This window comes from Streptomyces sp. T028 (assembly GCF_048159505.1).
Lineage (GTDB): Bacteria > Actinomycetota > Actinomycetes > Streptomycetales > Streptomycetaceae > Streptomyces.
On sequence record NZ_JBLRVZ010000041.1, the window covers coordinates 1 to 57,671 of the forward strand.

The following is a 57,671-nucleotide window of genomic DNA, read 5'->3' on the forward strand; positions in this document are numbered from 1 at the left end:
CGGGGCGACCCTCCGCCTTGCGATCGCACGCACCAGACGCCGCCGGGCCCGCCCTACGGGCGGACGACGCTACTTTCGAAACACGCCCTAGGGCGGGTCCGGCTGATCAAGTCGCAGGAAGGCGACGGCGCCTCGGCGGCGTCGGTGTGCGTGCCAGACCTCGCGTCTGCGGCATGATCGGCCGGACAGGTCCTGGGCGCTTTGCCGGGGCGCCGCGCGGTGCGGTGCGGGCCGCCGGTCGGCTGCGGCTTCGTCGTGGCCGGTCGCTCCCCCACTCTCGGCTTCCCCCGAGCGGGGGACCCCCATCGCGGCGGAGCCGCATATCGGTACAGCCCCGCGCCCCTCGCGGGGCCCCGGGGCGTCGTCAGGGAACCGCCCTGCTCAGGCAGGGTCGGGAGGTCGAGCGGGAATCCTGTCCCGGTGCGGTGGACGGGGGCGGCGCCGGGCCCCGCCGGGTGCCCGCTGCTCGTTTCGCCGCGGATGCCGCATCCTTGAGATGTGGAGTCTCTCGGGGACGAGTCGGTCGAGCGGAAGGGGAGGGCGCAGGGGATGAGTTCCGGCGCACCTGCTCATAACGCTTCGGTGCACAACGACGAGCACGGTGCCGCGGACGGATCGGCCGCGGTGCACCATGGACCGATGCGCGACGACGAGGCGGTCACTGCCGTGGGGACGATCGGTCCGCTCGTCCATCGCGCCGTCGACGGCGACGAGCAGGCCACCCACGACCTGCTCGCCCACGTCCACCCGCTGGCGCTGCGCTACTGCCGCACCCGGCTCTCCCGGCTGCCCGGCGACGCACGTCACTTCGTGGAGGATCTCGCCCAGGAGGTCTGCGTCGCGGTCCTGCTCGCCCTGCCCCGCTACCGGGACACCGGCAGGCCCTTCGAGGCCTTCGTCTTCGCGATCGCCTCGCACAAGGTCGCCGACCTCCAGCGGGCCGCCATGCGCCACCCCGGCTCCACGGCGGTCCCCTCCGACGAGATGCCGGAGCGCCCCGACGACTCCCTCGGCCCGGAGGAGCGCGCCCTGCTCAGCAGCGACGCCGAGTGGGCCAAGAAACTCCTGGCCAACCTGCCCGAGAACCAGCGCGAGCTGCTGCTGCTGCGGATCGCGGTGGGCCTCACCGCCGAGGAGACCGGTCAGATGTTGGGAATGTCACCCGGCGCGGTCCGGGTGGCCCAGCACCGTGCGCTGAGCCGGCTGCGGGCGCTCGCCGAGCAGTAATCGCCCCTTCGGTGAACAGGCCCGCTGTCGTTTCCGTACGAACATACGAAGCCCGGAGCGGCGTCCAACCGTGGAATTCGGGAGGTGCACTTCCCGTTAGCATGGACATCCGCACCGATCAAGGCCATTTGGGGAAGGTGTCATGACTGCCAACGTCGACGGAGTGCCCGCCAAATTCGCGACCCTCGGGCTGACCTACGACGACGTGCTGCTGCTGCCGGGAGCGTCCGAGGTGCTCCCCAACGCGGTCGACACCTCGTCCCGAATCTCCCGCAACGTCCGGGTCAACATCCCGCTGCTGTCCGCGGCGATGGACAAGGTGACCGAGTCCCGCATGGCGATCGCGATGGCCCGTCTCGGCGGCGTCGGCGTGCTGCACCGCAACCTGTCCGTCGAGGACCAGGTCAACCAGGTCGACCTGGTCAAGCGGTCCGAGTCCGGCATGGTCACCGACCCGATCACCGTGCACCCGGAGGCGACGCTCGCCGAGGCGGACGCCCTGTGCGCCAAGTTCCGCATCAGCGGTGTCCCCGTCACCGACCCGGCCGGCAAGCTGCTCGGCATCGTGACCAACCGCGACATGGCCTTCGAGAGCGACCGCACCCGTCAGGTCCGCGAGGTCATGACGCCGATGCCGCTGGTCACCGGCAAGGTCGGCACCACCGGTGTCGAGGCCATGGAGCTGCTGCGCAAGCACAAGATCGAGAAGCTTCCGCTGGTCGACGACGAGGGCCTGCTCAAGGGCCTGATCACGGTCAAGGACTTCGTCAAGGCCGAGAAGTACCCGAACGCCGCGAAGGACTCCGAGGGTCGGCTGATCGTCGGTGCCGCCGTCGGCGCCAGCCCCGAGGCGCTGGAGCGCGCCCAGGCCCTGGCCGAGGCCGGTGTGGACTTCCTGGTCGTCGACACCTCGCACGGCCACAACAGCAACGCCCTCAGCTGGATGGCGAAGATCAAGTCGAGTGTGAACGTCGACGTGATCGGCGGCAACGTCGCCACCCGTGACGGCGCGCAGGCCCTCATCGACGCCGGTGTGGACGGCATCAAGGTGGGCATCGGCCCCGGTTCGATCTGCACCACGCGCGTGGTGGCCGGTATCGGCGTCCCGCAGGTCACCGCGATCTACGAGGCCTCCCTCGCGGCCCGTCCCGCCGGGGTCCCGCTGATCGGCGACGGCGGTCTGCAGTACTCCGGCGACATCGGCAAGGCACTGGCCGCCGGCGCCGACACGGTGATGCTGGGCAGCCTCCTCGCGGGCTGCGAGGAGTCCCCCGGCGAGCTGCTGTTCATCAACGGCAAGCAGTTCAAGTCGTACCGCGGCATGGGCTCGCTCGGCGCCATGCAGTCGCGCGGCCAGGGCCGGTCGTACTCGAAGGACCGCTACTTCCAGGCCGAGGTCGCCTCCGACGACAAGCTCGTGCCCGAGGGCATCGAGGGCCAGGTGCCCTACCGCGGCCCGCTCGCCGCGGTCCTGCACCAGCTCGTCGGCGGTCTGCGCCAGACCATGGGCTACGTCGGCGCCGCCACCATCGGCGAGATGGAGACGAAGGGCCGCTTCGTCCGGATCACGTCGGCGGGTCTGAAGGAGTCGCACCCGCACGACATCCAGATGACGGTCGAGGCCCCGAACTACAGCCGCAACAAATAGTCGGCGGCTCCGCACAGCTGAGCACAGGGCGGTCCCGGGCAACCGGGGCCGCCTTTGTCGTGCCCGTCGGCGATACTGGAAGACGCTGAAACGCATCAGGGAAAGGCCACAGACGTGACTGAGATCGAGATCGGGCGCGGCAAGCGCGGCCGCCGGGCGTACGCCTTCGACGACATCGCCGTCGTCCCCAGCCGCCGTACGCGGGACCCGAAGGAGGTCTCGATCGCCTGGCAGATCGACGCCTACCGCTTCGAGCTGCCCTTCCTGGCCGCCCCCATGGACTCGGTCGTCTCCCCGGCCACCGCGATCCGCATCGGCGAGCTCGGCGGCCTCGGCGTCCTCAACCTCGAAGGCCTGTGGACCCGGTACGAGGACCCGCAGCCGCTGCTCGACGAGATCGCCGGCCTCGACGCGGACACGGCGACCCGTCGCCTCCAGGAGATCTACTCCGCCCCCATCAAGGAGGAGCTGATCGGCGCGCGCATCAAGGAGGTGCGCGACTCCGGCGTGGTCACGGCCGCCGCGCTCTCCCCGCAGCGCACGGCCCAGTTCTCCAAGGCCGTCGTCGACGCGGGCGTGGACATCTTCGTCATCCGCGGTACGACGGTCTCGGCGGAGCACGTCTCCGGCGCGCACGAGCCGCTGAACCTGAAGCAGTTCATCTACGAACTCGACGTCCCGGTGATCGTCGGCGGCTGCGCCACCTACACGGCGGCCCTGCACCTGATGCGCACCGGCGCGGCGGGCGTCCTCGTCGGCTTCGGCGGCGGCGCGGCGCACACCACGCGCAACGTCCTGGGCATCCAGGTCCCGATGGCGACCGCGGTGGCCGATGTCGCGGCCGCCCGCCGCGACTACATGGACGAGTCCGGCGGCCGGTACGTGCACGTCATCGCGGACGGCGGGGTCGGCTGGTCCGGCGACCTGCCCAAGGCGATCGCCTGCGGCGCCGACTCGGTGATGATGGGCTCCCCGCTGGCCCGCGCGACCGACGCGCCGGGCAAGGGCCACCACTGGGGCATGGAGGCCGTCAACGACGAGCTGCCGCGCGGCAAGAAGGTCGCCCTCGGCACGGTCGGCACCATCGAGGAGGTCCTCATGGGCCCCTCGCACACCCCCGACGGCTCGATGAACTTCTTCGGCGCCCTGCGCCGCGCGATGGCCACGACGGGCTACAGCGAGCTGAAGGAGTTCCAGCGCGTCGAGGTGACGGTGGCGGACTCCGTGCACCGGCGGTAGGTCCGTAGAGCGTCGCGAGGGGCCGGTCATCCGCATGGGTGACCGGCCCCTTTCGCATGCCCGGGCGGGCGCGAGGGCGTGTGGGGTGGGGAGGGGGCGCGCGGTTGCGTTCGGGGTGGATTTGGGCTGGTCAGGGGGGTCGCAGGCGATAACGTCTTCTCCGGCGCCCTGCTCTCTGGGGCGCCCCCTTCCAAGGAGTACGTATCGGACCCGGTGCCCGGGGCCCGGCCCGGAACTCCAGTAGACCGTCCACCGGGATATTGGGCGGCGTCATGGAAGGGGGCGCGCCCATGGGCCGTCACCGCAAACCCACTCGCTGGGATCGCATCCGGCTGCGGCTGGTGAAGTTCCGGAGGAGGTGGATTTTGCGGATCCACGGTTGGTGAGCGGCCACCCCTATAGAGAGTAGGGGTGGACACTTCGTTCACCAATCAGGAGCCTGCCGCAGTTCCCGCTGCGGTGGGCTCCACCCTTTTCGGATGGTGAGCGGCCGCCCCCACGGAGACTAGGGGCGGATACTCCGTAGCCCCCACGGTACTGGCGCCGGGCTCCCCATGCCACCACCTCCGGGGTCCACCGCACCCCACGCGCCCCCCTTCACAACCGATGCGCCGCCCCCGTGGGCGTGGCCCCCCGGGTGTCCAGCAGGAGCTGGGCCTTCACCGAGAGGCCCTGGAGGTCGTACGTGCGGTGGTGCTGGAGGAGGATCGTGAGGTCGGCGTCGGCGGCGGACTCGTACAGGGAGTCGGCGCGGGGGACCGGGCGGTCGAGGACGCTCCAGGTGGGGACGTGGGGGTCGTGGTAGCTGACGGCGGCGCCGAGTTCCATCAGGCGCAGGGCGATCTCGTGGGCGGGGGTGCCGGTCCGGTCGGCGAGGTCGGGCTTGTAGGTGACGCCGAGGAGGAGGACGCGGGCGCCCCGGGCCGACTTCCCGTGCTCGTTGAGCAGGGCGGCGGCGCGCTGGACGACGTAACGCGGCATACGGCTGTTGACCTGCTGGGCGAGTTCGACCATGCGCAGGGGGCCGCCGGGGAGGCCCGCGCGGTCCAGGGGGACGGAGTGGCCGCCGACGCCGGGGCCGGGGCGGAAGGCCTGGAAGCCGAAGGGTTTGGTCTCGGCGCAGCGGACGACGTCCCACAGGTCGACGCCGAGGTCGTGGCAGAGGACGGCCATCTCGTTGACGAGGGCCATGTTGACGTGCCGGAAGTTGGTCTCCAGGAGGTGGACCGTCTCGGCTTCCCGCAGGCCACGCGCGCGTACCACCTTGTCGGTGAGGCGGCCGTAGAAGGCGGCGGCGGACTCGGTGCAGGCGGGGGTCAGGCCGCCGATGACCTTCGGGGTGTTCGCGGGGGTGAAGGCGCGGTTGCCGGGGTCGACCCGGTTGGGGGAGTAGGCGAGGTGGAAGTCGCGGCCCGCGCGCAGGCCGGACGTCTCTTCGAGGAGCGGGCGCAGGAAGTCCTCCGTGGTCCCGGGGTGGACCGGCGACTCCAGGATGACGGTGGTGTGCGGGCGCAACTGGGCGCCGAGGGTGCGGGCGGCGGCCTCCACCTGGCCGAGGTTGAGGCCGCCGTCCGCGTCGCGCGGGGTGGGCGCGCAGATGACGGCCGTACGCACCCGGCTCAGCCCGGCGGGGTCGGTGGCCGGCCGGAAGCCCCCCGAGAGCATCCGGCGCAGCTCGGCGGGGCTGAGGGAGCCCGCCTCGGGTCCGGTCCGGTAGCCGAGCGTGGGGACGCCGGCGGCCACCGCGGCCTGGGCCAGGGGCAGGCCGAGTGGGCCGAGTCCGATGACGGCGAGATCTGCGGGCATGGCGTGGGCCGTCCTTCCCAGTAACCGAAGCGGGACAGGTGCGCAAGCCCTGTGGACAGGATGGGCGAGCGCAATGTCAGACTAGGAGTAAATATGACCGTTATGCGGGATTGATCGACTGTGTTCCGTGAGAGTTGTCCACAGGCTGGGGGTGCGTGGTGGCTGAAGTCGGGCAAGGCGGTCAGAATTTTGGGCAGGGGGACACCGAGCGGGCCTCGCCCTGAAGGTGCGGCCCGCGCGACGGACAGCGGGAGGCAGCGGTGAGGACAGCGACACTGGGGCCGGCGCAGCGAGCCGAGTCACTGGCGGGCATGGCCGAGCGCGAGCTGGACGTGCTGGTCGTGGGAGCCGGAGTGGTCGGCGCGGGTACCGCCCTCGACGCCGTCACCCGCGGTCTGTCCACGGGACTGGTCGAGGCCCGTGACTGGGCGTCGGGCACGTCGAGCAGGTCCAGCAAGCTGATCCACGGCGGTCTGCGCTATCTGGAGATGCTCGACTTCGCCCTCGTCCGCGAGGCGCTGAAGGAACGCGGTCTGCTGCTGGAGCGGCTCGCACCGCACCTGGTCAAGCCCGTCCCCTTCCTGTACCCGCTCCAGCACAAGGGCTGGGAGCGGTGGTACGCCGGCTCGGGCGTCGCGCTCTACGACGCGATGTCCATGGCCCGCGGTCACGGCCGGGGTCTGCCTCTGCACCGTCACCTGACCCGCCGTCACGCCCTGCGCGTCGCCCCCGCCCTGCGCAAGGAGTCGCTGGTCGGCGCGTTGCAGTACTACGACGCCCAGGTGGACGACGCCCGCCTCGTCGCCACCCTCGTGCGCACGGCGGTGTCCTACGGCGCGAAGGCCGCCAACCGGGCGCGGGTGACGGCCTTCGTGCGCGAGGGCGAACGGGTCGTCGGGGCACGGGTGAAGGACGTGGAGGGCGGCGGCGAGTACGAGATCCGCGCCCGGCAGATCGTCAACGCCACCGGGGTGTGGACCGACGACACCCAGGGGATGGTCGGCGAGCGCGGCCAGTTCCACGTCCGTGCCTCCAAGGGCATCCACCTCGTGGTGCCCAGGGACCGCATCAGCTCCACCACCGGCCTGATCCTGCGCACCGAGAAGTCCGTGCTGTTCGTCATCCCCTGGGGCCGGCACTGGATCGTCGGCACCACCGACACCGACTGGGACCTCGACAAGGCCCACCCGGCCGCCTCCAGCGCGGACATCGACTATCTGCTGGAGCGGGTGAACTCCGTCCTCAGAGTGCCGCTCACCCGTGACGACGTCGAGGGCGTCTATGCGGGCCTCAGGCCGCTGCTGGCCGGCGAGTCGGACGCCACCAGCAAGTTGTCGCGCGAACACACCGTCGCACACCCGGCGCCCGGACTGGTCGTCGTGGCCGGCGGCAAGTACACAACCTACCGGGTGATGGCCAAGGACGCCGTCGACGAGGCCGTGCACGGGCTGGACATGCGGGTCGCCGACTGCGTCACCGAGGACGTGCCGCTGCTGGGCGCCGAGGGCTACCGGGCACTGTGGAACGCGCGGGCGCGCATCGCCGCGCGCAGCGGGCTGCACGTGGTGCGCGTGGAGCATCTGCTCAACCGCTACGGGGCGATGACGGAGGAGATCCTCGACCTCGTCGCCTCCGACCCCTCGCTGGGCGAGCCGCTCCAGGCCGCCGACGACTATCTGCGCGCCGAGATCGTGTACGCCGCCTCGCACGAGGGGGCGCGGCACCTGGACGACGTACTGACCCGGCGCACCCGGATCTCCATCGAGACCTTCGACCGCGGCACGCGCAGCGCCCGGGAGGCGGCCGAGCTGATGGCGCCCGTGCTGGGCTGGGACAAGGACCAGATCGAGCGCGAGGTCGAACACTACGAGAAGCGGGTGGAGGCGGAGCGCGAGTCCCAGCTCCAGCCCGACGACCTGACGGCGGACGCGGCACGGCTCGGGGCACCGGACATCGTGCCGCTCTGACCGGCGAACTCCGGTGTGAACTCCGACGCGAACTGCCACGCGAACTCCGGTGAGAACAAGGCCTGTTCCCGGCAGGGGCGGGCCTTGTGCCGGGGCGTCACCAGGGCGCTGGCCTGAGTGCGCCGCACCTTCTGGCCGGAATGCTCCCCTCCTGGTAGGGGCGTAGGGGCACCCTGGGCGTCGGGCACTTGTCGGGTGAGGGACAATGGAGGCTCTGTCAGGGCGGGTTGCATGAGGGGACGCATGTCGGAGGCGGAGCGGGCGGGAGCATCCCGTCAGGACAAGAGCGCACGTCTCCTCGCCGGGCGGTACCGGCTGGGAGGCGTACTCGGCCGCGGCGGCATGGGGACGGTGTGGCGCGCAGAGGACGAGACCCTCGGCCGGACGGTCGCCGTCAAGGAGCTGCGGTTCCCGGGGAACATCGACGAGGACGAGAAGCGCCGGCTGATCACCCGGACCCTGCGCGAGGCCAAGGCCATCGCCAGGATTCGCAACAACAGCGCGGTGACGGTCTTCGACGTGGTCGAGGAGGACGACCGGCCCTGGATCGTGATGGAACTCGTCGAGGGCAAGTCGCTCGCCGAGGTCATCCGTGAGGACGGCGTACTGGAACCGAGGCGCGCCGCCGAGGTCGGGCTCGCGATTCTCGACGTGCTGCGCTCGGCGCACCGCGAGGGCATCCTGCACCGCGACGTGAAGCCGTCCAACGTGCTGATCGCCGAGGACGGCCGGGTCGTGCTCACCGACTTCGGCATCGCCCAGGTCGAGGGCGACCCGTCCATCACCTCCACCGGCATGCTTGTCGGCGCCCCCTCCTACATCTCCCCGGAGCGCGCCCGCGGCCACAAGCCCGGTCCGGCCGCCGACCTGTGGTCGCTCGGCGGTCTGCTCTACGCCTCGGTCGAGGGTTCGCCGCCGTACGACAAGGGCTCCGCGATCGCCACGCTCACCGCGGTGATGACCGAGCCCCTGGAGGAGCCGAAGAACGCCGGTCCGCTGAAGGACGTCATCTACGGGCTGCTCACCAAGGACCCCGAGCGGCGGCTCGACGACGCCGGCGCGCGGGCGATGCTCGACGACGTGATCCACGCGCCCGACCCCAGGGAGGCCGAGCCGGCCGACGCCACCAGGCTGGTGCCGATCCCGGTGCAGCCGGACAGCCCCGAGAACAAGGGGAGTTCGGCCGGGGAGGCGGGCGAGAAGCTGCGCGGCGCGCTGCGGTCCGTACGCAAGAAGGCCGCCGTCGCCGCGGGGGCGGCGTCCACGGCGGCCGCGTCCCGCGTCAGGTCCGGCAGCGGTACGGCGGCTTCCGGCACCAAGGCTTCCGGCGCCAAGGCTTCGGGCGCCGAGGCGGTTTCCGGTGCCCAGGCGGCTTCCGGTTCCGCGGCCGCCACCACGGTGTCCCCTTCCGTGGGCACGGGCGAGGCCCGGCGCACCGGCGCGGCGACCACGTCCGCGCCCACCACGTCGGCGTCCGCCACGCCGGCGTCCGCCACCAGGGCGACCACGGCTGCGGCCGCCTCGTCCGCCGCGGCCGGCTCCGCGCCCACCACCGTGACGCCCACCGGTTCCGACGGGAGCGGTGGCAAGAACAGCGCGACGGGCGGCCGGAGTTCCGGCTGGCCCGTGATGACCCCGCCGGACCTGCCGCCGCGGCCCGTCCCCAGGGCGCCGCTGACCGACGTGGTGCCGAAGCGCACGCTGGTGATCATCGCCGTGGTCGTGGCCCTCGCGGTGCTGGGCACCGTACTGGCCCTCACGCTCGGCGGCGGTGACGGCGACGACGCGAGCGGCTCCGGCAACGGCGGCGGTGGCAAGGCCGTGGCGAGCGGCAGCGCGAGCGCGAGCGCCGAGACCAAGGAGGACGAGGCCGGCGGGACCCGTACGGACGAGTCCACCGCGCAGTCCACCGGCTCGGCCGACTCCGCCGACTCCGCCACGACGCAGGGCAACACCGCGGCGACGGGCGGCAGCGGCTCCGACGTCTCCACCACCGACAGCAGCACGGCGGCGAACACGTACAAGGGGAGCCAGGGATACTCGATCGGGCTGCCCACCGGGTGGAAGTTCCAGACGTCGAGCTCCGCGGGCGACCGCTTCACCGGCCCCGACGGGCAGCGGCTGCTGATCGCCTGGACGACCACGCCCAAGGACGACCCGGTCGCCGACTGGAAGAACCAGGAGCGCTATATGACGCGCTCGCAGTACAAGAAGATCCGCATAGAGGCGGTGAACTACCGCGGCTGGAACACGGCCGACTGGGAGTTCACCTACGTGGAGAGCGGCACCAAGTACCGCGTCACAGACCGCGGTTTCGTCGTGAGCAACAGCCAGGGGTACGCGCTGATGTACACGGCGAAGGCCGCCAAGTGGTCCACCGAACTGCGCAAGAGCACCTGGCAGACGTTCACGGACACCTTCACGCCCAAGAAGTAGCGTCCGGGATGTGGCATCCCCTCTCTGAGAGTTGCCTCCGGCACGTATCGTGAGGGGCTGCGGACCGTACGCATCCGGCACCATGGCCTGATACGGCCGCAACGGGTCGTGAAACGAACGGAATTGACCGACCGGGGCGGCCGGGGGAGGCAACGTGGACGACTATGCGGGACGGGTACTCGCCGACCGCTACCGCCTGCCGTTGCCGCCCTCCGACGAGTACGAACTCACCGAGACCCGGGCCTTCGACACCTACAGCGGACAGGAAGTCCTGGTCCGCCAGGTGCCGTTGCCCGAGGTCGTCGAGGCGGAGGTGCTCGACGCCGAAGGGCTCCCCGCGGGTTTCACGGCGCGTGACCGCAGGGGCGGCGCCGGGCGGATCCCCGGCGCGCGCGGGGGCGCGAGCACCCGGCGGCCCGCCGATCCCGTCGTACGGCGGGCGGTGGAGGCCGCGCAGGCCGCCGCGAGCATCCCCGACCACCCCCGGCTCGACCAGGTCTTCGACGTGTTCGCCGACGGCGGTTCGCTGTGGATAGTGAGTGAGCTGGTGGCCGCGCGGCCGCTCGCCGCGCTCCTCGCCGAGCAGCCGCTGACGCCGTACCGGGCGGCCGAGGTCGCCTCCGACGTGCTCACGGCCCTGCGGGTGCTGCACGCGCACGGCTGGGTGCACCGCAACATCACCGCGCGCACCGTCCTCGTCTGCGACGACGGACGGGTCATGCTGACCGGCCTCGCGGTCGGGGCGGCGGAAGAGGCGCTGTGCGGCTACGACCCGGTACCGGCGGAGGAACCGGGCGGGACGGGAGCGGCGGTCCAGGTGTCCGCCACGGCTTTGGGTCCTGCGGGTTCCGGCGCGCTGGGCCATGGCGCCGACGGCTCCGCCGGAGGGGGCGTCGGCGGTGGCTTCGGTGGGGCCGTGGGCGCTTCCGCCGGAGGGCCGGTCGGCGGGTCCGTAGGTGCTTCCGTCGGTGCTTCCGGCGGAGGGCCGGTGGGTGGGTCCGTCGGTGAGGATCCCGAGGCCGCACGGCGTGCCGCGATAGAGGCGCGGGCGGCCGGTGGGCTGCCGGGGCCGGCCGGTGAGCCGGTGACCGGCGCCGAGACGTCGGCGTCGGGTGAGGTCGCCCGCCGGGCGCCCGTGGAGACCGGCGGGGACATCCGTGCCGCGCGCGCCGGGGCGATCGCCGCCTACCGGGCGGGCGCCCGCGCCGCGGCCCGCGTCCAGGAGGCCCAGCAGAACGGCCGCGCGGCCCTGCCGGGTGCCCGCACCCCCGCCGAGAACGACGGCCCCGTGACGGCCTCCCCATACGGCGCACCCGCCACCGGCCCGAACGGCACGCTTCCTGGCGGGCCTGGTGGTCCCGGCCATCCCGGTGACTTTGGCGGTCTTGGCGGCTCCGGCGGTCCCGGCCGCCCTGGTGCTCCCGGTGACCCTGGCGGTCCCGGTGGCTCTGGCGGTCCCGGCGGTTCCGGCCATCCCGGCGGCCCCGGGGGGCCCGGCGGTTCTGGCGTCTTTGACGGCCCTGGTGGTCCCGGCCGTCCTGGTGGCCCTGGAGCGCCTGGTGGTCTTGGTGGTCCCGGCCATCCCGGTGACCCTGGCGGTCTCGGTGGTTCTGGCGGTCCCGGTGGTTCTGGCGGTCCCGGCGGTTCCGGCCATCCCGGCGGCCCCGGGGGGCCCGGCGGTTCTGGCGTCCTTGGTGGTCCTGGTGGTCCCGGCCGTCTTGGTGACCCTGGCGGGCCTGGTGGTCTTGGTGGTCCCGGCCATCCCGGGGGGCCCGGCGGCTCTGGTGGTCCCGGCCGCCCTGGTGCTCCCGGTGACCCTGGCGGTCTCGGCGGTTCTGGCCATCCCGGCGGCCCCGGCGGCTCTGGCGTTCTTGGCGGTCCTGGTGTTCCCGGGGGTCCCGACGGCCCTGGTGGTCCTGGTCAGCGTGGCGGTGCCCCGGGTGCGCCCGGGGCTGCTGCGGGCGTGCCCGGCGGTGGCGGCGGTGCTCCCAGAGTTCTCGGCGGCACCAGCGGCGCCCCTTCCCAACCACCCGGACAGATCGCCGACCCCTACGGCGTGCGAGGCGCCCCCGCACCGAACGCCGTACCGGGCCCCGCGCCCGCCCCCGGCGGACATACGGCCGTCCCCGCCGCCGGCGGGTATCCGGGCGTCCCCGGCCGCGCGGGGCAATCGCCGGTCCCCACCGCCGGAGGCCACCCGGCTGTCCCCGTCCCGGTGCAGCCCGGTGGGGTGGGGGGCGACGGCCGGGCCGGGGCGCGTTGGGACGATCTCGTGGCCGCCGGGGTGCCCGGTGGCGCCGTTCGACGTGGCCCCGCCACCGCGCTCGCCGCCGAGCGGGCCCGGCAGGCGCGGATGGCGGTCGTCGGGCCCGTCACCGAGCGCTGGGCGCCCGAGCAGGCCGGGCCGGTGCACGAGAACTGGCAGCTGGCCGCGCCGATCGGTCCCGCGACCGACCTGTGGGCGCTGGGCGCGCTGCTCTTCAGGGCCGTACAGGGACACGCGCCCTACCCGGAGGAGTCGACGGCGGAGCTGGTGCAGATGGTGTGCGCCGAGCCGCCCGCCTTCGCCGAGGAGTGCGGTCCGCTCAGGCCGGTCGTGGAGTCGTTGCTGCGCCAGGACCCCACCGAGCGCCTCGACTTCGAGGAACTGCGCGGCTGGCTGCGCTCGCTGGTGCGGTCCGCGCCCGAGCCGGAGGCGGGCACGTACGTCGTCGCCGCGCCGCCCACCGACCCGCGCCGGCTGCCGATCGTGCGCCGCAAGGGCGAGTTGGTGCGCCGACGGCGCGCCGGGCTGCCCGCGACGCACGGCCGCCACAAGCGGGCCCGGCAGGACACGGGCCGTTCCCCGCGCAGCCTGGGCCGCACCCTGCTGGTGCTGATCCTGCTGTTGCTGGCCGGCGCCGTCGCATACGCGGTCCTGTTCATGCCCAAGGCCGACGAGGAGGGCGGGGCCGGCACCGCCGGCACCCAGAACACCGGGGCCACCGCCTCCTCCTCCGCGAGCGCACCCGCCGGCCAGGCCCCCGACGTGAGCAGTGAGCCCCGTCCCGACCAGACCTCGCCGGGCAGCGGCACGAGCGCGGAGGCCACCGAGCCCCAGACCGGCTCCGGCGCGGAGGTCGCCGACGGCTTCACCCTGCGCAAGGACGCCGCCGGTTTCCAGATCGCCGTGGCCGACGGCTGGAACCACACCGGCAAGAACGGGCGCGGCCAGGTCGTCTACTCCCACGGCGACTTCGAGCTGATCGTCGTACCGGGAAGGGACAGCGCCTCCGCCAACGGCAGCGACCCGATGGTCTACCAGCGGGAGAAGGAGAGCGAACTCCAGCCCTACCGCGACTCCAGTTGGGCCACCGCCTCCGGGCTGCGCACGACCACCGTGGGCACGCGCACCATGGCCGAAGGGCAGTTCACCTGGTCCGACGGCGGGCGCGAGCTGTACGTCCGCAACCTCGCGATCCTCATCGACGGCCGCTATCACGTCGTACAGGTGCGCGGGCCAGAGGCCGAACGGGACGAGGTCACGCGGCTGTACGAACAGGCGTCGGCCACTTACCAGTTCACCGGCTGAGCATCCCCCGTCCACCGGCTGAGCGAGCGCTCGGTCCCCTCCGGTTCCCGGACGGCCCGAAAAGCGACAACCGTCACAGTGCCGTCTCCTGGGCACCCCGCTGGTTCCGTGAAGGCATCCCGGTCTTTACGCTGACCCTGTCAAGACCATTGCGGGGCAACGTGAATCAGATGCAGGGCCTGCTCCTCGCGGGCCGCTACCGGCTCGCCGACACCATCGGCAGTGGTGGCATGGGCCGAGTGTGGCGTGCTCACGATGAGCTGCTGCACCGGGCGGTCGCCATCAAGGAGTTGACCGCCGCCCTCTACGTCAGCGAGAGCGACAAGGCGATCCTGCTCGCGCGCACCAGGGCGGAGGCGCGCGCGGCCGCGCGGATCAACCACTCCGCCGTCGTCACGGTGCACGACGTGCTCGAACACGACGGCCGGCCGTGGATCGTGATGGAGCTGGTCGAGGGCCGTTCGCTGGCCGACGCCGTCAAGGACGAGGGCCGGGTCGAGCCGGCCGAGGCGGCCCGGATCGGCCTGTGGGTGCTGCGCGCCCTGCGGGCCGCACACTCCGCCGGAGTCCTGCACCGTGACGTCAAGCCCGGCAACGTGCTCATCTCGCACGACGGCCGTGTCCTGCTCACCGACTTCGGCATCGCCCAGATCGAGGGCGACACGACGATCACCCGCACCGGAGAGGTCGTCGGCTCCGTCGACTATCTCGCCCCCGAGCGGATCCGCGGCCAGGACCCGGGCCCGTCCTCCGACCTGTGGGCCCTCGCCGCCACGCTGTACACGGCGGTGGAGGGGCGCTCGCCGTTCCGCCGCACGTCGGCGCTGAGCACCATGCAGGCCGTCATCGAGGACGAGGCCACCGAGCCCGTGTACGCCGGTCCGCTCGGCCCCGTCATCACCGCCCTCCTTCGCAAGGACCCGGCCGCCCGCCCCTCCATGGCCGAGGCCGAGCAACTCCTCGCCGAGGCCGCCGAGGGACGCCGCCCGAACGAGGCGCAGGCCTTCGTGCCCACGCAGTACGGCGGGCCCGGCGGATACGGCCACCCCGGCCACCCCGGCCATCCCAGCCACTCCGGCCAGTACCACCAGCACCAGGGGACGAACGGGACGGGGGCGCAGTACACGACCGGGGGGCACGCCGGACCGCCGTCGGGAACCCCGGGCCCCGTAGGACCCGTGGTACCTGGGGCGTCGGAGGCCTCGGCGCCCGTACCCGGCTCCGGTACCGGCTCCGGCCCCGTTCCCAGCCCCCTGCACTCGGGCCCGACCCACCTCGGCCCCGCCCCGGCAGCCGCGCCGCCCCCGCGCCGCCGGCTGCGTACGCTCGCGCTCGTGGTCGTCGTCGCCGCGCTGGTCGGCGGGGGTACGGCGCTGGCGCTGCAGCAGTTCGACCAGGGCCAGGAGAGCACCGACAGGAGCACAGGCACGAGCACGACCGCCTCCGACTCCGCCTCGCCGAGCGCCTCGGCCAGCGATAGCCCCGGCGGGCAGGGCGGCGTGTCCGACTCCTGGGTCCAGGTCGACGACGAACTGGGCTTCGGGCTCTCGCTGCCCGACAAGACCTGGACACGGACGGTGTACCAGAACGACGGCGACCTCCAGCAGATCGACTACTCCCCGGACGGCGGCGAGCACTTCATCCGTATCGCCCTGGACAAGTCCCCCGACTACAACGACCCGTACGCGCACCAGAAGGACCTCGAACTGCAGCTCAAGCGGCTCGTCGACTACAAGACGGTCAAGCTGGAGAAGAACGTCTACCGCGACCGCCAGGGCTCCGAGTGGGAGTACACCTGGACCGCGCTGGCGAAGGACACCGAGTTCCCCGGAGCGCGCCGCGCGATCGAGGAGACGTACATCTCCCGTGACGGCGCGGAGTACGTGATCTACATGTCCTCCCCGGCGGAGGACTGGGCCACCACCGCACAGCAGTTCAGAACCGTACTGCAGAGCTGGCGGGAACCCACTGCCTCCTGACGGGGGGTTGGCCGGTCGGCCACCCGGAGCCGGGACATCCGGTGGGGCATGATGGGCCCATGGGGACCGAGGGGGACGCCGTCCGCGTCATCGCGGGCCGCTACCGGCTCGAGGCGAGGCTCGGGCGGGGCGGCATGGGCGTCGTGTGGCGTGCCACGGACGAGCTGTTGGGACGGCGTGTCGCGGTCAAGGAGCTGATCCAGGACGACACGCTCTCCACCGAGCAGGCGCGCGGCCGCCGCGACCGGACGCTGCGCGAGGCCCGCGCGGTCGCCCAGTTGAGCCACCCGCACATCATCGTCGTGCACGACGTCGTCGAGGACGGCGAACGGCCGTACATCGTCATGGAGCTGATCAAGGGCGGCTCGCTCGCCGACCGGATCGCCGAGCACGGCCCGCTCACCCCGGACGACGCGGCCCGGATCGCCATCGCCCTGCTCGGCGCCGTGCGCGCCGCGCACGCGGCCGGGGTCCTGCACCGGGACATCAAGCCGGCGAACGTCCTGCTGGAGAACGACAGCGACCGGGTCGTCCTCACCGACTTCGGCATCGCGCAGGTCGCGGGCGCCACCACGCTCACCGAGACCGGTTCCTTCGTCGGCTCGCCCGAGTACACCGCCCCGGAGCGGATGTCCGGCGCGCGCACCGGCCCCGAGTCCGACCTGTGGTCGCTGGGCGCGCTGCTGTGCACCGCGCTGAGCGGCGAGTCGCCCTTCCGGCGAGACTCCTTGGGCGGCATCCTGCACGCCGTCGTCTTCGCCGAGATCCGCACCCCCGCCGAGGCCGCGCCGCTCCTGCCCGTCGTTCGGGGGTTGTTGGAGCGCGATCCGGAACGGCGGCTCGCACCGGCGGAAGCGGAGCGGCTGCTGCGCGCCTACCTCGACACCGGGCGTACGCCGGAGCCCGTGGGGTCCACGTACGCCCCGACCCAGGAGGATCCGCCGACCCGCTCCCGGACGACCGGGAGGTTCCGGCGGCCCTCCGCGCGGTCGGACCAGCCGCAGCAGTCGAACCAGCCACGGCAGCCGGACCAGTCAGGGGAGCCGGACCAGCCACGGCAGTCGGGTCAGCCACAGCAGCCGGGTCGGTCAAGGCAGCCGGAGGAGTCACCGCTCGGGGCGACGCAGTCCCGGCTGGGATCCGAGCCGCTGCCCGCCCGGGAGCGGTCCTCGCGAGGTGTGCTGATCGCCGCGGTGCTGGTCGCCGCGATGGCCGGCGCGGGCGTGTCGGCGGCGGCGTTGCTGGTGAACCGCGACGGCGACGGAGGCGGCTCCTCTCCCACGAGTTCGGCGTCTCCCCCGGGTTCGGCGTCCGGGCAGACGACGAGCGCGAGCGCGGGGGCAGGGGCGGGACCGACCGCCGGAGGCTCGGCGAGCCCCCGCCCGACCACAGCCTCGCCCACCCCGACCGCCACCCGCACCCCGTCCGCGACGGCGTCCGGCGCCGCGAGCCCCGCCTCCGACGAGCGCCCCAGCGCACCCTCCGGCTACCGCGTCGCCGACGACCCCGCCGGGTTCGCCCTCGCCGTGCCGGAGGAGTTCACACGCGTACCCCAGGGCGAGCGGGTCTTCTACATGTCACCCGGGGAGACGTTCCGCCTCGGCATCAAAATCTCCGCCCCCGAGTCCGGCGGCCCCCTCGGCGTGATGCGACGCTCGGCCGCCAAGGGGCCCGACACCTACCCCGGTTACCACGACGGCACGGTCACCGAGACCACACACGACGGGGACCCCGCCGCCCTCTGGGAGTTCACCTGGGACGGCTTCACCGCGGCGGAGGGCCCCCGGCACACCTACGACCTGTGCTGGGAGGAGGGCGGGCGGCTGTACGACGTGTGGGTGTCGGCGCCGGTCGGGAAGGTGCGGGAGGCACGGGAGTACTTCGACGTCGCCGTCGACACGTTCGTGACACGGTAGTTGCCCTTCTCCGGTGGTAACCGGCCCGCCTGGCGCGATATGGATGGACCCATGAGTCACCACGGGGGCGTTGGCCACGAGTCCGACGAAACGACGAGTTTTGTTCTGCAACCGCCGAACCCGCAACCGCCGAACCCGCAACCGCCGAACCCGCAACCACCGAACCCACAGGCGGCCGCCGCTGCTTCGCAGATCGCCCCGCAGGGCGGCGCCCCTGAGCCGGACGAGCCCGGCGTCGGGCGGCTGATAGCCGGCCGCTACCGGCTGCTCGCCAGGCTCGGGCACGGCGGCATGGGCACGGTGTGGCGGGCCAAGGACGAGATCGTGGACCGCGAGGTCGCCGTCAAGGAACCCCGCGTACCGGACCACCTTCCCGAACGTGAACGGGCCAACGCGTTCGAGCGGATGCGGCGCGAGGCACGGGCGGCGGCCCGGCTCGACCACCCCGCCGTGGTCAACGTGCACGATGTCGCCGTCGTCGACGGACAGCCCTGGATCGTGATGGAGCTGGTCCACGGCCGTTCGCTCGGCAGCGCCCTCCAGGAGGGCACGCTCAGCGCCCGCGAGGCCGCCCGGATCGGCCTTCAGGTGCTGGCCGCGCTGGAGGCGGCGCACGCGGCGGGCATCCTGCACCGGGACGTGAAGCCGGACAACATCCTGCTCGGCCGCCACGACCGGATCGTCCTCACCGACTTCGGCATCGCCCAGATCGAGGGCGAGACCAGCCTGACCGACACCGGCGGGTTCGTCGGCTCGCCCGAGTACATCGCGCCCGAACGGGTGCTCGGCCAGCGTCCCGGACCGGCCTGCGACCTGTGGTCGCTCGGCGTGGTGCTGTACGCGGCCACGGAGGGCGTGTCGCCGTTCCGCCGCAGCAACACGCCGGCCACGCTCCAGTCCGTCCTCAACGCCGTGCCCGCCCCGCCCGCCGCCGCGCAGGGCCCGCTCGCCGAGGCCGTGAACGGACTGCTCGACAAGGACCCCGCCCGCCGTCCCGCCGCCGCGCAGGTGCGCGCCCTGCTGGAGGCCGCCGCGAACCCGCCCGCGCCACCGCAGCCGCCCGCACAGCTCACCGAGTCCGTCCCGGCCGCCGACGCGCCCGCCCGGACGGCCGACGCGCCCGTACGCCGGCGCCGCATGGGCCGTACGGCGTGGACCGGGCTCGGCGCCGCGGTCGTCGCGGCGGCCGTGACGGCGTACGTGCTGATCGCCGACCCGTTCGCCGGACCGCTGCCGGACGGCTGGGAGAAGCACCACGATAAGGACGTCACCGCGACCCTCGCCGTGCCCGGCACCTATGTGCGCAGCGAGCCGGACGAGGACAGCGCGGACGACGAGCACTGGGTCGCCTACACCGATCCGAGCGGCGCGATCTCGGTCGTCCTGGAGGTGGCCCGCAAGGCGGAGGACACGAGCAAGAAGATCCAGGCGTCGGCGGCGGCGGAGATGTACGCCGACGACGCGGACTTCGAGGAGTCCGGCAGCTACGAGCTCGACATGCCGAAGAAGCCGCGCACGAACGCCGACGACAACGCGAAGTACCAGGACGGCAGGCCCGCCGCCGAGAACACCGTGGTCTACACCACCGATGACAGTCGGGACCCGCGCCCGCGCGAGGTGAGGATCTTCTACTACCGCTCCTCCGCCGGCGACATGTACAAGCTGCTGATCGGCTACCCCGGCAAGGGCGACTTCACCGCGCGGGGCCGGGAGGTGGCGCGGACGGCGATCGCGAACCTGGCCGTCGACAAGCCGTAGACCCGCGTTGGGGGCCGTGGAGCGTGGCGCTCGTGGTAGTCATGGGGCATGAGTGACGACGGTGCCCCCATAGGCGCCCACACCGGCGCCCCCATGGCCGTCAACGACCGTACCGTGGGCGGGCGTTACCGACTGCTCGAACGGATCGGCTCCGGCGCCACGGGCACCGTCTGGCGGGCACACGACGACCTCCTGGACCGCGAAGTCGCCGTCAAGCAGCCCCGGTTGCCCGGCAGTCCGGGGGACGAGGACCGCCGCAGGGCCGCTCACCGCCTCCACCACGAGGCCCGTGCCGCCGCCCTCGTCGACCATCCGTCCGCCGTCTCCATCCTCGACGTGGTGGAGGAGGACGGGCAGCCCGAGGCGGCCGGCGACGGACCGCCCTGGATCGTCATGGAGCTGATCCACGGCGAGTCCCTGCGCCAGGCGCTCACGCGCGGCCCCCTCGCCCCCGCCGAGGCCGCCCGCATCGGCCTCGCCGTCCTCGGCGCACTGCGCGCGGCGCACGCGGTCGGCATCGTCCACCGCGATGTGAGACCCGCCAACGTCCTGCTCGGCCCCGAAGGCCGGATCGTCCTCACCGACTTCGGCCTGGCCCACACCCCGGACCCGCCCACCGGCGCCTTTCCCGACGCCGCGGACCTCGTCGCCCCCGAGCGCAGGTCCGGCCGCGACGCCGGCCCCGCCTCCGACCTGTGGTCGCTCGGAGCCCTGCTCCGCACCGCCGTGGCGGACGCGGGCCCGCTGGACCCCCTCGTCCGACGCCTGCTCACCCCGGACCCGGACCACCGACCCGACCCGGCGCAGGCCGCGGCAGAACTGGAGACGATGATCGCGGCTTCCCATCCCCACCTGAAGCTGGAAAACCACTGACCCGGACCCGGCCCGGACCCGGCCCGCACTCGGTCGGATGCCAGGCCGAAGCTGGCTCGGTCCCGGCTCGGTCTTGGGGCAGGGCGGGGAACTCGGCGTCGTTCCCGTCCAGGTACCCGATGCGCGCGTCGAGGCCGGGGAGTTCGGAGCGGGCGATGCTCACGACCCGGACCCGGCTCGGACCTGGCCCGAAGCTGGTCCGGACCTGGCCCGGTCCCGGGGCAGGGCGGGGAACTCGGCGTCGTTCCCGTCCAGGTACCCGATGCGCGCGTCGAGGCCGGGGAGTTCGGAGCGGGCAATGCTCACGACCCGGACCCGGACCCGGACCCGGACCCGGACCCGGACCCGGACCGGACCCGGACCCGGACCGGACCTGGGCCAAAGCCGGGCCAAAGCCGGGCCAAAGCCGGGCCAAAGCCGGGCCAAAGCCGGGCCAAAGCCGGGCCAAAGCCGGGCGGATGCCAGGCTGAAGCCGGTCCGGAGCCGGCCGGAGCCGGTCCGGAACCGCCTCGGAGCCGGTCCGGAACCGCCTCGGAGCCGGTCCGGAACCGGCCCGGAACGCGATCGGCGGCCTGATCAGCGGGTTCGTTGCCAGTGGGCACTGGCGTTGTGTGGACGGTCGGTGAATCCCCGTTACCCGCGGGTACCCAAAGTCCTCTTCGCGGCATACCCTGCGCGTCATGACGGACTCGCAGGCCCCGGAAGCCACCGGCACGACGACCACGGCCGGTACCAACCCCCTCGCCCCCGCCCCCGCAGGCGTCCGCACCGCCGCCGACGTGGTCACCCCCCAGCTCGTTGCCCAGCTGACCAAGGGCGTCGTCGGCTCCGGCCGTACCGCGAACCACACGCCGTTCACCGGCGAGAAGCTCGCCGACCTGCCCGAGTCCACCCCCGAGGACGTACTCAAGGCCTACGAGGCGGCCCGTGCCGCGCAGGCGGTGTGGGCGCAGACGCCCGTACGCGAGCGCGCGGCCGTGCTCCTGCGTTTCCACGACCTGGTCCTGGCCCGTCAGGCCGAGGTCCTCGACCTGATCCAGCTGGAGACCGGCAAGGCACGCCTGCACGCCCACGAAGAGGTCCAGGCCGTCGCGGTCGCCGCCCGCCACTACGGCCGCCGGGCCGCCGCGTATCTGCGGCCGAAGCGGCACGCAGGCGCCATGCCGACCCTCACCAAGGTGACCGAACTGCGCCACCCGCGCGGGGTCGTCGGCCAGATCGCCCCCTGGAACTACCCCCTGGAGCTCTCCGTCGGCGACGCGCTCCCCGCGTTCGTCGCGGGCAACGCGGTCGTCATGAAGCCGGACACGGAGACCTGCCTGACGGCCCTGTGGGCCCGCGACCTCCTCATAGAGGCCGGTCTGCCCGCCGACATCTTCCAGGTCGTCCTCGGCGAGGGCCCGGTCGTCGGCCCCGAGGTCGTCCGGCACGCCGACTACGTCTCCTTCACCGGCTCCACCCGCACCGGCCGTGAGGTCGCCCAGGGCGCCGCCGCCCGCCTCGTCGGCGTGTCCCTCGAACTCGGCGGCAAGAACGCCATGCTGGTCCTCGACGACGCCGACATCGCGAAGGCCGCCGCAGGCGCCGTCCGCGCCTGCTTCTCCTCCGCCGGCCAGCTCTGCATCTCCATCGAGCGGCTCTACGTCCACGAGTCGGTCGCCGACGCCTTCCTGGAGCGCTTCGCCACCCGCACCAAGGGCATGCGCCTCGGCAACTCCCTCGCCTACGGCGCCGACATGGGCTCCCTGGTCGGCGAACGCCAGCTGGAGACCGTGACCCGGCATGTGGAGGAGGCCGTCGCCAAGGGCGCGAAGGTGGTCGCGGGCGGAGTGGCCCGCCCGGACATCGGCCCCTACTTCTACGAGCCGACCATCCTCGACGGCGTCACCGAGCCCATGGCGGTGTGCGGCGAGGAGACTTTCGGCCCGGTCGTGTCGATCTACCGTTTCAAGACGGACGAGGAGGCGATCACCCTCGCCAACTCCACGACGTACGGCCTGAACTCCTCCGTCTGGACGAGGAACGCCCGCCGCGGCGCCGAGGTCGCCGCCCGCCTGCGCACCGGCACGGTCAACGTCAACGAGGGCTACGCGCCCGCGTACGGCAGCGTCCAGTCCCCGATGGGCGGCATGAAGGACTCCGGCCTCGGCCGCCGCCACGGCTCGGAGGGCATCCTCAAGTACACGGAGGCCCAGACGGTGGCCCAGCAGCGTATCCTGCCGATGGCCCCGGCACTGGGGATGGACGACGAGAAGTACGCGGCTTTCATGAGCACGAGCTTGAGGGTGATGAAGACACTCAGGTTGCGCTGAGGTCTTTTTGGGGCGCGGGGAACTGCGCGAGAAACCATCGACGGCCCGCACGCGAAACTCAACGAGGAGAGCCCCGTGCCCCTGCCCCAGGACGCCTACGACTACGACGTCATCGTCGTAGGATCCGGCTTCGGCGGTTCCGTAACAGCCCTCCGCCTGACGGAAAAGGGCTACAGCGTAGGCGTCCTGGAAGCCGGCCGCCGCTTCACCCGCGAATCCCTCCCCAGGAACTCCTGGGACCTGAAGAACTACCTGTGGGCTCCCAAGCTCGGCTGCTATGGAATCCAACGCATCCACCTCCTCGGCAACGTCATGGTCCTGGCGGGCGCAGGCGTCGGCGGCGGTTCCCTGAACTACGCCAACACCCTCTACGTCCCGCCGGAACCGTTCTTCGACGACCCCCAGTGGCGGCACATCACCGACTGGCAGGAGGAGCTGAAGCCGTACTACGACCAGGCGCGCCGCATGCTCGGCGTACGGCTGAACCCGACGACGACCCCCTCCGACGTCCACCTGAAGGCGGCGGCGGAGCGGATGGGCGTCGGCGACACGTTCCACCTCGCGCCGGTCGGCGTGTTCTTCGGAGACGGCAAGGACGGGGACGGCGCCGGCACCGCGAAGGCGCAGCCGGGGGAGCAGGTCGCCGACCCGTACTTCGGCGGCGCGGGCCCCGCCCGCAACGCCTGCACCGAGTGCGGCGAGTGCATGACCGGCTGCCGGCACGGCGCGAAGAACACCCTGAACGAGAACTACCTCTACCTCGCCGAGAAGGCGGGCGCGGTGGTCCACCCGATGACGACGGTCGTGTCGGTCACGGACGACTCGCAGGGAGGATACGCGGTCGCGACCCTCCCGACCGACGAGCGACGCACGTCGAAGGGCCGTACGTCGAAGGGCCGTACGTCGAAGGGCCGTACCTTCAAGGCCCGCCGGGTCGTCCTCGCCGCCGGCACCTACGGCACCCAGACCCTGCTGCACCGCATGAAGGCGAACGGACAACTGCCGTACCTCTCCGACCGGCTCGGGGAGCTGACCCGTACCAACTCCGAGGCGCTGGTGGGCGCCCAGACCGACGACCGCCGCTACCGCAAGGCGACCGGCGCGCCGAAGGCCGATTTCACGCGCGGGGTCGCCATCACGTCCTCGATCCACCCGGACGAGAACACCCACATCGAGCCGGTCCGCTACGGCAAGGGTTCCAACTCCATGGGCAGCCTGTCCATCCTCCAGGTCCCGTACGCGGAGGGCTCGTCGCGGGTGGCCGGCTGGCTGGCCAGCGCGGCCCGCCACCCCCTGCTCGTCCTGCGCTCGCTGTCCAACCGGCGCTGGTCGGAGCGGACCATCATCGGCCTGGTGATGCAGTCGCTGGACAACTCGCTGACGACGTATCTGAAGCAGACGGGCGTGGGCAAGGGGCTGCTGACCGCACGCCAGGGTCACGGCGCGCCCAACCCCAAGCAGATCAGGGCCGCCTCGGAGGCAGCCACCGCGATCGCCGCCGACATCAACGGCTTCGCCGGCTCCAACGTGGGCGAGCTGATGGGCACCCCCCTCACCGCCCACTTCCTCGGCGGCTGCCCGATCGGCGACTCCCGGGAGACCGGGGTCATCGACCCGTACCACCGCCTTTACGGCCACCCCGGCATCTCGGTCGTCGACGGCGCCGCGGTCTCGGCGAACCTGGGCGTGAACCCCTCCCTCACCATCACGGCCCAGGCCGAGCGGGCGATGTCGTACTGGCCGAACAACGGCGAGGCGGACCCGCGTCCGGCGCAGGGAGCGGCGTACGAGCGGCTGAAGCCGGTGGAGCCGCAGGCCCCGGCGGTTCCGGCGGACGCGTTCGGCGCGCTGCGCCTGCCGTTCCTGGGGATGCCGACGGTGCCGCCGAAGAAGTAGGGAGAAGCCGAAGAAGTAGAGAGAAGCCGAAGAAGTAGAGAGAAGCCGAAGAAGTAGAGAGAAGCCGAAGAAGGAGAGAGAAGAAGCAGGAGTGGCGCGAGGAGGCAAGCGAAAGGGACCTGCACCCCCCTCCGAGCGCAGGTCCCTTTCGCTGTCCGCGGCGGCGCGCTACACGTGCGCGCCGGTCTTGCGGCGGCGGACCGCCACGACCGCTCCCGCACCGGCGAGGACGGCGACACCGCCGACGAGGCCGATGACGGGGAGCGAGGAGTCGGAGCCGGTGGAGGCGAGGCTGCCGCTGATCGGCTTGGCGCCGCCCTGGGCCCGGGTGCCGTCGTCGGTGTCGGGCTTCTGGCCGTTCGGCTTGGCGTCGTCGACATCGCCCGTGTCGCTGCCGGCGGCGAGGATCTTCACGTCGTAGAAGTCACCGTTGCCGTGGCACACGGCGTCCTTGCCCGCGTAGATCGCCTCGCTCAGCGCGAACGACGAACCGGCCGGGGCCGACGCCTTGACCTTCACCCGCAGGTCGAGCGTGGAGGTGCTGTTCTTCTCCAGGGTGTCGAGCAGCCCGACGAAGGAGCCCGTGACGTCGACGGTCTTGCCGTTCTCGTCCTCGTACGAGTCCTGGAAGCTGTCGGTCCACTTCCCGTCCTCCTTGACCTGGATGACGGCGAGGCCCTCGGAGAGCCAGGCGTCCGTGTCGGCGTCGCCGTACTCGAGGAACGCGTCGATGTAGACGTTCGACAGGTCCTGGTCGGAGTCGTTGCGGACCTTGAACTTGAAGGTGTGCCAGCCGGAGCCGGCCACGATCTTGTTCGGCAGGCCGGTGATCTGCGCGGTGAGGTTCTCGTCCAGCTCGAAGGACTTGCAGTCGGTGAACGGGTCGAACGGCTTCTCACTGGCCGACGCGCTCGCGGAGGACGACCCGCTCGCCGACGACGAGGAGGACTCCGAGGCCGAGCCGGACGGCGAGCCGGTCGCCGAGGGCGAGGTGGTGTCGGACGAGGAACCTGACGGGCTCGACGTGTCCGAGGCGCCCGAGTCGCCCGACTCCGGCGCGGAAGCGGTCTGCGACGCCGATCCGGTCTGCGACTCGGAGGCGCTCGCGGACGGCGAGCCCGACTCCTCGGCGAAGGCTCCCGGCGCGGAGAGCAGGGCGAGCGGCACCATCGCGGCCGTCGTGGCCGCGGTGAGGAGAGTTCGGCGAAGCTTCATGAAGACCTCGGGAGACCGACAGTTGGGGATCGACTGTTAGGGGAGGCCTTCCGCGAATGTGGGGCGCGGGCATGACCCATGTTTCGCCAGGTGTGACCAGCGACCCCTGTGAACAGTTGTCCCTGCCTCACAGAATCCTTATGTGATCCGCATCACGCTTGCGTGCGGACCGTGGGCTGCGCGCGGACGCACGACGAAGGGCCCCGCGGGGCGGAGCCGCGGGGCCCTTCTTATCGTCAGCACCGGCGTCAGGGCAGCGCCGGTGCCTGGGAGGCGGCGCCGGGGGGTTGCGCCGCTCTGTTGGTCTGGACCTCTGGAAGTCAGTCAGGACAAAACACGCAATACGGTTGTCCGGGACGAGACTTGGAGCTGGGAGGGCTTTCTACGCATCGTGCTGGATGAACGCGGCGCCCGCAACCGTTTGACCCAGCCCTTGTGCATTTTTGCAATTTCCGCCGGTCGGCCCCGGGCGTCCCCGAGACCGACCGTTCTCTTGGGTGACCGGGCTGCTGTCCCCTGCCGTCCGGTCACTTACCTGGAGCGAGGTCCCACGGCGCACGGCACGATCCGTCCGCCTCATCGCTCCAGTGAGCCACGCGTGGTTCTTCGTTGCCCGCGCCTGGCTGGAACGGACACCGGGACCAACGAAGCGGAGCCGACAGCGGTCACGCGCCGTACGGGTGAGAGGGCGCCCGAACTCAGATACGACCCCGGCACAGCTCCAGCAGCGTCATCGCGAGGGCGGTGCCGGGCTTGTCCAGCGCGTCCCTGTAGTGGCCGAGAACCTCCATCTCGCGCGAGAGGTTCACCCGCCGGCCTCCGGAGGTGATCCGGGCCTCCTGGATGACGGCGGACACGGCCATCCGCTCCTGGATCAGCCCGATGATCCGGTCGTCGAGGGCGTCGATGCGCTCCCGCGCACCGGTGATCACATCGGCGGCCTCGGGGGTACGGGCGCCGGTCACGTCGAGGGCGGTCATTGGGGGCTCCTGGGGTGGTGTCGGTGTCGGTGTCGGGAGAGGCCCCGGACCGACAAGCCCCGGAAAACGCCAGACGCCCCGGACTTTGTCGGCCCGGGGCGCCTGGGGAAGTCGCTTGTCAGTGGCTCAAGCAGCACGACCATGGCAGCCGGTGGGCCGGTTGCCATAGCTAAAGAGGAAGGTCGGGAGCTTGCGCATGCGCCGAGTATGCCACAAGGCCTCCCTCCCGACCGAGCCGAACGGCAGCCCCCCGAATCGGACTGCGCCCGCTCTCCGCCTACCGGGTCGGACAGCACCCGGCTCCCCACCCACCGAACCGGGCGTCGCCCCGCTTTCCGCCTACCGAGCCGGGCGGCGTCCGGCTCCCCACCCGCAGAGCCAGGCGGCGTCCGGCTTACCGCCTACCGAGTCGGGCGGCGTCCGGCTTCTCACCCGCTGAGCCGTGCGGCGTCCGGTTTCCCACCCGCCGAGCCGGGTCGTGGCCCGCCTCCCACTCGCCGAGTCGGACGGTGTCCCGATTCTCACCCGCCGAGCCGGGCGGCGCCGCGCTTTCCGCCCACCGGGTCCGGCGGCGTCCGGCTTCCCACCGGCCGAGCCGGGTCGTGGCCCGCCTCCGATTCACCGAGTCGGGGGCGTCCGGCTTTTCACCCGCCGAGTCGGGCGGCGCCGAGCTTTTCGCCTACCGGGTCCGGCGGCGTCCGGCTTCCCACCGGCCGAGTCGGGCCATGGCCCGCCTCCGATTCACCGAGTCGGGGGGCGTCCGGCTTTTCACCCGCCGAGCCGGGCGGCGCCCCGCTTTTCGCCTACCGAGTCGGGTGGTGGGTGGGCATAGGCCGGGGGTCTGGGGGCGGAGCCCCCAGGGACGCGACCGTCCCGACGGCCACCTCGGTAGAATCGGCGTACACACAGACCCCCGCCCCACCGCCGGAAGGCCCCCGTGTCATCAGCGACTCCCGCTGCCGCCGCCCCCGACACCGTCCTGGTCGTCGACTTCGGCGCGCAGTACGCCCAGCTCATCGCCCGTCGAGTCCGCGAGGCCCGGGTCTACAGCGAGATCGTGCCGAGCACCATGCCGGTCGAGGAGATGCTCGCCAAGAACCCGGCGGCGATCATCCTCTCCGGCGGCCCCTCGTCCGTGTACGAGGAAGGCGCCCCCCGTATCGGCCGCGCCCTCTTCGACGCCGGCGTCCCCGTCTTCGGCATGTGCTACGGCTTCCAGCTGATGGCCCAGGCCCTCGGCGGCACGGTCGACAACACCGGCGCCCGCGAGTACGGCCGTACGGATCTCCACGTCTCCCGGACGTCCTCCACCCTCTTCGAGGGCACCCCCGCCGAGCAGCACGTGTGGATGTCGCACGGCGACGCCTGCTCCGCCGCCCCCGAGGGCTTCACCGTCACCGCGTCCACGGACGTCGTCCCGGTCGCCGCCTTCGAGAACGACGAGAAGAGGCTCTACGGCGTCCAGTACCACCCCGAGGTCATGCACTCCACGCACGGCCAGCAGGTCCTGGAGCACTTCCTCTACCGCGGCGCGGGCCTGAAGCCCACCTGGACCACCGGGAACGTGATCGAGGAGCAGGTCGCCGCGATCCGCGAGCTGGTCGGCGACAAGCGCGCCATCTGCGGTCTGTCCGGCGGCGTCGACTCCGCCGTGGCCGCCGCCCTCGTCGGCCGGGCCATCGGTGACCAGCTGACCTGCGTGTACGTCGACCACGGCCTGATGCGCAAGGGCGAGACCGAGCAGGTCGAGAAGGACTTCGTGGCGGCGACCGGCGTGAAGCTCGTCGTCGTCGACGCCGAGGAGCGCTTCCTCACCGCGCTCAAGGGTGTCTCCGACCCCGAGGAGAAGCGCAAGACCATCGGCCGCGAGTTCATCCGCGTCTTCGAGCAGGCCCAGGCCGAGATCATCGCGGACGAGGGCCCGGCGGTGGAGTTCCTGGTCCAGGGCACGCTCTACCCGGACGTCGTCGAGTCCGGCGGCGGCACCGGCACCGCGAACATCAAGTCCCACCACAACGTCGGCGGACTCCCCGAAGACCTCGAGTTCAAGCTCATCGAGCCGCTCCGCAAGCTCTTCAAGGACGAGGTCCGTATGGTCGGCCAGGAGCTCGGCCTGCCGGAGGAGATCGTCCAGCGCCAGCCGTTCCCCGGCCCCGGCCTGGGCATCCGTATCGTCGGCGAGGTCACCAAGGAGCGCCTGGACCTCCTGCGCGACGCCGACGCGATCGCCCGCGAGGAGCTCACCGCCGCCGGTCTCGACCGCGAGATCTGGCAGTGCCCGGTCGTCCTGCTCGCGGATGTCCGCAGCGTCGGCGTCCAGGGCGACGGCCGGACCTACGGCCACCCGATCGTGCTGCGCCCCGTCTCCTCCGAGGACGCCATGACCGCCGACTGGTCGCGGCTGCCGTACGACGTTCTCGCGAAGATCTCCACCCGGATCACCAACGAGGTCCGTGACGTCAACCGCGTTGTCGTCGACGTCACCTCCAAGCCGCCGGGCACCATCGAGTGGGAGTAGGTCTCCCCGTGCTCACCTGCGCTTGACCACGCGCAAGGGCACACCGGGCTTCCAGACCTGCACGACGAGAAACGTCTCGTCCTCGACGTAGGTCCTGACGACCTCCGTCAACTCGGTACGGAAGAGGTGGAACGGCTCCGGCGGTTCCACCTCTTTCCTGTACGCCCCCTTCACCGCCGGATCCTCGACCTCGACCGCCCGCCCCGCGATCCGTACGTCCCCGCCGCCCATCCCCGTGCCCTCGCCCGGGTTGGCCTGCAATGCGAAACGCGGATCCCGCCGCAGATCGAGCGCTTTGACCGAGCCCGGCATCATGCCCAGCCACAACTCGCCGTCGAGGAACCGGACCTCCAGCCCCGTCGTCCGCGGAGAGCCGTCCTTGCGCAGGGTCGCCAGCACATGATGGGTGAACGCGCCGAACCGCTCCTCGACGATCCGCGCGAGATCGGGTTCGGCCGCTGTGAACGCGGCCCAGTTCGCCGCCGTCTCGTTCGCTGTCATACCCGGAGTGTGACCACGATACAGGACAACTTCTGTCGCATTTCTGTCGTGTTCCGCAGACGCACGTCATCTTTGCATAACAAGCCTGTTCTCCTGCGCTGACCGAGGGTAACTTCCGCCCGTACACCCACCCAGTGCTGGAGGACCGATGCACGGGCCCACGCCGCCTGCCCCGCTGCCCACCGACCGGCTGAACTTCGCGATGCCGCCGATGCACGACTCGGTCGAGGACGAGCGCCGGCACCGCAAGGAACGCCTGGCGGGCGCCGTACGCATCTTCGGCCGCCTCGGTTTCGAGGACGGCGTGTCCGGCCACATCACCGCCCGCGACCCCGAATACAGCGACTGCTTCTGGGTCAACCCGTTCGGCATGTCGTTCAAGCACGTCACCGTCAGTGACCTGGTTCTCGCCAACTCCGACGGCCAGGTCGTCGAGGGCGGCTACCACGTCAACCAGGCCGCCTTCACCGTCCACGCCCAGGTCCACGCCGCCCGCCCGGACGTCGTCGCCGTCGCCCACTGCCACTCGGTGTACGGCCGCGCCCTCGCCGCCCTCGGTGAGCTCCTCGACCCCCTCACCCAGGAGAGCTGCGCCTTCTACGAGGACCACGCCCTCTACGACGCCTACACCGGCGTAGCCGTCGACACCGAGGAGGGCCGGCGCATCGCGAGCGCCCTCGGCTCCCGCAAGGCCCTCGTCCTGCGCAACCACGGACTGCTCACCGTCGGCGACTCGGTCGACGCGGCCGCCTGGTGGTTCCTGTCCATGGAACGCTCCAGCCAGGTCCAGCTCACCGCCCGCGCCGCCGGCCGCCCCCTGCTGATCGGCCACCGCGCGGCCGTCGCCACCCGCGAACAACTCGGCGGCGACCTCGTGGCCTGGATCAACTACCAACCCCTCTGGCAGGACATCAGCCACACCGAACCGGACCTGCTGAGCTAGGACCTTCCTGAAAGCCGCGCAGTATCACGGCCTTCGTCCGCGCGAACTCCTCGTCCGTGAGCACCCCGTCCCGGTGCAGCTCACCCAGCTCCCGCAGCCTGCGCAGCAGTGCGTCGTGATGGTCGGCCTGGGCCGGAACGGCCGCCGCCCGCCGCTGCGGCCGACCCGCGCCACTGGCGTCCGCCTGCGCCGAGGGATGCGGCATCCGCGCCGTCACAGCCGTCGCCACCAGCGCCGTCAGCAGATCCCGCTGCACACTGCCCCACAGATCCAGCGCGAACGGATCCTTCTCCGCCGGCAGCTTCGAGGCCGGCCGATTCGAGAAGGGCGTCTCCCGGGTCACGAACCGCAGAAACCCGTCCTCGTGGCCGGAGTTCGGCAGCCACTCCACCTGCACCAGATCCCCGACCGCGATGATCCGCGGCCCGGTCGCCCGCTTCACCCGGTCCGAGGTGTCCGCCCAGTCGATCCGCACCCGCGCCCCGTCGAAGGACACCGTGCCGTCCGACGAACGCACCGACACCGGAACCGGCGGCCCCGGCAGCAGATAGGACCGGGTGGGCTCCTTGGGCACCTGGTCCAGCAGCAGCGCGTTCCGGATCTCCTCGACGACGTACTCCGCCAGCCCGGAACGGTCCACGTCCACCAGCAGCCGGTACGGATCCGCCGCCTCGGGCAGCCGCCCGCCCGTCGCCTGCAACAGCGGATCCGCTCCCTCCCGCAAGCACATCCGCAGCCGCCCCCGCCGCCGTTCCGGCTCGTAGACGATCCCGGCGACCGCCTCCAACGGCACGACGATCTCCCCGTACGTCTGCCGGAACAGCGGCACGGAACGGTGCAGCCCCGGCGTGATCCGGACCGTCGTACCGTCGAAGGCCCAGCTCCCGTCACGCTGGATGATCTCGGCCATACGGACAATTCTCGCAGCCGGGTCAACACGGCCCCTCCCTTCTTCACCCGCTCTGACCAGACCTGCCGAAGCCGGACCGTGTGCGGTAGGGCACAATTCGCTGTCATCGCGGGGGAGTTGTCAGCAGGGCGGCGGCCGGGATCCACAACGGGTCCCTGAGGAGCCGCCGCCCGTTCGGGTCACGGGGAAGGCGGGCGTCGGACGTGGCGGTACAGGAGGCGAGACAGGGCACGCACCCAGGCACGGGCGCGGGCCCCCACGACGGCGGCTGCACCTGCGGGGACTGCCCGCACGGCGCCCGCGAGGGACACCGGCGCGCGGTCGCCGCGTTCCTGCTCAAACGCGACGAGTTCGCCGCCGGCCAGGGCCTGCCGGCCGCCGTCGCCCACTCCGCCTCGGCCTCCCGTCAGTGGGTCTCCGAGGAACTCACCCAATCGGCGGAACTCGTCGCCGAACGCGGCCGCGCCGAGGGCCAGGCCTGGCTCGCCCGCCTCTGGCTGCGCACAGCGATCACCGTCTGGGCGGTGGTCGTGCTGCTCCTCCTCGTCCAGGCCCTGACCGCGATCGGCGCGGGCTGGACCTCGGCCCGCACCGCCGGACTCCTCGCCGCCCTCGTCGTGGCCGGCGCCCTCACCACCGCCTCCTGGTTCCACCGCTCCCGCGGCGGCGCCCTCGCCCCCGTGATCGGCGAGGACAACCGCCTCTCCACCTCCCGCGCGGTCGCCGCCGCCTGGGTCCTCCTCCTCTCCTACGCCGTCCTCGTCCTCGTCGGCCGCCTTGCCGCCGCCTCCGGCCACACCGAACGCGACGCCCTCATCTCAGGCCTCGACCTCGCCCGCGGCGCGGGTGTCGTGACCGTCCTCGCCGTGGTCTGCGGCATCGCGGTCCTGGTCCGCCGGGTGGTGGGCCTACGGGTCCTGGCCCAGCGCCTCCAGAAGGTCCGCGCCCACCGCCCCCGGGCCGCCGACCTCCTCACCGACGACTCCGGCCGCGGCACCTTCGCCGACATCCAGTACGTCGTGATCAGCGCCGTCGCCCTGGCCTTCGCCGCGGTCCGCCTCGCCCGCCGCCCCGACCAGCTCCCCGACCTGCCCTGGGGTCTCGCCGTCGTGGTCCTGGTCTCGGCCGCGACCTACCTCGCCGGCAAGTACGCCGAGGGCGGCCGCCCCGTCATCCTCTCCGTCGTCCGCTCCCGCGAGGCCGGCGACCTCGACGCCCCCATCCGCACCGGCGACGACATCGAGATCCGCGGCGCCGGCTTCGTCCCGCCAGGTGCCCAGACCGCCGACCGGCTCTCCCGCATGGTCGTCCGTATCGGCCCGGTCCATGTCCACGTCCCCCTCGTCCCCGTCACCGGCGGCTTCAGCAACCCCACCGACGCCGTCCTCACCGTCCCCGTCCCCGCGGACGTCGAACCCGGCCGAGTAGAGGTCCAGGTCGTCACCGCGGCAGGCGTCGAGACGAACCGCTACACGATCGACGTCACCGAGTAGCCCGGCTCGCCGACGAACCGGCCGTGCCTGTCGGGGGTGGGGCGGAGGCGGAGCGCGGCGCCGGCAGCCACGGATGAGATACGCGAGGCGGGGTAGGCAGCTCGCGTATCGACGGGCCGAAGTGAACGCGCGGGCGGAGTGAACCAGTCGGATGCACAGGCTGTGCAAACAATTGAGCGCACCCCCCATTTCGTACGTATGGTCTGTTGAGGGGTCCCACCACTCCGGGCGAGAGGCGGCTACGGGCGATGACTCACGGCATGCGGACGGACACCTATCCCCCCCATCTCCAGGGCGGCGGCCGAGGCTGGCGGGACACCGCCACCCACTACGCCCTCCTTCCTCTACGGATCTTCCTCGGCGTCACTTTCATCTACGCCGGTCTCGACAAACTCACCGACAGCGCCTTCATGAAGGACGGCGGCGCGGGCTCGATCGGCGACACCATGCGTGCCGTCCGTGACTCCTCGGCCATCCCCGCCCTGGTCGACCTGGCCCTGAAGAACCCGGTCGGCTTCGGCTACGCCATCGCCCTCGGCGAACTCGCCGTCGGCATCGGCACCCTGATCGGCCTCCTCACCCGCCTCGCCGCTCTCGGCGGTGCGCTGATCTCCCTTTCCCTCTGGCTGACGGTGAGCTGGGCGTCCGACCCCTACTACTACGGCAACGACCTCATCTACCTCATGGCCTGGCTCCCCCTCGTCCTCGCGGGCGCCCCCTACCTCTCCCTCGACGCCCTCTGGCACAGCAGGCGCCGCCAACGATCAGGCGGTCTGCACTGACACCACCCGCAGCCCTGCCCCGACCCAGGGCTGCCCTTCCCGGCCGCACCCACCGCTCGCCCTCGGCCCAGCGCGTGGTGCGGCCCGTTCGGGGCCTTCATCCCGTCGCGAACCTCCTGTTCAGATACTGCTGTCCGTGCCCGCTGCCCCGGCGGGCGTTCCTCGGTCGGTACGGCGGCGTCTGCGTATGGATCGGGCGACCGCGCCCGTCGCCCCGGCCAGGCAGAGGCCTGCCACGACCAGAGGAATGATCGCGAACCAAGGTGTCTCCCAGAGACCGCCCGCGTCACCTGCGTAGATGACACCCGCGAGGGTGAAGAACGCGCCCGCGACCAGCCTGCCGGGCTGGAACTCATGACGCAGCACGGGTCACCTCCGCCTGTCCCATCCCGACCTGCAGGTCGAGGTCGAGTGTCCCGGCGTCCTTGGTGCCCGACAGCGGCGACAGCGTCACCGTCCTGTGCTTGCCCGGCTCCACGTCCACGTCCTCCTTGCTCTCGCCGGGCAGCTGGATGTCGCCCAGCCCGACGTCGATGTTCAGCTTCACCGTCACGTTCGGAGGCACGATCACCCGCAGCCGGCCCATCCCCACCTCCGCATTGGTGCTCACCGTCCGGCCCTTGGCCACGTCCAGCTCGGACAGGTCCAGCTTCGCGTCACCGGTGCCCAGGTCGTAGGCCTCCTGCACGTCCGTCACCGCCGTGGGCCGCCAGGTCCTGTCGATCCAGTGCGTGGTCACGTCCTTGGGCAGGACCGCCGAACCCGCCAGCAGACCGGCGGTGACGACCGCCAGGAACACCGAGCCCGCGCCCGTGCGCCCCAGGAACGAGCTGACCGCGATGCCCGCGCCGAGCACGATCAGCGCGGCGGCCAGACCGGCCTGCAGGCTGGTGCCGAGCGGGTGTTCGTCCCAGGTGAGCCGGGTGACCAGGCCGCCGGCGAGTAGGGCCAGCAGGAACACCCAGCCGCCCGTCCAGCGGGGGCCGCGCGGAGCGGGGGAGCGGCCGGGCCGGCCCCGTATGTCCTCGCGGTCGCCCGCGTGGCCGATGAGGCTGACATTGATGGCCGCCGTGATGTCCCGCTCCCGAGGGTCCCGGGGACCCCACAGGTAGCCCGTGCCGCCGACATGCGTGCCGTCCTTGACGATGGGGTCGCGCCACCAGGAGGGGTAGGACGCCGGGACCGGCGGTGCCTGGGCCTCCGGCGGGGCGTCGGCGACCGCCTGTGCCGCCAGCGGGTCGGGGTCGGAGGAACCACGGTGCCGCGACCAGTACCCGGCTCCCGCGAGAAGTAGCGACAGGACGACGGCGAAGGTCAGCACACCGCCGTTGTTCAGCATCGACAGGAAGACCCCGCAGCCGACGAGCGCGAACAGCACGCCCACGAGGGCCTGGCCGTCGACCCGGCCGGTCAGCAGCTTGCGCACCTCGTTCTGCTCGTCGTCGGAGTACGGGACGAAGAGCCACGCGAACCCGTAGAAGATGAGGCCGATGCCGCCGGTCGCGGAGAGCACGGCGAGCGTGATCCGGAAGATCACCGGGTCCATGTCGTAGTGCCGGCCCAGCCCCGCACAGACCCCGGCGAGCATCTTGTACCGCCGGTCGCGCCGGAACCTGGTGGGCCGCTCGACGCCCTCGGCACCTCCGCCCGCGGCTGCCGCGGCCGTCGCCGCGCCGATCGCCGCCTCCGCGGCCGTGAGGGCCTCGTCGGCCCGCCGGTCCTCCACCGGCCCCTCGGTCATTCCGCGCGCTCCCTGTTCTCCGTGTGCGGGCGCGCCCGCACGCCCGTGCGCGCGAGGCTTCTCACCTGCGGCGCTCTGGGCACCGGTGGACGGGGCGGCCGCGTCGGGCGCGGTGCCCCCGTCGGGCACGGCGTCCGCGGCGTGCTGGTGATTTTCCATGTGTCCATGGTGGCGGGCCCGCGGCCCCGGCGGCAGTCGGAACGACCCTGGTCGGACCCTGATATCGGCCCTGACACAGGGCCCGGGAGGCGTTCGACCTGCGAGGGGGCCGAAGATCAGGGGCGTCTCGGGGGCGAACCCTGATGCCCTGGCCCGCACGCTGTGTGACCATCGTTGGCATGCCGGAAGCCGCAGCAGCGCCACTCGTCGAACCGCGGCCTCAGCGCAAGCTCTACCGCAGCAGCGACGGACGCTGGCTGGGTGGCGTGGCGCGGGGGCTCGCCGGGCATCTCGGGCTGCCCGTCGTGTGGGTGCGGCTCGTCTTCATCGGCCTGTTCATGGCGGACGGCCTAGGCGCCCTGCTCTACGCGGCCTTCTGGTTCTTCGTCCCGCTGGGTGTCGGCGGCGTCGGCGACCAGAAACCGCCCTCTCTCGTCGCCACCGAGACCGCGCCCGACGGTCGTCGTAGAATCGTCCCCCGCAGACCGGACCGGGGCCAGATCGTCGCCCTGCTCCTCATGGTCGTCGTCGCCCTGGTCTTCGTCAGCAATGTGAACCTTGGCAGCGGTGCCAAGGCGTATCTCCTGCCCGCCGTGCTGGTCGGCGCGGGTGTCGCCCTCGTCTGGCGCCAGGCGGACAACGCCCGCCGGGCCCGCTGGGTCGAGGTGGGGCGCAGACGCCGCACGCTCACGCTGCTGCGCGCCGGCGCCGGCGTCCTCCTCGTCACGGCCGGTGTCTCGGGCATCTTCGTCCTACAGGGCTCGGCCGCCCACCTCGGCTCGGTCCTGCAGGCGGCGCTCGCCGTCCTCGTCGGGATCACCCTGCTCGCAGGCCCCTACCTGGTCCGGATGACCCAGGACCTCTCCGAGGAGCGTCTGATGCGCATCCGGGCCCAGGAGCGCGCCGAGGTCGCCGCCCATGTCCACGACTCCGTGCTGCACACCCTGACCCTGATCCAGCGCAACGCGGAGAACGCGAACGAGGTGCGCCGTCTCGCCCGAGCCCAGGAGCGGGACCTGCGCACCTGGCTCTACAAACCCGAGGGCACCGGCAAGGACGAGGAGGACGAGCCGACGACGGTCGCCGACGCGGTCCGGCGCAACGCGGCGGAGGTCGAGGACAAGCACGGCGTCCCCATAGAGGTCGTGGTCGTGGGCGACTGCCCGCTCGACGAGCGGGTCGGCGCGCAGATGCAGGCCGCGCGCGAGGCGATGGTGAACGCCGCGAAGTACGGTGGCGAGGGGGGTGCCGTGCAGGTGTACGCCGAAGTCGAGGGCAGGACGGTCTTCGTGTCCGTCCGGGACCGTGGCCCCGGCTTCGACCTGGACTCGATACCCGCCGACCGCATGGGCGTCAGAGAATCGATCATCGGCCGTATGGAGCGCAACGGCGGTACGGCCCGGCTGCGGGCGGTGCCGGGCGGCGGCACGGAGGTCGAGCTGGAGATGGAGAGGGCGGAGAAGACGTGATGAGCGACCCGACCGAGAAGAGCGCGGCTGCGGGGGCGGGGGAGGGCGCCGGGTCGGCGCAGACCTCCGGCGAGGGCACGGGCGGGCGGCGCGTGCGGGTGGTCCTGGTCGACGACCACCGTATGTTCCGTACGGGTGTGCAGGCCGAGATCGGCCAGACCGAGCAGACGGGCGTCGAGGTCGTCGGCGAGGCGGCGGACGTCGACCAGGCGGTCACCGTCATCACCGCGACCCGGCCCGAGGTGGTCCTTCTCGACGTCCATCTGCCGGGCGGCGGCGGGGTCGAAGTGCTGCGCCGCTGCGCCGCGTTGATGGCCGACACCGAGCAGCCGGTGCGTTTCCTCGCGTTGTCCGTCTCGGACGCGGCGGAGGACGTGATCGGGGTGATCCGTGGGGGTGCTCGCGGTTACGTCACCAAGACGATCACCGGTACCGATCTGGTCGACTCCGTCTTCCGGGTGCAGGAGGGCGACGCGGTCTTCTCGCCGCGCCTCGCCGGGTTCGTCCTGGACGCCTTCGCCTCCACCGATGCCCCTCCGGTCGACGAGGACCTCGACCGGCTCACCCAGCGCGAGCGCGAGGTGCTGCGCCTCATCGCCCGCGGCTATGCGTACAAGGAGATCGCCAAGCAGCTGTTCATCTCGGTGAAGACGGTCGAGTCCCATGTCTCGGCGGTGCTCCGCAAGCTCCAGTTGTCGAACCGTCATGAGCTGACGCGTTGGGCGACGGCACGACGTCTGGTGTGACCCACCGCGGCCTCGCCCATGTCCGGAGGCCCTCGGCTCACACCACCCGGGTCGCCCCGGCGAAGGGCATCTCGTCGATGGGCGCGATGCGTACCGGGGCCGAGGGGTTGGGGGCGTGGATCATCTGGCCGTTGCCGATGTAGAGGCCTACGTGGGTGATGCCGGAGTAGAAGAACACCAGGTCGCCGGGGCGGAGTTCGGAGCGGGAGACGCGTTGGCCGGCGCCGATCTGGGCGTAGGTCGTGCGGGGCAGGGAGACCCCGGCGGAGCGGTAGGCGGCCAGGACGAGGCCCGAGCAGTCGAAGGCGTCGGGGCCGGTGGCGCCCCAGACGTAGGGGCTGCCGAGCTTGGAGTGGGCGAAGGAGACGGCTGCGGCCGCCCGGGAGTTGGGGGCGGAGGCGGTGGTGGTGCCGGGCGCCTGGAGGGGGTCGCGGGAGCCGGAGGAGGCTCGTGAGGCGCGCTCGGTCGTTCCGGTGCCGCCGCCCGTGTCCGCTGCGATCCGGGCCCTTTCCGCCGCTGTCAGCCGGGCGAGGAGGCCGCGGGCCGTGGTGAGTTTGTCGGTGATGGTCTTCTTGTGTTTCTTCAGCTCCGTCTTGCGGGCCTTGAGGGAGGACAGTTCGAGGCGGGCGGCGCCGCGCAACTGCTCGATCTCACGGAGCTGGTGGCGGACGCGGGCGACGGCGGCGGACTGTCGGTCGCCGGCGCGTTCGGCGAAGGCGGCGCCGTCGAGGTACTGGTCGGGGTCGTCGGAAAGGGCCAGTTGCACGGCGGGGTCGAGGCCGCCGCTGCGGTACTGCGCAGCCGCCATCGTGCCCAGCGCCTCCCGTGCCGAGTTGAGCTGCTCCTCCTTGCGGGCCGCCTCGTCCCGCAGGGTCCGAAGGTGCCGCTGGGCGGCGGTGGCCTTCTCCTGCGCGCCGTTGTACTGCTCGGTGGCCGCCTCCGCCTCCTGGTACAGCCTGTCCACCTTGGCCTTGACCTGAGCGGTGGTCAGCTGGGGCTCGGCCTGTCCGGTGCCGTCGAAGGCCGTGGCGGTCGCCGCGCCTGCGAGGGCGAGGGTGAACGCCGTACGGGCCGTCTGGCCGCCGAGCGAGCGCTGTCGGGGCTTGCGGTGCGCTGCCACGTGGGACTGCACGTCCTTTCGTACGACCGCCTCGGCCGTGGGGTCCTCCGACCGTCGTCGGCCGGACCGGTGGCTGTCAGGAGCTCCATCGGCCGTCGGGGGAGCGGACGGACGACCGAGGGAGCGGCTGACGTGTCCGACGGCGGCCCGCACAGGGGGAGCGGGACGCCGCCGGACCTTCTCGGCGGTGGTGGCCGACTGCCGCCCCTGGCCTGGGCGGCGGTGGGGAGCCGGTCACCTGGGGGAGGACGCTAGGCCCGTCTGTGTCGGGTTGGTAACGCGATGTACGGAAAAGGCCTGAGCAGACCGCCGCGTGATCGTTTCTGTCCGGGCGTCCGGGGTGGGGGCGTCGGGTTCGCGCGGTGCGGTGATCGATGCGGCGGTTCCAGGACACCTCGGTGCGGGGGGATGCTATGGGGCGCATCAATACAGGCCCGGTCACATGGGGAGGGCCGGTGTCGGGTGGCGTGTGCCGGGCTGATTAGCATCCGGCCTCATGGACGTACTCATCCATCTCTTCGTCGGCCTGCACATCATCGGCATCGCCGCGCTCCTGGGCGGCTTCCTCACGCAGATGAAGGCCATGGGCCAGGGCACGGCCCGTTTCGTCCCCGCGATGCTGCACGGCGCGGCGACCATGCTGCTCACCGGCGTGATCCTGGTCGGCCTCAACCAGGCCGACGACCAGCCCGTCAACAACATCAAGATCGGGGTGAAGCTGGCGCTGCTCGTCGTGATCCTCGGCCTGGTCTATGTGAAGCGGGACGACGAGAAGGTGGAGAAGCCCCTGTTCGGCCTGGTCGGGCTGCTGACCGTGGCGAACATCTTCATCGCGGTCCTCTGGACGTGACGGACCCCGCGGACCCGGCCCACCCGGCGAACCCGGCGCGCAGGGCCGCCACGGCGACCGCCAGCCACACCGCCACCGCCACCCACAACAACACCTCCCCGGGCCCCTTCAGGCCCGGGAGGTCGGTGGCGGTGGCGACGGACTGCATCGCCACCGCCGTCATCCCCATTGGAAACACAGTCGCCCATCGCCGCATGTCGTAGCGCAGCCGTGGCCGGAGCAGCTCGGCGGCGAGCAGGACGACGTACCAGCACAGGGCGAGCACGAGCAGGGCGTTGGTCATCCCGCGCAGGACGCCCCGGTCGTCGGCGTTCCACAGGTACAGCCCGTGATCGGCGTCGATGAGCCTCGCCCCCGCGAGCGCCGAGACGGCGAGCGCCCCGCCGGCGACCCACTGGTCCCCGGCGCCCTCGGTCACCTGCCGCCAGTCGAACAGGGCGAACATGACCGCGTAGAGCACCAGGCCGAGCCAGAACAGCACGAGCGCGGTGTGCGCCGGCCAGGCGAGCGTCTCCGCCTTCCCCAGGGTCGCGCCCAGCACCGCGAGCGCCTGGGTGGCCACACAGCAAAGGAACACGTCCCCGGGCATCCGGCGGGCCTGATGGCTCATGACATGCCGTACGACATGCCGTACGACAGCCGTCATCAGCACTGGCCACAGCAGGGCGGACAGGGCCAGCAGCGCCCAGGCCCAGTTCTGCCGGCCGAGCTCCGAGACGCCCGTGCCGAGCACGGCCGTGGCGGCCACGGCCGTCAGCCCGCCCGGCGTGCCATCCTCCGCCAGCCGGCGCCGGCGCTCCCGCAGCAGCCGTACGACGAAGTCCGCGGCCAGCATCACCCAGGCTGTGCCGGCCAGCGCCAGCGTGGCATGGGAGAGCACCTCGTGTCCCGCCAGGCGCAGTCCGACCGACAGGATGCCGGTGGCCAGAACGGCGGCCCCGGCCGCCGGCGGACGCCGCGCCCACCAGGCGCGCGGGGAGGAGGTGCCGGGCATGAAGCCGATGCTAGGGATGCGAAGCGGCTCACGCGGCGGCACACGCGCGTAGAGGCAAAAAACGGCCTACGCGCGCGTGCCTGTACCCAAACGTGCCTCAGGCCGGGCGGACCACGCTGTGGATGCCCGACTCGCCGTCATAGTAGATGGACTCCTCGCGGACGTACGCGCCCGGCTTCGGGGCGTGGATCATCATGCCGTTGCCGATGTAGATGCCGACGTGGCTGACGTCGTCGTAGAAGAAGACCAGGTCACCGGGCTGGGCGTCGGCGAGGGAGACGGTGGTGCCCGCGTTCACCTGGTCGTAGGTGGTGCGCGGGAGGGAGACTCCGGCGGCCTTCCAGGCGGCCTGGGTCAGACCGGAGCAGTCGTAGGAGTCGGGGCCGGTGGCGCCCCAGACGTACGGCTTGCCGATCTGTGCGCGGGCGAAGGCGAGCGCCTTCTCGGCCTTGGTGGCGTACGAGGAGTCCGTGGACGAGGACGACGAGGATGACGAGGACGAGGAGGAGTCGGACGACCCGGAGGAGGACGTGCCGGCGTCCTGCTGGGCGGCCTGTTCCGCCGCCTGCTGCTGGGCCAGCTCGGCCGCCTTGCGCGCGGCCTCCTCCTGCTTCTGCTTCTCGATGGCCGCCAGCCGCGCCTTCTCCTCGGCCGTCAGCTGCGCCAGCAGCTCGCGGGCATCGCCGAGTTTCTTCTGGACGGTGGCCTTGGCGGTCTTCAGGTCGCTCTGGGCGTCGGTGAGCGTCGCGAGGCTCTCGGCGGCCTCCTGCCGCTTCTTCATCGTCGCCGACTGCTCGGTGACGTAGTCGTCGACCGCGCCCTTCTGACGGTCGGTCATCCGACCCATCAGCTGCGTCTGGTCGAAGTAGTCCTGCGGGGAGTCCGCCAGCAGGAAGGTCGCCGTGTCGGGCGCGGAGGCACCGGTGCGGTACTGGGCGGCGGCGAAGGAACCGAGCTCCTCCCGCGCCTCGTTGAGCTTCTGGGTGCGCTTCGCGACGTCATCGAGGAGACCGTCGACCCGCTTGCGCTGCTTGGTCGTCTTCTCCTTGGCGGCGTTGTACTTCTCGGTCGCCGACTCCGCCTGGCGGTAGAGGTCGTCGACCTTCTTCTCGACCTCCTCCAGGCTCGGCTTGCCGTCGTCGGCCGGGGCGGCGTTAGCCGTCTGGGAGAGCAGGGCCACGGACGTGAGGGCGGCGGTGGCCAGGGCGGGCGTGCGTATGCCTGCCACGCGGGTGCCCGAAAAGCGCGGCTTGCGGTGCTGCGACGCCAAGAGAGGCGACTCCTTCCATCGTCCGCCTACCGGGTTAGCTGTCGGGTTCGGGCGGATGGTTCGGAAGGGCGCCCTACGGCCGCCTCCCGTCGGGAGTCGGGCCGATTCACCCCGGGGTCTCGGTGGGTCCCCGGCTCCGGCTGCCGCGCAGGGGGCACACCGGACTCGGCGGAGGCCGTACGGCCCGGCGAGGTTCGCCGGTGGGGATCCGCGTGGCCTGCCCGGCACGGTAGCCAACTCGTGTGGCCCCTGTGAAGGTTGATGGGCGATATGCCCGATACATTTTTGTTATCTTGCGCAAAGCCGAGACATGGGATCACGTGCTGTGATAGCGCCGCCTCGGAAGGTGAGGAGCGGAGATGTTCGGGGGACGGCCCCGCGTTGTCAGTGGGGCGCCCTAGACTCGGAGAGCGATGAGCAGCCTCTTTGACGACAGCTTCCTGGCGAACCTCCAGGCCCCCGCCGGCCATGAGGAGGAACCCCCGCCGCCGCCCGAGGACGATCACGTTCCGGAGCCGCTTCCGGACGATCTGTTCGGCGGGAAGTTCGACGCGCCCCCGGACCGGGACGTGTACTACCGCGACGGCGCCGCCCGCCCCGCGCTCGACGCGGCCGCCCTCCTGGAGGGACTCAACGACAACCAGCGCGCGGCCGTCGTCCACGCCGGCACCCCTCTGCTCATCGTCGCCGGCGCCGGCTCCGGCAAGACCCGTGTGCTCACCCACCGCATCGCCCACCTCCTCGCCGAGCGCAACGTGCATGCGGGCCAGATCCTCGCGATCACCTTCACCAACAAGGCCGCGGGCGAGATGAAGGAGCGCGTCGAGCAGCTCGTCGGCCCGCGCGCGAACGCGATGTGGGTGATGACCTTCCACAGCGCGTGCGTGCGCATCCTGCGCCGCGAGAGCAAGAAGCTCGGCTTCACGTCGTCGTTCTCGATCTACGACGCAGCCGACTCCAAGCGGCTCATGGCCCTGGTCTGCCGTGATCTTGACCTCGACCCCAAGCGCTTCCCGCCGAAGTCCTTCAGCGCCAAGATCAGCAACCTGAAGAACGAGCTGATCGACGAGGAGGACTTCGCCGCCCAGGCCGGCGACGGCTTCGAGAAGACCCTCGCCCAGGCCTACGCGATGTACCAGTCGCGGCTGCGCGAGGCCAACGCCCTCGACTTCGACGACCTGATCATGACGACGGTCAACCTGCTGCGCGCCTTCCCCGATGTGGCCGAGCACTACCGCCGCCGCTTCCGTCATGTGCTCGTCGACGAGTACCAGGACACCAACCACGCCCAGTACGCCCTGGTCAGGGAGCTGGTCGGCACCTCCGAGCACCCGGTCGACGTACCCCCCGGCGAGTACGACGTCCCGCCCGCAGAGCTCTGCGTCGTCGGTGACGCCGACCAGTCGATCTACGCCTTCCGGGGCGCGACGATCCGCAACATCCTCCAGTTCGAGGAGGACTACCCGGACGCGACGACGATCCTGTTGGAGCAGAACTACCGCTCCACGCAGACGATCCTCTCCGCCGCCAACGCGGTCATCGAGCGCAACGAGTCCCGCCGCCCCAAGAACCTGTGGACCAACGCGGGCGCGGGTGCGCGCATCACCGGCTATGTCGCCGACACCGAGCACGACGAGGCACAGTTCGTCGCCGACGAGATAGACCGCCTCACCGACGCGGGCGACGCCAAGGCCGGCGACGTCGCGGTCTTCTACCGCACCAACGCCCAGTCCCGTGTCTTCGAAGAGGTCTTCATCCGCGTCGGCCTGCCCTACAAGGTCGTCGGCGGCGTCCGCTTCTACGAGCGCAAGGAGGTCCGGGACGTCCTGGCCTACCTGCGTGTCCTCGCCAACCCGGAGGACTCGGTCCCGCTGCGCCGCATCCTCAACGTGCCCAAGCGCGGCATCGGCGAGCGCGCCGAGGCGATGATCGACGCCCTGTCCCAGCGGGAGAAGATCAGCTTCCCGCAGGCGCTCAAGCGCGTCGACGAGGCCTACGGCATGGCCGCGCGGTCGACCAACGCCGTGAAGCGGTTCAACGTGCTGATGGAGGAGCTCCGGACGATCGTCGAGTCCGGCGCGGGCCCCGCGACCGTCCTGGAGGCGGTGCTCGAACGCACCGGCTACCTCGCCGAGTTGCAGGCCTCAACCGACCCGCAGGACGAGACCCGTATCGAGAACCTCCAGGAACTCGCCGCCGTGGCCCTGGAGTTCGAGCAGGAGCAGGCCGAGGGTGAGGGCGCGGCCACCGGCGGTCTCGCCGACTTCCTGGAGCGGGTCGCGCTCGTCGCCGACTCCGACCAGATCCCCGACGAGGACGAGGACGGCTCCGGCGTCATCACTCTGATGACCCTGCACACCGCCAAGGGCCTGGAGTTCCCGGTCGTCTTCCTCACCGGCATGGAGGACGGCGTGTTCCCGCACATGCGCGCCCTCGGCCAGACCAAGGAGCTGGAGGAGGAGCGCCGCCTGGCCTACGTCGGCATCACGCGCGCGCGTGAGCGGCTCTACCTCACGCGGTCCTCGCTGCGCAGCGCCTGGGGGCAGCCGTCGTACAACCCGCCGTCGCGGTTCCTGGAGGAGATCCCGGCGACTCATGTGGACTGGAAGCGGACGGGGGCGACCGCGCCCGTGTCCTCCGGTCCGGTGTCCGGGGTGGCGGCCTCCCTGTCCTCGACGCGCTCGCGCTCCACGGCCGCCGGTGCCTCCGGGTTCGCGACACGCCGGGGCGCGGCGGAGAAGCCGGTGGTGGCCCTGGCCGTCGGCGACCGTGTCACCCACGACCAGTTCGGACTCGGCACGGTCGTCGGCGTGAAGGGCACGGGCGCGAACGCGGAGGCGACGATCGACTTCGGCGACAGCAAGCCCAAGCGGCTGCTGCTGCGGTACGCGCCGGTCGAGAAGCTGTAAGGCAGCCGCAGCTCAGATGGGCATGAGTGAGCCCCCGCTTCCACAGCGGGGGCTCACACCAAGGCGACGGGGGCTCTACGTCGGGTCGAGCCCGTGGCTGCGCAGCCACGGCAGCGGGTCTATGGCCGAACCGCCGGCCGGCCGGACCTCGAAGTGCAGGTGCGGGCCGGTGGAGTTGCCGGAATTCCCGGAGTACGCGATCGGGTCGCCGGCCTTCACCGTCGTACCGGAGGCGACACGGTAGCTGGAGAGGTGGCAGTACCAGGTCTCCGTGCCGTCCTTCGCCGTCACGATCATCATGTTGCCGTAGGCGCTGTTCCACTGCGTCCGTACGGTGCCATCGGTCGCCGCCATAACGGTCGTGCCGTAGGAGACCGGGAAGTCGATGCCGGTGTGCTGGGACATCCAGTTGACGCCGGCCTGGCCGAAGTAGGCGCTCAGCCCGCGCGCGGCGACCGGGAGGGCGTACTTCGGGCGCAGCCGCTCCTTGCGGGCCGCCTCCGCTGCCGCCTTCTTCTTCTCGGCTTCCTGCTGCGCCTTGAGGTCGATGCGCTCCTGCGTCCGGCTGGCCCGGTCGGCGAAGTCGTCGGCCTCGGCGCTGAGGGTCTCGAGCTGGGAGTCCAGCTTGTTGTTGGCGGCCGATGGCTTCACCGCCTGCGCGTCCGAGGCGGAGGCCGTGGTGTCCTTGTCGTCCCCGCCGGTCAGCGTGCCGACGGAGGCGGCGGCGATTCCGGCGACCCCCATCACGCAGGCCGAGGGCACGGCCACGGTCAGCAGCGCGGAGCGCCTCGCGGGCGTACGGCGGCGGGAACGGCTCGCGTTACGGGCGGCAGCGCGGGTGGCAGGCGCCGGCACGGTCTCCTCCTGTTCGTCCAGGAGGGGCTGCTCGGACACGGCGGGCAGCTCGCCGGTGGCGGACAACTCGCCGCCGTCCGGGGCCTGTTCGTCGTATCCGGCCGACTGCTCGTACTCGTCGGAGGCGGTGCCGGAGGTCGGGGTGGTCCCGGCCTCGCCGCTGTCGGAGTTCCACTGCGTGGCGTCGTAGGCGCCGGTGTCGAAGGTCTGGGTACCCCATTCCCAGTGCTGGGTCTGGTCGGCGGGGTTACCGGACTGGTCCGGCTGCAGCCAGGCGTTCGCGTCCCAGTGGCCGCTGGTGTCGGACACGGAGGTCTGCGGCGGGATGAGCGGGAGCTGCTGGTGCCCGGTCGTCCAGCTGGTCGTGTCGTACGCGCCCGAGTCGTAGGCGGCATGGTGCTGGGCCGCGTACGGGTCGTAGTTCAGGGTGTGGTGGCCACCCGTGTCGTGGAGCTGGTGGCTACCGGTGCCGGCCGTCGTCGGGTGGCCGCCGGTGGTCCACTGCCCGGTGCCGTAGGCGCTGTCGAAGCTGCCCGTGCCGGTGCTCGTGGCGTCGCCGGGGAGGCTGCCGAAGAGGGGGTCGGCCGTGAAGTGCCCGGAGTGGTGGGTGCCGGTGTCGTAGCCGTTGTACGAGGTGAAGCCGTCGTACTGGGCTTCCTGGGTGCCGTACGACGCGTAGGGCGTGGAGTCGGCGTCGGAAGCCGGAGCCGGGGGGGTCATGGTCCCCGACGGGTGACGGTCGTTCACCAACTTCTCTCTCGCCTCGACAACAGGGGCTGCCAGAGCAGTGCGGCGACTGTACCCGGCGGTATGCGGGCACGACAATCTTCCGCAGGTTTCGTGCTCGCAGGAAAGGGGCAATCGGCCGTGTTTCGGGGGACGGCGGGCGCGGGTTTGGCCCTATGTTCGAAGAGTGTTCGAGGGGAAGGGGTCTCGAACGGCCGTCGAGCGCTGTCGAAAAGTTGTCCGGGCGGTGTCGAGGCGTGGGGCGGCGGGGTGTGAGGCCGCCGTCAGGCCACTGTCAGGCCGCCGGTGCGGGCCTCGGCCGTGGTCGTCTCCGGGGTGTCGAGAGCCTGTCGTATGCCGGTCGCGACCGCCGGGTGGACGGGCAGGGCGAGATGGCCGATCCCCGTCACCCGGACGTTCTGCGCCAGCAGGTCGGGGTGGTCGATCCGGGCCGTCTCCAGCGGGTCCATCAGATGGTCGAGGTCGCTCCAGAAGCTGACGAACCGCGTACGGCAGCCGGGTGCGGGCCGGGACAGCTCCTCGATGACCTCCGAGCCGGGGCGCATCTGGCGCACGATCGGGTGCGCGTTCGCCAGCGGCACCACCTTGGTGCCGGAGTGCGGGGTGCCGAGCGTGACCAGCGTGCGGACCCGGACGTCACCGCCCAGCCGCTGCACGTAGTAGCGGGCGATCAGGCCGCCCAGGCTGTGCCCGACGACGTCGACCCGGGTGCTGCCGGTGCGCGCGCATATCTCCTCTATGTGCCGCCCGAGCAGCTCGGCCGCGGTGCGGATGTCGCAGGTCAGGGGGGAGTAGTTCAGCGACTCCACGCGATGCCTGCCGTGCTGGGCGAGGCTGCGGCGCAGCAGGACGAAGACCGAGCGGTTGTCGATGAAACCGTGGAGCAGGATGACCGGGAGCGGGGCCTGTGTGGGCAGCTGGGTGGGGCACTCGGTGCCATTTTCGTTCGGCCCGCTGTTTTCCGCAGACGGGAGCGCGGCTGGGCGGCGCTCCTGGGCGATGCCGGAGGGGTAGAGCAGGAGATGGCCGGCGAGGATCGCGAGGTCCAGGACAGTGGCCTTCAGCAGGGCGGTGGAGAGTCCGGCCAGCCTGCCGGGGATGTTCGGAAGGTTCCCAAGGTCCGGCAGCAGACGCCGGTAGAGCGGTAGAAAGGGCTGCAGCACCCTGGTGACCTGCATCGCCGACCTCCTGTCGGCACACGCCGAGGACGTCTCTGTCCCCCGTGTGCCCTCGTGGGAGGCGCGGCGGAGGAGATCGGCTGCCGGGCGGGCGGAGGGGGCCTTGGCCCCGGGCTCCCGTCACGCTTGCACCGATGCGCCGTACCGCCGCGGCGCGCGGCCTGCGGCGCGGCGGTACGGCGACCTCGTTTGCGGCTCCCGTTACTGTCCCATTGTGTGATTTCCCCGCTGGTCCACGCCACGAAACGGCCGGTTGCGGGATGCTGGCGATAACGTTCGTTCACTTCCCCGGGTGTGTGGCACGGGGTGTCCGGGCCGTCGAGAGCGGGCGAAGCCGCTTCAGGGAGGCAGTCATGGGTGTGGCATCCGGTCCGATCCGGGTGGTGGTGGCCAAGCCGGGACTCGACGGCCACGACCGCGGCGCCAAGGTGATCGCCCGGGCGCTGCGCGACGCAGGCATGGAGGTCATCTACACCGGGCTCCACCAGACCCCGGAGCAGATCGTCGACACGGCGATCCAGGAGGACGCCGACGCGATCGGGCTGTCCATCCTGTCCGGGGCGCACAACACGCTCTTCGCCGCGGTGATCGAACTGCTCCGGGAACGGGACGCGGCCGACATCCTGGTCTTCGGCGGGGGGATCATCCCCGACGCGGACATCGCGCCGCTGAAGGAGAAGGGGGTCGCGGAGATCTTCACCCCCGGGGCGACCACGGCGTCGATCGTGGAGTGGGTCCGGGAGCACGTGGGATAGCCGACGGGGACGTGAACGCTCCGCTGGAGGTGCCGTGATATGGCGTCTTTCGTCTGCGGCGGCGTCGTGGCTGGTCGCGCAGTTCCCCGCGCCCCTTTGCGCAGTTCCCCGCGCCCCTTTGGGGCGCTGCCTAGGGGGTCTGGCCTTCGCCAAGTTCCTGGGCCATCACCGCTCTCAGGCGCAGGGTCGTGCCCAGGCGCTGGAACGCCTCCGCCCAGTAGCCTCCGGCGCCGGGTGACGCGTCCTCCGGTTCGTCGGGGACGGCCAGGAGGGCGTCCAGCCGGGAGGCCTCCGACGGGTCCAGGCAGCGTTCGGCGAGACCCATCACGCCGCTGAAGCTCCAGGGGTAACTCCCCGCGTCCCGTGCGATGTTGAGGGCGTCGACCACCGCCCCGCCGAGCGGGGCGGCCCAGGGCACCGCGCACACGCCGAGCAGCTGGAACGCCTCCGACAGCCCGTGGACCGCGATGAACCCGGCGACCCATTCCGCCCGTTCGCCCGCCGGCAGGGTGCTCAGCAGCTTCGCCCGCTCGGCCAGGGAGACCGCGCCCGGTCCGCCCGCCCCGGGCGCGGACGGCGGTCCGAGCAGCGCCCGCGACCAGGCCGCGTCCCGCTGCCGTACGGCGGCCCGGCACCAGGCCGCGTGCAGCTCGCCCAGCCAGTCGTCGGCCACCGGGAGCGCGACGATCTGTTCCGGTGTACGTCCGCCCAGTCGCGCCGGCCAGGCGCCGAGCGGGGCAGCCTCCACCAACTGGCCGAGCCACCACGACCGTTCACCCCGGCCGGCCGGGGCTTTGGGGGCGACTCCGTCGCGCTCCATGTCCGCGTCGCACTCGTGCGGCGCCTCCACGGTGAGGGTCGGAGTGTCGTAGCCATGGTCAACGGCCACGCACGCGGCGGCCCGGACCGCCATCCGCGCGGCGAGCGCCGAACCCGGCAGCGCGGACAGCAACTCGGCTGCCGTCGCCCGCACATTGCGGCTGCGGTCGGCCAACGCGGCCTCCAGGAACGGCTCGTCCCGCTCGCCCAGGCCGGTGCGCAGCGAGTCGAGGAACATCAGGCGGTCCTCCGCGCGCTCCGTCGGCCAGGTCGACTCCAGCAGCGCGCGGGCCGCGTGGGGGGCGCGCCGGCGCAGGGACGCCAGGAGGGCGACGCGCTCGGCGAACAGGCCCTCCTGCCAGAGCTTCTCGATCCGCCCGGTCTCCTCCGGGCGCGGCAGCGAGGCGTCCCCGCCCGGCGCGGCGCGCAGCGCGAACCGCCACTCCGGGTTCAGCCGGGCGAGCCACAGGGCGCGCGGGCCCGCGAACCGCAGCGCCGCCGGACGCAGGTCCGTGCGCCCGCGTGCCGCGTCGAGCAGCCTGGGCAGGGCCTCCGGGGGCGGGGCGAAGCCGCGCGCGTTCGCCGCCGCCAGCCACTGCGGCAGCAGCTCCATGAGGTCCGGTGCCGTGCCCCTGCGGCCGGCTCCGCCGGTGCCGGGGCGGTCGGCGAGCAGCAACGCGAGTCTGCGGGCCGCGGGCGTGGGCAGCGTGGGGCGCGGGTCGGCGGGGGCCGGTTCCGGGCGTGGTGCGGCCCGGCCAGGTCGCAGCCCGGCCCGGCGCCGTACGGTCTCGGCGGCCGCCGCGTCCAGCAGGGCGGACGGCGCCGCCCGGCCGGGGGCGGCCCCGGGTGGTGTATGGCGGTCCGTGCCCAGGAGAGCCGCGGTGACCAGGTCGTCCCAGGTGGGGGCGGTGGCCGCGGGTGCCTGGGCGGCAGCCGTGAGCGTGGGGACGGGAGCGGGTGGAGTGGCGGTCGGTTCGGTGGTCGTGGGTGCTGGGGTGGGTGTCGTGGGCGCGGGAAGGGAGGGAGTGGTGGGTGGGGTGGGAGTCGTCGGCGTCGGGAGGGACGGCGTGGCGGTCGGGTCGGTGGTCGCGGGTGTCGGGGTGGGAGTCGTCGGTGTCGGGGCGGACGGCGTGGGGTTCGTGGCTGTGGGTGTGGTGGGCATGGGTGTCCCCTCCGGCTCGGTCACAGGCGGACCGCCTCTCCCGGGTGGGTCGGCCAGGCGGTCAGGGGGGTGAAGCCCCGGTGGCCGCACTCGCCGAACACCTTGACGGGGGCGCCGCCCGAGAGGGCGACCAGGCGCCACAGGCCGGGGCGGGACGTGGCGGTGGGGGTGAGGGGCAGGGCCGTGTCGCCGTCGGCGTCGGCCAGTTGCCAGAAGGTGCCGTCCGGGGTCGGTATGACGTTGTCCAGGGTCACCGGGACGGACTCCTGCCAGGGGTCGTCGCGCAGCGACTCGCCGTAGCGGGCGGCCGCCTGAGCCGTCGTCAGGCCCGGTGGGCGGGCCGTGGTCGGTGCGGGGGGCGCGAACTGTTCGCCCAGGGCCGCCCGCTGTCGCCCGGCACCCGGGTAGGCGGACAGCTCCGCGTCCAGGGCCAGGCCGACCGGAAGGGCGAGGTCGGGGGCGCGGCCGGCGGCGCCGTAGGACAGGACGAGGGCGGTGCGGCCCGAGGCGGCGCCGTGGAGCCAGATGCGGCGGGTCGTCAGTTTCGGGTCCGGCGTGTCGGTCTGGGCGAGAACCAGCCAGTGGTCGCGCAGCGGCGGTCCGGCCGGCCGGGCGGTCAGGCCGACGCGGGAGCGGACCGTGGCCGCCAGGGCGTCCGGGAGCCGTTCGCGGTGCAGCCAGCCCTGGTCGAGGAGGTGGAGCAGGGCGCACTCCTCCAGCAGCCGCACCGGCCAGTCGGCGCCGGAACCCGGGATCGCCCCCAACTCCCGGACCCGTGCCGCCAGTCCGGGGGCCTGGGCGTCGACCATGCGGGCCGCCGTCTCCTCCCACAGCCCGGGGCCCGACCCCTCGGCCGTGGCGAGACCGGAGCGCAGGAGGTCGGCCAGGCGCTGCTCCAGCTCCGTCGCGCCCGCGGTGATCCGCTCGGCGCGCCGCTCCGCCCTCCGGCGCGCCGCCTCCGGATCGGCCGCGCCGGAACCGGGACCCGCCGAGGCCGCCTCCCCTTTCCCCCGTGCGCGCCCGCGCCGGCGCGCGATCCACTTCTCGGCCCAGTCCGGCGCCGGCCCCGTCGCAGCCTCCTCCTCCCCGGCCGACCAGAGCAGCAGCAGCCCGAGCGCGTGCTTGCACGGGGACTTGCGGCTCGGGCAGGTGCAGTCGTACGCCGCGCCACGGGCGGTGGCAGTGGCCGCGGTGTCGACGACCGTGCGGTACGACGCGCCGTCGCCGCTGCACACCCCCCACACCGTCCCCTCCCGCGAACTGCCCGTCCCCGACCAGGCGCCGGCCGCGCCGAGTTTGCTCCCCGCTTTGCGTGACGCGGAGTCAGGCGCCAGTGCCAGCACCTGGTCCGCGGTCCAGCGCACCTCCTGCTGAGTCATGCCATCGAAGGTAGATCCCCCCACTGACAATCGGCCCCGCGAGCGCCCGCCGCATCTCCGATCCGAGACGTTTCCGCAGGTCGGAACGCATTGTCAGTGGGATGGTGCACGGTGGACACCAGACCCGAACCGGCCAAGCTGGAGGGGACCTCAGCCATGTCCGTGTCCGTAGACCCGACGTTCGTGAAACCCGGTCAGACCCAGCCCGCGCAGGCGTTGCGGCCGCATGCCGAACACGCCTTCGCCGAAGAACTCGCCGCGCTCGCCGCCCAGGACGACCGCCCCCGCCCGGCCCGCTGGAGGCTGTCGCCGTGGGCCGTCGCCACCTACCTCCTCGGCGGCACCCTGCCCGACGGCACGGCGATCACACCGAAATACGTGGGCCCGCGCCGCATCGTCGAGGTGGCTGTCAGCACCCTCGCCACCGACCGCGCCCTGCTCCTGCTCGGCGTGCCCGGAACCGCCAAGACGTGGGTCTCCGAACACCTGGCCGCGGCGGTCAGCGGTGACTCGACCCTGCTGGTGCAGGGCACGGCCGGCACCCCGGAGGAGGCGATTCGCTACGGCTGGAACTACGCGCAACTGCTGACGCACGGCCCGAGCCCGGACGCCCTCGTCCCCAGCCCGGTCATGCGCGCCATGGCGGAGGGGACGACGGTCCGCGTCGAGGAATTGACTCGCGTCCCGGCCGACGTTCAGGACACACTCATCACCATCCTGTCGGAGAAGACGCTGCCGATACCTGAACTGGGGCAGGAGGTTCAGGCGGTCCGCGGCTTCAACCTGATCGCCACTGCCAACGATCGGGACCGCGGGGTCAACGAACTGTCCAGCGCTCTGCGCCGCCGCTTCAACACGGTGGTGCTGCCGCTGCCCGCGAATGTCGACGCCGAAGTCGACATCGTGGCGCGGCGTGTCGACCAGATCGGCCGCTCCCTCGAGCTGCCGGCCGTGCCGCACGGGGTCGACGAGATCCGCCGTGTGGTGACCGTCTTCCGCGAACTGCGCGACGGCATCACCGCCGACGGCCGCACCAAGCTGAAGTCTCCCACCGGCACGTTGTCCACGGCCGAAGCCATCTCCGTCGTCACCAGCGGTCTCGCCCTGGCCGCGCACTTCGGCGACGGCGTGCTGAGGCCCGGCGACCTCGCCGCGGGAATCCTCGGCGCGGTCGTCCGCGATCCGGTCGCAGACCGGGTCGTCTGGCAGGAGTACCTGGAGACGGTGCTCCGCGAACGCGACGGCTGGACCGACTTCTACCGCGCCTGCAGGGAGGTGAGTGCGTGAACCGGAACGACAAGGACTCGAGATGGCCGTGACCGAGACCGGCACCGAAGGGGGGTGAGCACATGAACCACATGAAGCACATGAACCACATGAACGAGGACAAGGACTCGCGCTGGCCGCGCGCGTGAGCGGGTGAGCGCGTGAGGACGTACGCGGGAACACGGACGGGATGACGGGGGAAGCGATGACGGGGATCCACGAGAGCGGCCGGTCGGCCGGTGACGTGCGCCGGCCGCTGCTGCTCGGCGTGCGGCATCACGGACCCGGGTCGGCACGGGCGGTGCGGGCGGCGCTGGAGGCCGCCCGGCCCCGGGCCGTGCTGATCGAAGGGCCGCCCGAGGCCGACACACTGATTCCCCTCGCCGCCGGGCAGGACATGCGGCCGCCGGTCGCGCTGCTCGCCCACGCCGTCGACGAGCCGGGCCGCTCCGCGTTCTGGCCGATGGCCGAGTTCTCCCCGGAGTGGGTGGCACTGCGCTGGGCGCTGGAGCGGCGCGTTCCGGCCCGCTTCATCGACCTCCCCGCCACCCACACCCTGGCCTGGGACGGCCGGGCGGACACGGAGGAAGGACAGGCCCCCGAGGGACAGGCTCCCGAGGGACAGGCCGCAGAGCGACAGAGCGGCGAGGCGGGCGAGGGAGTACGGATCGATCCGCTCGGCGCGCTCGCCGAGGCCGCGGGGTACGACGACGCCGAACGCTGGTGGGAGGACGTCGTCGAGCACCGGGGCGTGGGTGGGCAGGATCCGCTCGCACCCTTCGCCGCCGTCGAGGAGGCCATGACGGCGGTGCGGGAGACGTACGAGGGCGCGGAGGGCCACCGGGATCTCGTGCGGGAGGCGTACATGCGGCTCCAGGTGCGGGCGGCGCAGAGGGAGTTCGGGGACGGCGCGGTGGCCGTGGTGTGCGGGGCCTGGCATGTGCCGGCCCTGCGCCGCAAGGCCGCCGTCGCCGACGACCGGGCCCTGCTGAAAGGGCTCGCGAAGGTCAGGGCCGATCTGACCTGGGTGCCGTGGACCCATCGCAGGCTGGCACGGGAGGGGGGATACGGGGCGGGGATCGACTCACCCGGCTGGTACGCGCATCTGTTCGGTGCGCCGGACCGGCCGATCGAGCGATGGCTGACCAGGGTGGCCGGGCTGCTCCGCGCGGAGGACCGGATCGTGTCCTCGGCGCATGTCATCGAGGCGGTCCGGCTCGCCGAGACGCTCGCCGCACTGCGCGGCCGGCCGCTGCCCGGCCTGAGTGAGACCACCGACGCGGTACGGGCCGTGCTGTGTGACGGGTCGGACATACCGCTGGCGCTGGTGCGGGACCGGCTGGTGGTCGGGGACGTGCTGGGGCAGGTGCCGGCCGGTGCGCCGGCGGTGCCCCTGCAGCGAGACCTCGACCGGGAGCAGCGTCGGCTGCGGCTCAGACCGGAGGCGGCGGAGCGGGAGACGGAGCTCGATCTGCGCAAGGAGACCGACGCCGGACGCAGCAGACTGCTGCACCGGCTGCGGCTGCTGGGCGTGGAATGGGGAGAACCCGTCGTCTCGCGGGGCGGCACGGGAACCTTCCGGGAGACCTGGCGGCTGCGCTGGGAGCCGGAACTGTCCGTGCGGGTCGCCGAGGCCGGGGTGTGGGGGACGACCGTACGCGCGGCGGCGACCGCGAAGACGGAGGCGGACGCCGTCACCACGAGAGGCCTCGCCGAGGTGACCGCGCTCGCCGAGCGCTGCCTGCTGGCCGGCCTGCCGGACGCGCTGCCCACCGTGATGCGGGTCCTCACCGACCGGGCGGCCCTTGACACGGACGTCGGCCATCTCGCCCAGGCGCTGCCCGCACTGGTCCGCTCCCTGCGCTACGGCGATGTGCGCGGCACCGACACCGGCGCCCTGACGGAGGTCGCCGTGGGCCTCGCCGAACGGATCTTCGTCGGCCTGCCCCCGGCCTGCACCGGCCTGGACGCGGACGCGGCGGAGGAGATGCGGCGCCATGTGGACGCGGTGCACGGGGCGGTGGGGTTGCTGGAGGAGACGGTGGCACTGCGGAGGGACGCAGAGCACACACCCTTGACGGGGGACGGCCCGCTCGCGGGTCACGGTGAGCTGCGGGCGCGCTGGCGGGGAGTGCTGCGGGGGCTGTCCGGACGGGACCGGGTCGTGGGCGTCGTACGGGGGCGCGTGGTGCGGCTGTTGCTGGACGACGGGGAGGTGGGACAGGAGGAGGCGGCCCGGCTCATGGGGCTCGCGCTGTCGCCGGGGACGCCGCCCGGGGACGCGGCCGCGTGGATCGAGGGCTTCGTCGGTGGCGGATCCGGGGGAGGGCTGCTGCTCGTGCACGACGAGCGGCTGCTGGGACTGGTCGACGGATGGCTCACGAGGGTGCCGGCGGAGGCGTTCACGGATGTGCTGCCGTTGCTGCGGCGGACGTTCTCGGCGTATGAGCCGGGGGTGCGCAGAACGCTCGGCGAGCTGGTGCGGCGGGGGCCGGGGGAGCGGGCGAGTACGGCGGGGCCGGGGGCGGGAGTGCCCGGGTTCGCGCCCGAGTCCGACGCCGAGCGGGCCGATGCGGTGCTGCCGGTGGTGCGGCTGCTGCTGGGGCTGGACGGCGACTTCGGCGGTCCCGGCGATTCTGCCGACGCCGGTGATGCCCCTGGCCCAGGGGGTCAGGGCAATAACCTTGCGGGGGTGGGCAGATGACGGTCGTCGAGGGGAACGATCCGGCTCAGGAGCGGTTGCGGCGTTGGCGGCTGGTGCTGGGTGGGGACGCGGCGGACGGTACCGGGCAGGAGCTGTCCGGGCGGGACGCCGCGATGGACGGGGCGCTCACCGCGCTCTACGGGAAGGGGGAGAGACCGGCTGCGGGACGGGACCGTTCGGCGGGGCTCGGGGCGTCGGCGCCGTCCGTGGCGCGATGGCTCGGGGACATCCGGACGTACTTCCCCACCTCCGTCGTCCAGGTGATGCAGCGTGACGCCATCGACCGGCTGGGGCTGTCGGCGCTGCTGCTGGAGCCGGAGATGCTCGAGGCGGTCGAGGCGGACGTGCACCTCGTCGGCACGCTGCTCTCGCTCAGCAAGGCGATGCCGGAGACGGTGAAGGAGACGGCACGGGCCGTCGTGCGCAAGGTGGTCGAGGACCTGGAGAAGCGGCTCGCCACGCGTACCCGCGCCACTCTCACCGGCGCCCTCGACCGCAGTGCCCGCGTTCACCGGCCCCGTCATCACGACATCGACTGGAACCGCACGATCGCCGCCAACCTGAAGCACTACCTGCCCGAGCACGGGACGGTCGTGCCGGAGCGGCTGGTCGGGCACGGTCGGGCGGCGCGGTCCGTGAAGAAGGAGGTCGTCCTCTGCGTCGACCAGTCGGGGTCGATGGCGGCCTCGGTCGTCCACGCCTCCGTCTTCGGGGCGGTGCTCGCCTCCATGCGGTCGATCGACACCCGGCTCGTCGTGTTCGACACCTCGGTCGTCGATCTCACCGACCAACTGGCCGACCCCGTCGACGTCCTCTTCGGCACACAGCTCGGTGGCGGTACGGACATCAACCGGGCGCTCGCGTACTGCCAGTCGCACATCACCAGGCCCGCCGAGACGGTCGTCGTGCTCATCAGCGATCTCTACGAGGGCGGCATACGCCACGAGATGCTGAAGCGGGTCGAGGCGATGAAGGGGGCGGGGGTGCAGTTCGTGGCGCTGCTGGCGCTGTCGGACGAGGGGGCTCCGGCCTACGACCATGAGCACGCGGCGGCGCTCGCGGCGCTGGGCGTACCGGCGTTCGCCTGCACACCGGACCTGTTCCCGGAGGTGATGGCGGCGGCGATCGAGAGGCGTCCGCTTCCCGTGCCGGACGCACAAAAAGGACATGGATGACATGACTACCCATCGGTAACAGGGGGGTTGCGCCACCACGGGAGTCGCGTGCAAGGATCGACGGCACGTTCCCTCGCACGGGAGGATCCTCCCTTCTTGACCTCACCCACCGTTCTGCCCGCTGCCGCTCTGCGCGTTCTGTGCGTCCTGCGCGAGGCGGCCGGGCGGCGTGCGCTGCAACTGGCGCTGTTGGTGGGTGGGTTGCTCGCCCTCGGCTTCCTGTGTGGGGGGCAGGCGCAGGCGGCGGAGGGGACGACGGCGTCCGTGAAGGACGTAACGGCAGCCCTTTCGGAGGCGGCTCCGACCTCGGGTCCGGTTCCGGCTGTGCACACCGACCGTGTCCTGCAGCCTCTTCGTGAGGTCGTGACGGCGGTGACCGAGAAGGTGGCGGAGGCCACCGCGG

The 57,671-nt window shown here is 72.2% G+C and carries 40 protein-coding genes and 1 riboswitch (1 of these 41 running past the window's edge); of the genes, 25 read left to right on the plus strand and 15 right to left on the minus strand.

Features of this window, described 5'->3' with window-relative positions; translation table 11 throughout:
* Nucleotides 1-639 precede the first annotated feature (639 nt).
* The 3 genes from ACLZN2_RS35535 to ACLZN2_RS35545 all read left to right on the plus strand — a co-directional run bounded on the left by ACLZN2_RS35535 (nt 640) and on the right by ACLZN2_RS35545 (nt 4,114).
* Nucleotides 640-1,227: a sigma-70 family RNA polymerase sigma factor gene (locus tag ACLZN2_RS35535; RefSeq protein WP_359287472.1), complete on the plus strand. Its 588-nt coding sequence runs from the start codon at nt 640-642 to the stop codon at nt 1,225-1,227.
* Nucleotides 1,228-1,369: 142 nt separating this feature from the next.
* Nucleotides 1,370-2,875 carry an IMP dehydrogenase gene (guaB, locus tag ACLZN2_RS35540; protein ID WP_416983609.1) on the plus strand — a complete coding sequence of 502 codons (1,506 nt, stop codon included), beginning with the start codon at nt 1,370-1,372 and terminating at the stop codon, nt 2,873-2,875.
* 114 nt (nt 2,876-2,989) lie between these two features.
* Nucleotides 2,990-4,114 carry a GuaB3 family IMP dehydrogenase-related protein gene (locus ACLZN2_RS35545; protein ID WP_416983610.1) on the plus strand — a complete coding sequence of 375 codons (1,125 nt, stop codon included), beginning with the start codon at nt 2,990-2,992 and terminating at the stop codon, nt 4,112-4,114.
* 597 nt (nt 4,115-4,711) lie between these two features.
* On the opposite strand, the gene ACLZN2_RS35550 is transcribed toward ACLZN2_RS35545, so the two are convergent.
* A complete protein-coding gene (locus ACLZN2_RS35550) occupies nt 4,712-5,920 on the minus strand; it encodes a nucleotide sugar dehydrogenase (RefSeq protein ID WP_416983611.1) in 1,209 nt (402 codons plus the stop codon).
* A gap of 260 nt (nt 5,921-6,180) precedes the next feature.
* Here ACLZN2_RS35550 and ACLZN2_RS35555 point away from each other — a divergent pair, with 260 nt between their 5' ends.
* The 7 genes from ACLZN2_RS35555 (at nt 6,181) to ACLZN2_RS35585 (ending at nt 20,420) form a co-directional block, all read left to right on the plus strand.
* Nucleotides 6,181-7,887, plus strand: coding sequence for a glycerol-3-phosphate dehydrogenase/oxidase (locus tag ACLZN2_RS35555; protein ID WP_416983612.1), 1,707 nt, complete (start codon nt 6,181-6,183; stop codon nt 7,885-7,887).
* 243 nt (nt 7,888-8,130) lie between these two features.
* On the plus strand, nt 8,131-10,323 hold the full coding sequence (locus ACLZN2_RS35560) for a serine/threonine-protein kinase (RefSeq protein ID WP_416983614.1): 2,193 nt from the start codon (nt 8,131-8,133) through the stop codon (nt 10,321-10,323).
* A 154-nt stretch (nt 10,324-10,477) separates the two neighbouring features.
* Nucleotides 10,478-13,894 (plus strand): protein kinase, encoded by a 3,417-nt coding sequence (locus ACLZN2_RS35565; protein ID WP_416983616.1) that lies wholly within the window; start codon nt 10,478-10,480, stop codon nt 13,892-13,894.
* A 170-nt stretch (nt 13,895-14,064) separates the two neighbouring features.
* The gene (locus ACLZN2_RS35570; protein ID WP_416983617.1) at nt 14,065-15,873 is read left to right on the plus strand and encodes a serine/threonine-protein kinase; all 1,809 of its coding nucleotides are present in this window, start codon (nt 14,065-14,067) and stop codon (nt 15,871-15,873) included.
* Between the two features lie 59 nt (nt 15,874-15,932).
* On the plus strand, nt 15,933-17,789 hold the full coding sequence (locus ACLZN2_RS35575; protein ID WP_416983618.1) for a protein kinase domain-containing protein: 1,857 nt from the start codon (nt 15,933-15,935) through the stop codon (nt 17,787-17,789).
* A 51-nt stretch (nt 17,790-17,840) separates the two neighbouring features.
* On the plus strand, nt 17,841-19,547 hold the full coding sequence (locus tag ACLZN2_RS35580) for a serine/threonine-protein kinase (protein ID WP_416983619.1): 1,707 nt from the start codon (nt 17,841-17,843) through the stop codon (nt 19,545-19,547).
* A 48-nt stretch (nt 19,548-19,595) separates the two neighbouring features.
* Nucleotides 19,596-20,420, plus strand: a complete 825-nt coding sequence (locus ACLZN2_RS35585) for a serine/threonine-protein kinase (RefSeq protein ID WP_416983620.1) — start codon at nt 19,596-19,598, stop codon at nt 20,418-20,420.
* A 159-nt stretch (nt 20,421-20,579) separates the two neighbouring features.
* On the opposite strand, the gene ACLZN2_RS35590 is transcribed toward ACLZN2_RS35585, so the two are convergent.
* On the minus strand, nt 20,580-20,726 hold the full coding sequence (locus tag ACLZN2_RS35590) for a hypothetical protein (RefSeq protein WP_416983658.1): 147 nt from the start codon (nt 20,724-20,726) through the stop codon (nt 20,580-20,582).
* A gap of 374 nt (nt 20,727-21,100) precedes the next feature.
* On the opposite strand from ACLZN2_RS35590, the gene ACLZN2_RS35595 reads away from it, so the two are divergent.
* Nucleotides 21,101-22,732 carry a succinic semialdehyde dehydrogenase gene (locus tag ACLZN2_RS35595; RefSeq protein WP_416983621.1) on the plus strand — a complete coding sequence of 544 codons (1,632 nt, stop codon included), beginning with the start codon at nt 21,101-21,103 and terminating at the stop codon, nt 22,730-22,732.
* An 81-nt stretch (nt 22,733-22,813) separates the two neighbouring features.
* Nucleotides 22,814-24,628 carry a GMC oxidoreductase gene (locus ACLZN2_RS35600; RefSeq protein WP_416983657.1) on the plus strand — a complete coding sequence of 605 codons (1,815 nt, stop codon included), beginning with the start codon at nt 22,814-22,816 and terminating at the stop codon, nt 24,626-24,628.
* Nucleotides 24,629-24,796: 168 nt separating this feature from the next.
* Here ACLZN2_RS35600 and ACLZN2_RS35605 read toward each other — a convergent pair whose 3' ends face one another.
* The gene (locus ACLZN2_RS35605; RefSeq protein ID WP_416983622.1) at nt 24,797-25,843 is read right to left on the minus strand and encodes an LPXTG cell wall anchor domain-containing protein; all 1,047 of its coding nucleotides are present in this window, start codon (nt 25,841-25,843) and stop codon (nt 24,797-24,799) included.
* Nucleotides 25,844-26,541: 698 nt separating this feature from the next.
* The gene (locus ACLZN2_RS35610; RefSeq protein ID WP_416983623.1) at nt 26,542-26,823 is read right to left on the minus strand and encodes a chorismate mutase; all 282 of its coding nucleotides are present in this window, start codon (nt 26,821-26,823) and stop codon (nt 26,542-26,544) included.
* A 937-nt stretch (nt 26,824-27,760) separates the two neighbouring features.
* Between ACLZN2_RS35610 and guaA the strand changes: the two genes are divergently transcribed.
* Complete coding sequence (gene guaA / locus ACLZN2_RS35615; RefSeq protein ID WP_416983624.1) at nt 27,761-29,341, plus strand: glutamine-hydrolyzing GMP synthase; 1,581 nt, start codon at nt 27,761-27,763, stop codon at nt 29,339-29,341.
* Between the two features lie 12 nt (nt 29,342-29,353).
* On the opposite strand, the gene ACLZN2_RS35620 is transcribed toward guaA, so the two are convergent.
* Nucleotides 29,354-29,842: a pyridoxamine 5'-phosphate oxidase family protein gene (locus ACLZN2_RS35620; protein WP_416983625.1), complete on the minus strand. Its 489-nt coding sequence runs from the start codon at nt 29,840-29,842 to the stop codon at nt 29,354-29,356.
* A 148-nt stretch (nt 29,843-29,990) separates the two neighbouring features.
* Between ACLZN2_RS35620 and ACLZN2_RS35625 the strand changes: the two genes are divergently transcribed.
* Nucleotides 29,991-30,785, plus strand: a complete 795-nt coding sequence (locus ACLZN2_RS35625; RefSeq protein ID WP_416983627.1) for a class II aldolase/adducin family protein — start codon at nt 29,991-29,993, stop codon at nt 30,783-30,785.
* Here ACLZN2_RS35625 and ACLZN2_RS35630 read toward each other — a convergent pair.
* Nucleotides 30,754-31,695, minus strand: a complete 942-nt coding sequence (locus tag ACLZN2_RS35630; RefSeq protein WP_416983628.1) for a DUF4429 domain-containing protein — start codon at nt 31,693-31,695, stop codon at nt 30,754-30,756. The genes ACLZN2_RS35625 and ACLZN2_RS35630 overlap by 32 nt on opposite strands.
* A gap of 203 nt (nt 31,696-31,898) precedes the next feature.
* On the opposite strand from ACLZN2_RS35630, the gene ACLZN2_RS35635 reads away from it, so the two are divergent.
* Together ACLZN2_RS35635 and ACLZN2_RS35640 are read left to right on the plus strand one after the other, a co-directional pair.
* Nucleotides 31,899-33,188, plus strand: a complete 1,290-nt coding sequence (locus ACLZN2_RS35635) for a hypothetical protein (protein WP_416983629.1) — start codon at nt 31,899-31,901, stop codon at nt 33,186-33,188.
* Between the two features lie 260 nt (nt 33,189-33,448).
* Nucleotides 33,449-33,970 (plus strand): DoxX family protein, encoded by a 522-nt coding sequence (locus ACLZN2_RS35640; protein WP_416983631.1) that lies wholly within the window; start codon nt 33,449-33,451, stop codon nt 33,968-33,970.
* A gap of 120 nt (nt 33,971-34,090) precedes the next feature.
* Here the strand turns inward: ACLZN2_RS35640 and ACLZN2_RS35645 are convergent, their stop codons facing one another.
* Together ACLZN2_RS35645 and ACLZN2_RS35650 are read right to left on the minus strand one after the other, a co-directional pair.
* A complete protein-coding gene (locus ACLZN2_RS35645) occupies nt 34,091-34,336 on the minus strand; it encodes a hypothetical protein (RefSeq protein WP_416983632.1) in 246 nt (81 codons plus the stop codon).
* Nucleotides 34,323-35,870 (minus strand): PspC domain-containing protein, encoded by a 1,548-nt coding sequence (locus ACLZN2_RS35650; protein ID WP_416983633.1) that lies wholly within the window; start codon nt 35,868-35,870, stop codon nt 34,323-34,325. The genes ACLZN2_RS35645 and ACLZN2_RS35650 overlap by 14 nt, the downstream gene beginning before the upstream one ends.
* A gap of 179 nt (nt 35,871-36,049) precedes the next feature.
* Between ACLZN2_RS35650 and ACLZN2_RS35655 the strand changes: the two genes are divergently transcribed.
* Nucleotides 36,050-37,339: a PspC domain-containing protein gene (locus ACLZN2_RS35655; protein WP_416983634.1), complete on the plus strand. Its 1,290-nt coding sequence runs from the start codon at nt 36,050-36,052 to the stop codon at nt 37,337-37,339.
* On the plus strand, nt 37,339-38,085 hold the full coding sequence (locus ACLZN2_RS35660; protein ID WP_416983635.1) for a LuxR C-terminal-related transcriptional regulator: 747 nt from the start codon (nt 37,339-37,341) through the stop codon (nt 38,083-38,085). Before ACLZN2_RS35655 ends, ACLZN2_RS35660 begins: the two co-directional genes overlap by 1 nt.
* Before the next feature lie 37 nt (nt 38,086-38,122).
* Here ACLZN2_RS35660 and ACLZN2_RS35665 read toward each other — a convergent pair whose 3' ends face one another.
* On the minus strand, nt 38,123-39,205 hold the full coding sequence (locus tag ACLZN2_RS35665) for an NlpC/P60 family protein (RefSeq protein ID WP_416983636.1): 1,083 nt from the start codon (nt 39,203-39,205) through the stop codon (nt 38,123-38,125).
* A 496-nt stretch (nt 39,206-39,701) separates the two neighbouring features.
* Here ACLZN2_RS35665 and ACLZN2_RS35670 point away from each other — a divergent pair, with 496 nt between their 5' ends.
* On the plus strand, nt 39,702-40,055 hold the full coding sequence (locus tag ACLZN2_RS35670; RefSeq protein WP_416983637.1) for a hypothetical protein: 354 nt from the start codon (nt 39,702-39,704) through the stop codon (nt 40,053-40,055).
* Here the strand turns inward: ACLZN2_RS35670 and ACLZN2_RS35675 are convergent.
* Together ACLZN2_RS35675 and ACLZN2_RS35680 are read right to left on the minus strand one after the other, a co-directional pair.
* On the minus strand, nt 40,033-41,049 hold the full coding sequence (locus ACLZN2_RS35675; RefSeq protein ID WP_416983638.1) for a tellurite resistance/C4-dicarboxylate transporter family protein: 1,017 nt from the start codon (nt 41,047-41,049) through the stop codon (nt 40,033-40,035). The two genes, ACLZN2_RS35670 and ACLZN2_RS35675, sit on opposite strands and share 23 nt — an antisense overlap.
* Before the next feature lie 97 nt (nt 41,050-41,146).
* Nucleotides 41,147-42,319: an NlpC/P60 family protein gene (locus ACLZN2_RS35680; protein ID WP_416983639.1), complete on the minus strand. Its 1,173-nt coding sequence runs from the start codon at nt 42,317-42,319 to the stop codon at nt 41,147-41,149.
* Between the two features lie 7 nt (nt 42,320-42,326).
* A riboswitch (cyclic di-AMP (ydaO/yuaA leader) is annotated at nt 42,327-42,500 on the minus strand.
* 232 nt (nt 42,501-42,732) lie between these two features.
* On the opposite strand from ACLZN2_RS35680, the gene pcrA reads away from it, so the two are divergent.
* On the plus strand, nt 42,733-45,228 hold the full coding sequence (pcrA, locus tag ACLZN2_RS35685) for a DNA helicase PcrA (RefSeq protein ID WP_416983640.1): 2,496 nt from the start codon (nt 42,733-42,735) through the stop codon (nt 45,226-45,228).
* A 75-nt stretch (nt 45,229-45,303) separates the two neighbouring features.
* Here pcrA and ACLZN2_RS35690 read toward each other — a convergent pair whose 3' ends face one another.
* Nucleotides 45,304-46,803 (minus strand): M23 family metallopeptidase, encoded by a 1,500-nt coding sequence (locus tag ACLZN2_RS35690; protein WP_416983641.1) that lies wholly within the window; start codon nt 46,801-46,803, stop codon nt 45,304-45,306.
* Between the two features lie 290 nt (nt 46,804-47,093).
* Nucleotides 47,094-48,008 (minus strand): esterase/lipase family protein, encoded by a 915-nt coding sequence (locus ACLZN2_RS35695; protein WP_416983642.1) that lies wholly within the window; start codon nt 48,006-48,008, stop codon nt 47,094-47,096.
* A gap of 353 nt (nt 48,009-48,361) precedes the next feature.
* Between ACLZN2_RS35695 and ACLZN2_RS35700 the strand changes: the two genes are divergently transcribed.
* Nucleotides 48,362-48,763, plus strand: a complete 402-nt coding sequence (locus ACLZN2_RS35700) for a cobalamin B12-binding domain-containing protein (protein ID WP_416983643.1) — start codon at nt 48,362-48,364, stop codon at nt 48,761-48,763.
* Nucleotides 48,764-48,893: 130 nt separating this feature from the next.
* Here the strand turns inward: ACLZN2_RS35700 and ACLZN2_RS35705 are convergent, their stop codons facing one another.
* Both ACLZN2_RS35705 and ACLZN2_RS35710 read right to left on the minus strand, forming a co-directional pair.
* A complete protein-coding gene (locus ACLZN2_RS35705) occupies nt 48,894-50,744 on the minus strand; it encodes a DUF5691 domain-containing protein (protein ID WP_416983644.1) in 1,851 nt (616 codons plus the stop codon).
* A gap of 20 nt (nt 50,745-50,764) precedes the next feature.
* Nucleotides 50,765-52,123 (minus strand): SWIM zinc finger family protein, encoded by a 1,359-nt coding sequence (locus ACLZN2_RS35710; protein WP_416983646.1) that lies wholly within the window; start codon nt 52,121-52,123, stop codon nt 50,765-50,767.
* Nucleotides 52,124-52,279: 156 nt separating this feature from the next.
* On the opposite strand from ACLZN2_RS35710, the gene ACLZN2_RS35715 reads away from it, so the two are divergent.
* The 4 genes from ACLZN2_RS35715 to ACLZN2_RS35730 all read left to right on the plus strand — a co-directional run.
* Nucleotides 52,280-53,410, plus strand: a complete 1,131-nt coding sequence (locus ACLZN2_RS35715; protein ID WP_416983647.1) for an ATP-binding protein — start codon at nt 52,280-52,282, stop codon at nt 53,408-53,410.
* Between the two features lie 184 nt (nt 53,411-53,594).
* Nucleotides 53,595-56,093: a DUF5682 family protein gene (locus ACLZN2_RS35720; protein ID WP_416983648.1), complete on the plus strand. Its 2,499-nt coding sequence runs from the start codon at nt 53,595-53,597 to the stop codon at nt 56,091-56,093.
* Nucleotides 56,090-57,268 (plus strand): VWA domain-containing protein, encoded by a 1,179-nt coding sequence (locus ACLZN2_RS35725; RefSeq protein ID WP_416983649.1) that lies wholly within the window; start codon nt 56,090-56,092, stop codon nt 57,266-57,268. The genes ACLZN2_RS35720 and ACLZN2_RS35725 overlap by 4 nt, the downstream gene beginning before the upstream one ends.
* A 96-nt stretch (nt 57,269-57,364) precedes the next feature.
* Nucleotides 57,365-57,671 carry the 5' portion of a hypothetical protein gene (locus ACLZN2_RS35730; protein WP_416983650.1) on the plus strand. Its footprint extends 512 nt past the window's final position, so the window shows 307 of its 819 coding nt (coding positions 1-307); it begins with the start codon at nt 57,365-57,367; the stop codon falls past the right edge of the window.

Bases quoted from the DNA above. Each gene is read 5' to 3' on its own strand.
- ACLZN2_RS35700 (WP_416983643.1), top strand. From the start codon at position 48,362: ATGGGTGTGGCATCCGGTCCGATCCGGGTGGTGGTGGCCAAGCCGGGA.
- ACLZN2_RS35625 (WP_416983627.1), top strand. From the start codon at position 29,991: ATGCACGGGCCCACGCCGCCTGCCCCGCTGCCCACCGACCGGCTGAAC.
- ACLZN2_RS35705 (WP_416983644.1), bottom strand. From the start codon at position 50,744: ATGCCCACCACACCCACAGCCACGAACCCCACGCCGTCCGCCCCGACA.
- ACLZN2_RS35695 (WP_416983642.1), bottom strand. From the start codon at position 48,008: ATGCAGGTCACCAGGGTGCTGCAGCCCTTTCTACCGCTCTACCGGCGT.
- guaB (WP_416983609.1), top strand. From the start codon at position 1,370: ATGACTGCCAACGTCGACGGAGTGCCCGCCAAATTCGCGACCCTCGGG.
- ACLZN2_RS35640 (WP_416983631.1), top strand. From the start codon at position 33,449: ATGCGGACGGACACCTATCCCCCCCATCTCCAGGGCGGCGGCCGAGGC.
- ACLZN2_RS35660 (WP_416983635.1), top strand. From the start codon at position 37,339: ATGAGCGACCCGACCGAGAAGAGCGCGGCTGCGGGGGCGGGGGAGGGC.
- ACLZN2_RS35715 (WP_416983647.1), top strand. From the start codon at position 52,280: ATGTCCGTGTCCGTAGACCCGACGTTCGTGAAACCCGGTCAGACCCAG.
- ACLZN2_RS35575 (WP_416983618.1), top strand. From the start codon at position 15,933: ATGGGGACCGAGGGGGACGCCGTCCGCGTCATCGCGGGCCGCTACCGG.
- pcrA (WP_416983640.1), top strand. From the start codon at position 42,733: ATGAGCAGCCTCTTTGACGACAGCTTCCTGGCGAACCTCCAGGCCCCC.
- ACLZN2_RS35655 (WP_416983634.1), top strand. From the start codon at position 36,050: ATGCCGGAAGCCGCAGCAGCGCCACTCGTCGAACCGCGGCCTCAGCGC.
- ACLZN2_RS35535 (WP_359287472.1), top strand. From the start codon at position 640: ATGCGCGACGACGAGGCGGTCACTGCCGTGGGGACGATCGGTCCGCTC.
- ACLZN2_RS35690 (WP_416983641.1), bottom strand. From the start codon at position 46,803: ATGACCCCCCCGGCTCCGGCTTCCGACGCCGACTCCACGCCCTACGCG.
- ACLZN2_RS35675 (WP_416983638.1), bottom strand. From the start codon at position 41,049: ATGCCCGGCACCTCCTCCCCGCGCGCCTGGTGGGCGCGGCGTCCGCCG.
- ACLZN2_RS35560 (WP_416983614.1), top strand. From the start codon at position 8,131: ATGTCGGAGGCGGAGCGGGCGGGAGCATCCCGTCAGGACAAGAGCGCA.
- ACLZN2_RS35630 (WP_416983628.1), bottom strand. From the start codon at position 31,695: ATGGCCGAGATCATCCAGCGTGACGGGAGCTGGGCCTTCGACGGTACG.
- ACLZN2_RS35595 (WP_416983621.1), top strand. From the start codon at position 21,101: ATGACGGACTCGCAGGCCCCGGAAGCCACCGGCACGACGACCACGGCC.
- ACLZN2_RS35670 (WP_416983637.1), top strand. From the start codon at position 39,702: ATGGACGTACTCATCCATCTCTTCGTCGGCCTGCACATCATCGGCATC.
- ACLZN2_RS35605 (WP_416983622.1), bottom strand. From the start codon at position 25,843: ATGAAGCTTCGCCGAACTCTCCTCACCGCGGCCACGACGGCCGCGATG.
- ACLZN2_RS35580 (WP_416983619.1), top strand. From the start codon at position 17,841: ATGAGTCACCACGGGGGCGTTGGCCACGAGTCCGACGAAACGACGAGT.
- ACLZN2_RS35550 (WP_416983611.1), bottom strand. From the start codon at position 5,920: ATGCCCGCAGATCTCGCCGTCATCGGACTCGGCCCACTCGGCCTGCCC.
- ACLZN2_RS35610 (WP_416983623.1), bottom strand. From the start codon at position 26,823: ATGACCGCCCTCGACGTGACCGGCGCCCGTACCCCCGAGGCCGCCGAT.
- ACLZN2_RS35710 (WP_416983646.1), bottom strand. From the start codon at position 52,123: ATGACTCAGCAGGAGGTGCGCTGGACCGCGGACCAGGTGCTGGCACTG.
- ACLZN2_RS35720 (WP_416983648.1), top strand. From the start codon at position 53,595: ATGACGGGGATCCACGAGAGCGGCCGGTCGGCCGGTGACGTGCGCCGG.
- ACLZN2_RS35570 (WP_416983617.1), top strand. From the start codon at position 14,065: ATGCAGGGCCTGCTCCTCGCGGGCCGCTACCGGCTCGCCGACACCATC.
- ACLZN2_RS35620 (WP_416983625.1), bottom strand. From the start codon at position 29,842: ATGACAGCGAACGAGACGGCGGCGAACTGGGCCGCGTTCACAGCGGCC.
- ACLZN2_RS35650 (WP_416983633.1), bottom strand. From the start codon at position 35,870: ATGGAAAATCACCAGCACGCCGCGGACGCCGTGCCCGACGGGGGCACC.
- ACLZN2_RS35585 (WP_416983620.1), top strand. From the start codon at position 19,596: ATGAGTGACGACGGTGCCCCCATAGGCGCCCACACCGGCGCCCCCATG.
- ACLZN2_RS35725 (WP_416983649.1), top strand. From the start codon at position 56,090: ATGACGGTCGTCGAGGGGAACGATCCGGCTCAGGAGCGGTTGCGGCGT.